Below are 57,671 nucleotides of genomic sequence, written 5' to 3' on the forward strand. Positions count from 1 at the left end.
AAACCGGCACTTTGCCTGATCGTGCAAGGACAAAAGGAAATCAGCCTGGGTGACGATCATTACCTCTACGACCCGCTCAGTTACCTGGTGGTCTCGGTGACGCTCCCGGTTGCCGGGCGCGTGCTGAAGGCCAGTCCGGAAGCGCCCTACCTGTGTATCCGGTTCGATTTCGAGGCCACGGAAATTGCGCAGGTCATCGCCGACGCTCCGCCCTCGGGCGTACCGGACGAGCCGGAATTGGGCCTTTTCCTTGAAAGGGTCGATGTGCCCCTGCTGGAAACCATGCTTCGACTGGTCCGACTGCTGGACACCCCGAAAGACATCGGCATGCTGGCACCTTTGGCCCTGCGGGAGCTGTATTACCGCCTTCTACGCGGCATGCACGGCCGTCGTCTGTATGAGCTTGCCCTCGGCGACTCGCAAACGCGCCGGGTAACGCGGGCAATCGATTGGTTGAACAACCACTACACCCAACCCTTGCGCATCGAAGAACTCGCCCGGGTCGCCAATTTGGGCAACTCCACATTGCATCATCGCTTCAAGGCAGTGACGGCCATGAGCCCGCTGCAATATCAGAAACAACTGCGCTTGCAGGAAGCCCGCCGTCTGTTGCTCGGCGAAGGGCTGGACGTGGCGAGCGCCTGTTATCGTGTGGGCTACGAAAGCCCGTCGCAATTCAGCCGGGAATACAGTCGCCAGTTTGGCTGCCCACCTTCCAAAGATGCCAGCCGCACGCGTCGCACTGGGTAAATCCCGCACTTCGACGCAGACGCGGGGAACGGTTATCCACCCGGATCGCGAAAGAGGCAGGCAGACGCAAGCCTGCCCCATTGCGCAATGCACAGCGACGTCTGTACGCCATCAATGCATATCGCCACGTGATAAACGACAGGAACCAATGGCCTGCCTCGTCCCCGATGTCCAGGCCAGGCTACAGAGCGATACAAAAACGCCGCTGCACGACACATCCCGGGTACATGCCAATGCAAAAGTGTGAGCCATCGGAACCTTCACTGTCCGACATCAACCATCACTCAGGCAGGTATTCCATGATCAATCAAATCGACACCGTGCTGTACACCGGCAAGACTCGCACCACTGGCGGGCGCGATGGCGCGTCGCGCAGTTCGGACGGCAACCTGGACATCAAGCTCTCGCCACCCGGTTCAAATGGCAGCGGCACCAATCCGGAACAGCTGTTGGCAGCCGGTTGGTCGGCCTGCTTCATCGGCGCCATGGGCAAGGCAGCCGCGGCACAGAAGATCAGGCTTCCGGCGGATGTGGCGGTCGAAACCGAAATCGATCTGGGCAAGGCCGGCGATGCATTCTTTCTTCAGGCGCTCTTGAGTGTCAGCCTGCCGGGGCTGGAGCCTTCGGTCGCTCAGGCGCTGGTGGACGCTGCGCATCAGACCTGCCCTTACTCAAAGGCCACTCGCGGCAACATCGACGTCACCCTGCGGCTGATCTGAATCAGCCCTGTTTGATCCGACAAACCGCCCGATGCACGGTTTCGGGCGGTTTTTTTTTTACAGGGTTGGAGCGATGCCGCTCCTCCGGTTCAAACAACCAGAGGAGCGAAATGGTCATTCAACGATTTACGCAAACGACGTCTCGTGCTCGCTTTCGTGGACGTAAATCCACGAGATTCCCGATGGCGAATCCGGGTCGAGGCGCATCAGCGCCGAGTCGACTTTTTTCTTGGTGATCCCGTTCTTGACCAGGTCGAAAACCGTCAGGAAGCAGTCACCGGGAAGTGGCGTGATCGAGAGATTGATGATGTGCGATTCGGGGCTTCCGGCACGCTTGCCGTGCAGGCCCCAAAGGCGCTCCCAGTAGTTCTCCCGGTCCATGATCTGACCGTCCGTGAGCACCACCCGGAAATCGTTCGCCAGGGCATCGTACAAAGGCTTTATCGCGTCTTCCGACTGGGAAGCCACGCCGCGCGACCACGGGAAAAAGAGGTTGTACCAGCGGTACACCTCGGCTTGGACCAGCGCTGTTTTATCGGTTGTTTCGGTGACTCGGCTGATTGCCATCTGCGTTCTCCTTAACGAGTTAAAAGGCGCGGGTTTCCGTTGCGCATCGCCTGAGCGACGCTCCGCGCCTCATTCAAGATCCATCCTGAAATCAACGTCACGGGGCCAGTTCGAATTCGCTTCAATGACTTCAGAATTTCTCCTGTCATTTGGCTGACCCGGCCACAAAAATAGACGCCAACCCGTTGGTTTGCATTGGAAACTGACAAACGGCTTTTCCGCTGTCTGCGCTGCAACGTCCGTGCTTGAGCGGTTCCGTAATGACTCAAGCCTACCGCCCTCTCCCGTTGCGCGATTTCACATTTTTTTCACGAATCGCTTTGTCGCTGTAAAAAACCCTGACACAATTATTGGCAATGATTCTCAACTGCTCTTTGTTTGCTATTTAAAATCAGGAAGCCTCAATGTCGCGTCCCACCTCGCAGAGTCGTTTCAACCCGTCACGCAACCTCCTGTCCATGGCCATCTGCATGGCCGTCATGACCCCGGCGCTGGCCGATGAAACCCGCGAGGCGCAAGACTCTGCCCCGCCCGCCACCCTCGAACTCGGCGCGACCGCCATCACATCCACCCAGTTGGGCAGCACCACCGAAGGCTCCGACTCCTACACCACCGGCACCATGGCCACCGCCACCAAACTGCCGTTGACCCTGCGCGAAACGCCGCAAGCCGTCACCGTCATCACCCGCCAGCGCATGGACGATCAGGCGATGACCAGCATCAATGACGTGGTCAACGCCACGCCGGGTCTGTTCCTCGACTACTCCAACGGCCCAGGCCGACAGGCCTACAAAGCCCGGGGTTTCAACATCGACAACCTGATGTACGACGGCATTCCGAGCGGCTACGACGGCGTGAACGTCGGCTCCCAGCCGAATCTGGCGATGTTCGATCGGGTTGAAGTCGTTCGGGGCGCGACCGGTCTGGTCACCGGTGCCGGCAACCCTTCGGCGGCGATCAACCTGGTGCGCAAACGGCCATTGGCCGAGCAGCGCGTCACCCTGACCGGCGCCGCCGGAACCTGGGACAACTATCGCGGCGAGCTCGATGCTTCCAGCCCGCTCAACGACAGCGGTACCCTTCGTGGCCGGGTGGTTACTTCCTACCGCGATTCCAACAGTTTCATCGATGACGTGGGCGAGCGACACAACCTTTTCTACGCCGTCACCGAAGCCGACCTGAGCGATGACACCACCCTGACCCTCGGTTTCTCCAACCAGAAGGACAAGACCAACTACTTCTGGGGCTCGTCGATGATCGGCCTCGACGGTCATCACCTCGACCTGCCGCGCTCCTACAACCCCGGCACCTATTGGGAAAACAAGGATCAGGAGATCAACACGGTCTTCGCCGAGATCCGTCAGCAACTGGCCAACGACTGGAAGCTGCAGGTCAACGCCAACTATTCCGAGCAGAACGCGCTGTTCTCCGGCTCGTACCAGTCGCGCTGGGTCAACGACACCCTGGCCCGCACGGTTTACCAGTCCAAGGCCGATGAAAACCAGGCAGGTCTCGACGCCTTCTTCAGCGGCCCGTTCGAAGCCTTCGGACGTAGCCATGAACTGGTGGTCGGCGCCAGCAAACGTATCTACGACCTGACCACCCACAACTACTCGCCGTACGACACCAACTGGCCGATCAACGCCGGCAAACCGGACTTCGTTCACACCAATAACACGCGTGAAGTCACCACTCAGGACGGCGTGTACCTGACGACTCGCCTGAGCCTGGCCGACCCGCTGAAACTGATCCTCGGCGGACGTCTGGACTGGTACGACTACGACAACCGCGATGGCGACGGCGATTACAAAGTCACCCGCAACGTCACCCGCTATGCCGGCCTGATCTACGAGCTGGACGACCATCATTCGGTGTACGCCAGCTACAGCGACATCTTCACCCCGCAGAGCAACAAGGGCACCTCCGGTAACCCGGTCAAGCCGATCGTGGGCAAGAACTACGAGGTCGGCATCAAGGGCGAATACCTGGGCGGCGCACTGAACGCCAGCCTCGCTGTATTCCGCGTCGATCAGGAAAACCGCGCGGTGCAAGTGTTCGTGCCGAATTGCCCGCAGTCTTCCTGCTATGAGGCCTCCGGTGAGATCCGCAGCCAGGGTATCGACTTCGAACTGCAAGGCGCGCTCACCGACAACTGGCAGGTCGGCGGCGGCTACACCTACGCCCGCACGCACACCATCAAGGACGAGGCGAACCCGCAGAATGTGAACAAGCAGTTCGACACCGACACCCCGGAACACCTGTTCAAACTGACCACCCGCTACAACTTCCAGGGCCCACTGGAAAAACTGCGTGTGGGCGGCAACATCTCCTGGCAGAGCCGCATGTACAACGACATCGAACTGCTCGATGGCGGCAACTACCGCCTCAAGCAAGGCGCGTACGCCGTGACCGACCTGATGGCCGGCTACCGGGTCAATGACAACCTCGACCTGCAACTCAACGCCAACAACATCTTCGACCGCAAGTACTACTCCACCATCGCCAACTCCGTCAGCTACGGCGGCGACAGCTATGGCACGCCGCGCAACATGATGTTGACGGCCAAATACACCTTCTAAGCTGTCCGGGCGCAGGGACGCGCCAACCCCGCCAAGATTCCTCCCGCCACACCTACATACCAAAGCGTTAATTTCGAAAACCCATGTCTGGTATTCAGCGGCTTTCCTTTGCCCAAAGATTGCCTTCGGCCAGGGCAGCAGCCTTGCGCCGCCTGTGCGACTTCAATAACTCAATGGGTGTTCAAAATGACTGACGAGAAAAACGGAACCACGCGTCGTGGCTTGATCACGACGGGAGCCATGGCCGCGACCCTGGCGGTGGCATTACCGGCGCTGGCGACGCAGCAGACACCGGCATCCGCGTCAGGGGTCAGCAAAAGCGCCGGCAACGGCAGTGGCTCGGGAATGCTTACCGTCAAAGATGGCACGCAGATTTTCTACAAGGACTGGGGCCAGGGCCAGCCGATCGTTTTCCATCACGGCTGGCCCCTTTCCAGTGATGACTGGGATGCGCAAATGCTGTTTTTCCTCAGCAAGGGCTTTCGCGTCATCGCCCATGATCGACGTGGCCATGGTCGCTCTTCGCAGACCGCCACGGGCAACGAAATGGACACCTACGCCGCCGACGTTGCCGAGTTGATGGCGCACCTGAACATCCGCAACGCCGTGCACATCGGCCACTCCACCGGCGGCGGTGAAGTGGCGCGCTACGTGGCGCGGCATGGTCGCGGCCGGGTGGCCAAGGCCGTGCTGATCGGCGCCGTGCCGCCGATCATGCTGCGCACCGCAAAAAATCCCGGCGGCCTTGCAATGGAAGTGTTTGACGGACTGCGCAAAGCACTCGCGCAGAACCGCAGCCAGTTTTATCGCGACTTTCCGAGCGGCCCGTTTTACGGCTTCAATCGCCCCGGCGCGAAAGTGTCTGAAGCGATCGTCGAAAACTGGTGGCGTCAGGGCATGAACGGCGGGATCAAGGCGCAGTACGACTGCATCAGCGCATTCTCCGAAACCGACTTCACGGATGACCTGAAAAACATCGATGTGCCGACCTTGGTATTGCACGGCGAAGATGACCAGATCGTGCCGATCGCGGATTCGGCCCATCTGTCGATCAAACTGCTCAAGCACGGCACGCTGAAAACCTACCCCGGCCTGCCCCATGGCATGTGCACCACGAACGGCGACACCATCAACGCGGACCTTCTGGCGTTCATCAATGCGTGATGTGCCGGGTCCGCGCCCCCACGGCAAGCCGCGTAAAACCCCGTAAAAAGAAAAGCTCCGATCAAGTCGGAGCTTTTTTATTGAGCGAATGACACAGCCGTTGCAGTTATCTACCGCGCCATCATCAACGTCTGATCGACGGGCAACGCCGGGCGCAGCTTGGGCACTACCTGCAACTCGATCGGCGTGCCGAAAAACGCCTGGCAACGCGAACGCAGCCAACGCTGAGCGCAATCGTTGTGCGCAGCGGCACGCCAGACCATGGAAAGCTCCCGCGATGGCAGCAACAGAGGGGCCGGTTCGGCCCTGATACCCTCAACCGAGGCCATGGCCCTGGCCACGTAATCCGGCACGATAACCAGCATGTCGCTCTGCGCCAACAACCTTGGCAAGGCACTGAACTGCGGCACTGCCAGCACCACTTTGCGCCGACGCCCGAGCAGGTCCAGCGCGTGGTCGGTGTCATCCCTGGCCTTGCCCATGGACGACACGATGGCGTGCGGTCGCTCGCAGAATTCATCGAGCGCCAGCAGTCCCGGGCGCATGTCCGAGCGCAAAAGCATCGGCCGGATCGACCGCAGACTCTTGCGTCGGGCGTTGGCCGGCAGATCGAGCGTAGGGCTGATCCCCAGAGAGATCTCGCCATTGAACAGCCGCTGCGACATCTGCTGCTGATCGACGCGCAACACCACCAGGGCAATGTTCGGCGCCTCGATACGCAGTTGGCGCAGCAGTCGCGGGAGCAACGCATATTCGACATCGTCGGACAGGCCCACCTGAAAGGTCGCCTCGCTGGTGCCCGGCTCGAAGGGCTGGCAACGGCTCAACGCCGCGACCACGCCATCCAGCGCCGGCGTCAGGTTGGCGAAAATCTCCTCGGCCCGCGCCGTCGGCTCCATCACCCTCCCCGCGCGCACGAACAAGGGGTCGTCGAAAAGTACGCGCAAACGGCCCAATGCCGCACTGATGGTCGGTTGACCGAGAAACAGCTTCTCGCCGACCCGGCTGACATTGCGCTCATGCATCAGCGTCTCGAAGACCACCAGCAGATGGATGTCGACACGACGGAGATCATTTCTGTTCATGAAGTTCACCACCCGGCACGCGGCCATTGAGATCGACGGAGAGCTCATAAAGGTTAAGGGCGAGCCTGCCGGGCGTCTGTGGTACTTGGGGTCAGCGAGATCATGCGTTAGGTGAGTGTTTTGATACTTGCGTATGAACCGTTTGATACGGGTGGCTGTATCCGGCCGCGAAAAGACCGCTGCGATGGCGGTTTTTTCGGGTTTTTTGTCCTAGCTGACGGAGTGCCGCGCCACTACGATGCTGAACCGTTTATCTGCTCCCCCGCCCACACCTGCAGCATGACCGTGCCTTTGGTCGGGCATAAACTTGAACGAGCAAAAACAGGCCCCCGTGCCGAGGGATTCGCATATTCTTGATGGGTCCTCGCCGATACCACGACGAGACCCACAACGTCATAACTCTTGGGAAAAAAGCAATGAACAACAATCCCATCAGCAACACCCCCAGCGAGCCGGTGGTATTCATCGTCGACGACGATGCAGCGCTGCGCGAATCCCTCGGCAGCCTGTTGCGTTCCATTGGCCTTAAGGTCGAACTGTTCGGGTCGGTCGCCGAATTCATGAAATATCAACGTCCGGACACCGTCAGTTGCCTGGTGCTCGACGTGCGCCTGCAAGGCAGCAGCGGGCTGGATTTCCAGAGTGAACTGGCCGCCGCCGGCATCAACGTGCCGATCGTGTTCATCACCGGACACGGCGATATCGCCATGACGGTGCGCGCCATGAAAGCCGGCGCGGTGGACTTCCTGACCAAACCGTTTCGCGAGCAGGACCTGATCGATGCAGTGTGTGCCGCGCACTCGCGGGACAAGCAGCGTCGCGAGTCCGGGCGACATGCCGATGAACTGCGCGCGCGCCATGGGACGCTGACTCCCCGTGAGCAAACGGTCATGGCGCTGGCAGCCTCGGGCCTGATGAACAAGCAGATCGCCGGAGAAATCGGCCTCAGTGAAATCACCGTGAAGATCCACCGGGGCCAGGCCATGCGCAAGATGGGCGCGCGCTCTTTTGCCGATTTGGTACGCATGGCCGAAGTCATCGCGGCGCAGCCTGTCAATCGGTGACCGGATGAACCGATACGGTACGGCTCAGGATTGCCGGGATGGCGCATGCTTGTGCCATCAGACAAGACATCGACAGACCCGGCGCAACTAACACTTAGGTATATCCCTTTCATACACAGTCATACTTCGATTGACCCAATGCAGCGGTGCCAGAGAATAAGTCTTCGAATAACATCTTTATTCAAATAAACATTACTCAATACAACGATTGGTGAATGACCGACAGTCGCCAACAACCGTCATGCCTGAAAAACAACTTCAGACTTTAAACCTCTTCATTAATACGCCTTTCATAGCGTTTGCCTGCTTCATCGAAAGAACACGACCTGCCGTCCGATAGCAAAAATCTGGAAGAATAAATGTCTATCATCAAACGTCGCGCACAACTTCTTTGCTCAGACGCCTTCGCTTGGCTGGCCGCCATTGCGGTCGGCAGCATGATCTATATCACCAACGCGTACCTTGATCTGGATGTTGCGCCGACGTTGTTCTACATCACGCTGGTGTTCATGTCCGCGAACATCTTCCCGGTTCCGGTATTCCTGGCCGTCGCGCTGGGTTGCCTCACGCTGCTGACCGCCGACTTCCTGGTCGACGAAGGCTATCGCGATCACCGGGGCATCGCCGGATTCGTCAGGTGCGTGATCGCGCTGACGACCATTTCCCTGCTGGCACTGCGCAGCAAGCGCGCCACTGAAACGCTGCGGCGCAAGGAAGCGTTCTTTCTCGGCGCACAGAAGCTCAGTCACACCGGCAGTATCGGTTTCATCATCGACAAGAAAGTCAGCGTGTCCTTGTCCTGGTCGGAAGAGTCTTCGCGCATTTTCGAGTATCCGCCGAACGTCCCCCCGACACTCGCCCTGGTCAAGTCACGCACCCATCCCGATGATCTGCCGGTGATCGATCAGGTGCTGGACCAGTTCGCGCGCCGGCAGGAGCTGATCGAAGCAGAGCATCGGCTGGTCATGCCCGATGGCCGGATCAAGCATGTACAGATGATCGCCAGCCCCATGCCCAGGCATCGCGGGCGCACGGAATATGCCGGGGCGCTGATGGACGTGACCGCCAGCAAACAGTCCGAAGAGGCGCTGTTTCACTCGCAAGCCACCCTCGCCCACGTCACGCGCCTGACCTCCATGGGCGAACTGGCCGCGTCGATTGCCCACGAAATCAATCAGCCGCTGGCGGCGGTCATCACCAGCGGCGAATCCTGCAAGCGCTGGATCAACCGTCCCGAGCCCAACCTGGAAGAAGCGCGCCGTTCGCTGGATCGAATCATTCAAAACTCCGTCCGGGTTTCCGATGTCATCGCCTGCATTCGGGCCCTGTCACGACACAGCGAGGTGCAGCGCAATGTCGAAGTGTTCGACGACATCGTCAGTGACTCGCTGACGCTCATGCAACACGACATCTGCTTCCATGAGGTTCGCCCGCACGCCCAACTGGGCACAAGCAGCGCACTGATCAAAGGCGACCGGGTGCAGCTGCAGCAAGTCATCATCAATCTGATCATCAACGCCTGCCAGGCCATGGCCAACGTGCATGAACGGGCCCGGACGCTGCGGATCACCACCTCGATCCTGCACAACGAGGCCGTGCTTGAAATCGCCGACTCCGGCGTCGGCATTGCCGAAGACATCCTGCCTTCACTGTTCGATCCGTTCTTCACGACCAAGCCAACGGGCCTGGGAATGGGGCTCTCGATTTGCCGCTCGATCATTGAATTCCACGGCGGGCGCATCTGGGTCAACAGCACCGAGGGCGTCGGCACGCAGTTTGTGTTTGCGATTCCATTGGCTGCGCTCGAACACGATCAATGACCGTCATACATCCCTGACGTCGCCCGGTGGCGATATGGAGATCCGCATTGCCTATCGAAAGTACAAACCCTGGCGCTGGACCCGAAACCCCGCAATCAGGCCGTACCGTTGTTTTCGTCGCGTACCCGCAAATGGGCCTGCTGGATCTGACCGGTGCCCAGACCGTGTTCTGGGCAGCGACCTGCCGACTGGCGCAACTCGGTTTGCCCGGTTATGCCTTGCACACCGCGAGCCTGCAAGGCGGGCCGGTGCGGACCGGCGAAGGCCTAGTGGTGCAAACCCAGCGGCTGGATGAGCTAAGCGACGAGCCGATCAATACGCTGATTGTTCCGGGCTCGGCGTCCATCCGCCAGGCCATGCTCGACAACGCGCCGCTGGTGGACTGGTTGCGCGTCACCTCAGCCACGGCCAGCCGTACGACGTCGGTGTGCAGCGGCGCTTTTTTCCTGGCCCAGGCTGGTTTGCTCGATGGTCTGCGCGTGGCGACACACTGGTTGATGGCTGACATGTTCGAGCGGCTGTACCCCAAGGTCGAACTGGATCGCGAAGCGATTTTCGTCCGCCAGGCCTCGGTGTGGACCTCCGCCGGTGTCAGCGCGGGGATCGATCTGGCGCTGGCGCTGGTCGAGGCCGACAACGGTCGCGATGTGGCCATGCAGGTCGCCCGGCGCATGGTTGTTTACTACCGGCGCCCGGACAACCAGGAGCAATGGAGTCCGCTGCTGCAATCACAACATTCAATCGCGCCCGAGCGCTAGCCGGAGACGGTGGTCATGAACGCACCGCACAAACTCTATCTTGTCAGTCACCCGCCCTGCGTCAGTCGCTATGGCACGCACACATCCTTGTCCACCGCTGAACGCGTGGAGATCATCGACGCGTTGACGCAGACTCTGGGCGCTACGCTGGGCATTCTGGCGCGACTCAGACACAGCCAGCAGACATTGCGCACCGTCAGCTTTTTGCCGGTGCAGACACTGTTGCGCAGATTGCTGAATGCCAATACCCGATACGCCGACTTCCTCGTCACCGGCATCACAGACCTGGGCGGCCATGCCCAGCGTGACGCGCTTTACCGTCTCAATGACGCTGCAGAGCTTTTGTGTTTCGCCGACTGCCTGAAAGGCATCGATCGCGCCCTGCGAACGCTACGGGCCGCCGACGCCTTGTTCCGTGACTGTCGCGCCAGCGCAATTGCCAACAACGACTACGCCAGCCGGCAACTTTTCGAGGCCTGCACTCGGCATAACGGTTATTTTCTTTCGTTAATCAACAACCACTTGTTTCCTGAATAATTGATTAACTGTCGCAACTAACAAAAAACCAACCAAACATACGCACGTATACTATTCCACAATTTTTGAAAGCGTATCTTGCAAGTATGGCGGGCGCTACAGCCACCCGCAAAAGACGCAAGGTTTACCCCATGTTCAACTCAGCTATTATTTCAGTTGTCGATGATGACGAACTTGTTCTGGTTTCACTGGACAGTTTGCTGCGGTCTTGCGGTTATACAGTCAAGACTTTCACCAGCGCTTTGGCATTTCTTGAATCCAGCGCGCCAGAGCAGACCGGGTGTCTGATTTCGGACATTCAGATGCCCGGCATGTGCGGGGTCGAAATGTACGAGGCACTGGCGGCCAGGAAGATCCACATTCCGACGATCTTCATCACCGGCAAGCCAGGCCTGCCCCCTGAATTCAGCACCCGTGTGAAGACGCCGCAAGGCTACTTCTCCAAACCCTTCCATACCGAAGCACTGCTGGCCTGCATCGAGCAGGCGCTGATGCGTGGACGTTGAGCCCCCAAAAAGAGCCGCGGCCCTGCCCGATCGATAAACCTCAAAACAAAAAAGGCCCCGCAAGTTCACCACTTGCGGGGCCTGATTTCTATCGAGCCCGGCCGAATGCAGCCGGGCCGCCGACAGCCGATCAGTAATCCCAGAACGCTGCGATCCAGCGGAACGCATCACCATCGACCGCCACTCGGCCCACCGACGGGAACGGCAGGTGGGTGGCGACAAACCACTCACCGCTCGCCGCCGCCTCGCGCATCAGGCGCACCCGAACACGCACCGACTCTTCAGGATCATGCTCGAAACCGTTGTGCCATTCCGGGTGCTCGAAGGCCACCGGAAACAAGGCGTCGCCGGCGAAGGTCAGGCGTTCGCCACCCGAGTTGACGTAGACAATGCTGTGCCCCGGCGTATGTCCACCCGTCAGCTTGACCACCACACCCGGCGCCACTTCGTATTCATCGTCGAAGGTGCGCACCTGGCGGCGGTAATCGTTGATGAACTGATTGGCCGTCGCGCGCAAAACGTCAGGCACCGGCGCCGGCATGACGGTCTGGGTGAAGTCCGGCGTCTCCCAGAACTCGACCTCTTTCGCCGACACGTGGATGCGCACGTCAGGACGCAGCCGGCTCTTCACTTCATCCACCAGCAGACCACCGACATGGTCCATGTGCATGTGGGTGATCACGATGTCGGTCACGGCTGCCAGATCGATTCCGGCCGCTTCCAGCCGTTTCGGCAGCTGGCCGGCCCGAGGGAAGCCGGGAAACTGCCCGCCCAGGCCCGCGTCGACCAGAATGATCTGCTCGCCGCTGCGCACCACCAGCACGTTGAGTGCCCAGTCGAACGCGTCCGGCCCCAGGAACATGTCCTTGAACCACGCGGCGCGAGCCTGCGGATCGGCATTGGTCGACATGGTCGAGGTCGGCAGCGGCAGCACGCCATCGCTGATCACCACCACGTCGATGTCGCCGACCTGCAGTGCGTAGCGCGAAGGCACCAGCTCCTGGGCCTGACCGAAGTTCGAGGTGAACGGCAGGCTGGTGGCTGTGCTGGTTTGTTGGGAGTGGTTCAGATAGGTAGACATGGTCGCTTTCCTTTTGGCTGAGTCAGGATTTCTCGGAGGAATGCCGCAAGAGCGAAATAGCGCTCCTTGAAATCGAGTGTGCATCGCGACCACGACGGCCAACACCATACGCGGGTATAGGGTTTTCGCCGGATTGAGCGAGTACGACCGGCGCTAAAGAGACTGTGCCCCATACCAATGTATATTCGCGCTCCTGTCCGCAAACGCGGACACTACGGCACACCGGATCGTCGAAAACTGGCGGTCACCCAGCCTTCAAAGCAGTCATGAACTCGATTCTTCTCCAACCCGACCCGCTCACCTGTTTGCTCGCGCAACCGCGCACCCTGGTGTTCCTGGCGTATCCGCAAATGGGCTTGCTGGACCTGACCGGCGCACAGACCGTGTTCTGGGCAGCGTCCAAAGCCAGGGCTGAACGCGGCTTGCCTGGCTACGCGATACACACCGCAAGTCTCGAAGGCGGATTGATCACTACTGCCGAAGGGCTGTCGGTCGACACCCTGCCCCTGCACACCTTTGACGAAACCGCGATCGATACGCTGATCGTGCCCGGTGCGCCGAACATCCGTCAGGCCATGCTCGACAATGTTGCACTGGTGGACTGGCTGCGCGCGGCGTCAGTCAACGCCAGACGCACCGCCTCGGTGTGCAGCGGCACTTTTCTGCTGGCCCAGGCCGGGCTGCTGGAAGGATTGCGCGCGACCACCCACTGGGGAATGTGCGACATGCTCAAGGGTGGTTTTCCAAGTGTCGATGTCGACCTTGATGCGATCTACATCCAGCAAGGCAAAGTCTGGACTTCCGCCGGGGTCACCACCGGAATCGACATGGCGCTGGCGCTGGTCGAGGCCGATTGCGGCCGTGCGGTCGCGTTGCAGGTGGCGCGGGAGCTGGTGGTTTTTCTCAAACGTCCCGGCGGTCAGGCGCAGTTCAGCCAGTTGCTGCAATCGCAGATCGACGACCGAGGCTGCTTCGACGAATTGCACCTGTGGATCAGCGAAAACCTCGGCGACACCCGCCTGAACGTTGAATCCCTGGCCCGCCAGGCGCAGATGAGTCCGCGCAATTTCGCGCGAGTTTACAAGCGCAAGGTCGGTCGCACGCCGGCCAAGGCGCTTGAGCTGTTTCGGCTGGAAGCCGCACGACGGATGCTCGAGGATTCTCAGCGCAACATCGACCAGATCGCTCTGCTGTGCGGGTTCGGCGACGAGGAACGCATGCGCGATACCTTCTACCGTCACCTCTCGGTCACGCCCCGGGAATACCGCAGCCGGTTCTCGCGCTGACGCCACACGCCGCAATGGCACCGGGCCCGCAGACATTCAAATACTGTCGCTATACACACGTATAAGTACGCCGCCGGACCGAGCGGCGTATGGTGCGGAAATGGCGGGCGTCCTTGACGGGCTACCCGAGATCAGCCCTGGTAAAGCAATGTCCCACACCGCTGTTGTTTCGGTTGTCGATGATGATGAATCCGTGCGCATGGCGCTGGACAGCCTGTTGCGTTCGCACGGCTACACCGTGCAGTTGTACCCGAACGCGGAGGCTTTTCTGGCGATGACTGCACCGCCCCGCCCCGGCTGCATCATCTCGGACATCCAGATGCCCGGTCTGTCGGGCATCCAGATGTACGACGCGCTGTGCGCCCGAGGCATCCGCATCCCGATCATTTTCATCACTGGCTATCAAGGGCCACCGCCTCAGGTCGACGCAGCATTCCCCGAGCCGCTTGCCTACTTCCCCAAGCCTTTTCCTTGCGGCGAACTCATCACCTGCATCGAAAGTGCGTTCAATCGGCCCGTTTGACCGCCCTCTACCTATACCTGTGTATACCCCACCTCACACCTAAGCATGTCGACACTGACCCTATGTAGAAGTGTCTCGCCGTGCCTTCCCCGATAGCATCTTCTCCAGCGAATCGAACCGGTTCTGCGGTTGTTCACAACAACCATTTTCGTACAGACCGGGAGACGGTCACGCGTGAACAGACAAGCCGTTCAACGATCAGAATTTCCTCAGGAGTCATCCGATGAAACAGCACATTTTAGTGATAGGCGCAGGGTTTGGTGGAGTCTGGAGCGCCTTGAGCGCCGCACGTCTGCTGGACCAGCATGATCGTAACGACGTGCAGATCACCGTCCTCGCGCCCCAGGCAGAACTGCGCATCCGCCCGCGTTTCTACGAGCCGGATGTCCACAACATGAAGGCGCCGCTGGGTGAACTGTTCGATGCGGTCGGCGTGAAATTCGTCAAAGGCATCGCCGACAGCATCGACACCGCCAGCAAGCAAGTGACCTACAGCGATGCCTTCGGCACGCAAGGTACGCTGAGCTACGACCGACTGGTACTGGCCGCCGGCAGTCGCGTGATTCGCCCACCGCTCAAGGGCATGATCGAACACGCCTTCGACGTCGATCAGATCGAAGAGGCCGCCCGCCTCGAAGCCCATATCAAGTCCTTGAAGAACCTGCCACCGAGCGCTGCGCGAAATACCGTGGTGGTCGCCGGTGGCGGTTTTACCGGGATCGAAACCGCCACCGAAATGCCGGCCCGCCTGCGTGCCGCACTGGGTGACGATGCGCAGATCAAGGTCATCGTGGTGGATCGCGCGCCGCAAATCGCCGCGACCATGGGTGACGGCATTCGCCCGTCCATTGTCGAAGCGTCCAAAGAATTGGGCATCGAATGGGTACTCGACGCTTCGGTCGCCTCGGTCGATGCCGGCGGCGTGACCCTGGCCGACGGCAAACGGATCGAGTCCAACACCGTAGTCTGGACTGTTGGTTTCCGCGCCAGCCCGCTCACCGAACAGGTGCCTGGCAGCCGTGATCCGCAAGGTCGTCTGCATGTCGACGGCAACCTGAAAGTGCTGGGACACGTGGATGTCTTCGCCGCCGGCGATGTGGCTTATGCCGCCACGGATGACCTCGGAAACTACGCTGCAATGTCCTGCCAGCACGCCATTTGCCTGGGCCGTTATGCCGGCAACAATGTAGCGGCTGACCTGATCGGCGTCGCACCGATGACCTACAGCCAGCCCAAGTACGTGACCTGCCTTGATCTCGGCGCCTGGGGCGCGGTGTTCACCGAAGGCTGGGACCGCCAATTGAAACTGGTCGGGCAAGAAGCCAAAGACCTCAAGACCCAGATCAACACCGTATGGATTTACCCACCGGCCGCCGATCGTGCAACCGCACTGGCCGCTGCCGACCCGTTGATTCCGGTGGCCTGATCCCCCGACGCTCCACGATCACTCTACTGCTGCGCACTCCCAGGCGCCCGCCACGGTTATTTTGGCGGGCGCCTTTTTTTGTGATTACGGAAGCAGTACGGCATCGGCCGGCAGAACAAACTGGACGATCGCACCGCACGGCTGATTGGCCTCGATCCACAATTGGCCGCCATGGGTCTCGATGATCGAGCGGCAAATCGACAGCCCCATGCCCAGCCCCGTGGGTTTGGTGGTGTAGAACGGCGTGAACAACTGCCCGATCGAATGCGCGCCGAAACCCGGTCCCGAATCGCTGACACAAACCCACACCTGCCCCGCTTCATTGGTCTGCGTGCAGATACGCAGCACTCCCTTGATGACGCCTGCACCGCTCATGGCTTCCAGCGCGTTCATCACCAGGTTGAGCACCACTTGTTGCAGCTCGACCCGGTCGCCATCAACTCGTGGCAAACCGGACGCCATCTGCGCCTCCACCAGCACTCCACCCTTCTGCGCCTGACTCTGGGTGATCTCGATGACCTCGCCAATCACCTCGTTGAAGTTGACCGGCTCCTTCGGCTGAGGGGCCTTGCGAATCAGCCCGCGAATGCGATCCAGCACCTCACTGCCCCGATGGGCATCCTTGACGATGCGCTCCAGGCACAGGCGAGTCTCTTCAAGGTTAGGTGGCGCGGCACCCGACCAGCGCAAGGCAGCCTGGGCGCTGGCCAGTGTCGAGGCCAGCGGCTGGCTGACTTCATGAGCAATCGAGGCCGCGAGCTGCCCCATCGTCGCAACGCGGCAGGCATGGGCCAGCTCGGCCTGTATCTCGCGATAACGCTGCTCGCTCTCGCGGCTTTTGACCTCGCGCTCGGCGACATCGCGGTACAGGCGCGCATTGACCAGCGAGATCGCCGCTTGAGAAGCGACCAGCCTGAGCGCAGCGATTCGTGCAGGGCTGAATACCCGTGACGTCAGGTTGTTTTCCAGGTACAGCGCGCCGATCAGCTTCGCCTGATTGAGCAACGGCAGGCACAGTACCGAGCGCGCGCGATGCTGGCGAACGTACGGATCGGCAGCGAACGATGGTTCGCCCAAAGCATCATCCAGCACCAGATTTTCCTGGGTGCGCAGCACGTGGTTCAGGACCGACTCCGGCAGCAGCTTCGTCGCCACCGGCGCATCGTGCAGATCCAAGTGAGTGGTGTCATCGCGGGTAGTTGCCTCGGCGACGATCCGCTGCTCGCCCTGCTCCGTCAGGATCAGCACGCCGCGCTGTGCGCCGGCCTGTTCAATCGCCGTGCGCATGATCATGTCGATCAGCTTTTCGAGGACGATTTCACTGGAGGCCGCTTGCGACACCTTCAGCACGGTGGCCAAGTCCAGATGCTCGACCGGTGTCGCGACGGTACTGGTGGGACCGGGCAGCGGTTTTTCGACCCGCAGAAACGGGTGCTCGGCCTCCAGTTGTCGAACCTTGCCCTCGGCACCCCAGCGCTGGTAGCCGTAGCGGGCATCCTGCAGATAGACCCGGGCAATCTTTTGCAACCCACGGTGTTGATAGAAGCGCGCGGCGAGCTCGTTGGCCAATGCTTCGATCTGCAGGAAGCCGCTGCGCTGCGCCAGTTCGATCGCCTGCTCGTAGCCATGTTCGGCCTCCAGCAATCGACCTTCAAGGCGAGCGATTTCACCCGCCAGCAACGCGGCGTGGCTGGCGAAATTATCCGGGCAGAGTTCGGCCCAGACCTGCAGTTGCCGGTATTGTGCGGTAATGACCTCGAGTTGCTCGTGCCGCTCTCCGGCAGGCTTGGCGCTGCACAGGGCGGCGAAGGTCAAGGCCTGATAGAAGCAATATTCGGCCTCCTCGAGGAACGAGTGCGATGAGCGAAGCAATTGTCGAGCGGCCACGCCGGCCTCTGCTGCTGCCTCGTACTGACCGGCGAAATAGCAGGCCTGCAACGTGCGAATCCAGTGCCAGCAAATCGCGACCAGCGAGGTCTGGTGATCCTCGGGGTGGCGCTCGGAAAACGCTCCCGGGCCGATATCGCCGAAGATTGGCGTCTGGCCCCGAAGCATCCGGATAAACGCCAACTGGGTTTCGATGAAATCGATGACCACGCCGAAGCCGATTTTTCTGGCGTACGCCAGCCCGCGTTCAGCCTCCTCCTGCAACCCGGCCAAAGGCTCGCCAGTGGCCAGCAGGTTGGAAACCCGGCTGTTGCCGGTAAACGCGGCAATCGGCAGATCGCCGGTGCGGTTCGCCACTTCAAATATTTGGGCCAAAGGTTCAAGGCACGTGCGTATCGGTTGAGCCCAGCGCTTGGCAAACAGCCAGAACGCCAGTTGCGTACGTGCCTTGTAGCGTTCCAGATCGCGCCGTTCGACCAGCCGGCAGCCCAGCTCCGCGAACGCCAGACCGGCCGGATAGTCCGCGAACCGTCGTCCGGCGATCCGGGAGACGTTGGCATAGGCCACGCACGAGGCGTCGCTGTTGCCGTATTCGATGCTCAGGTTGATCGCCCGGCACATGGCCAGGCCCGGAAGATTGCCGTCCATGTGGACCGCCGTGACGATCAGCTTGGTCAGTGCTTCAAGGGTGGCGAGTGCGATTTCATCCACCATGGGCGGCAGGTCGATCAGTGCCTCGATGGGGCGCTCGCCCAGCCGTTGCCCGATCCGCTGATATTCGTCACGCACCTCGTCGTCATCGGGATGAGGCGACCACTCGATCCCCAGATAACGCAGGAAAGCCAGGCAGACCGTCACCGCGTTGTCGCTCTGGTTCAGAATCAGGTAGAGATCCGCTTGCAGGCAGGCGACCCGGGTGCGTTCGATCAAGGACTCTGCACGGCGTGACAATTGCCGCAGACGGGCTTCGGCTGCCCCTAATTGCCGGGTGAGGAATTCGCACAAGGCCCGGCCGGACTCCAGCGCAAACATCAATTCACGCTGATGCTCCCAGCCGTCCTCATCCAGCAGCGCTGCGCCCTGGGCAAAATACGTCAGCGCCGAAGCGTAGGCCGTCGACGCTCTGGCCCGCTCGCCCGCCAGCAGGTTCAACTGCGCGAGGTGTTCGCGCTCCTGTTGTCGGTCCATCAGCACGGCGCCACGATTGAGCTGGCCGACCATCTCGAAAATCTTTTCTGCATGCTTGTCTGCCGGCGTCTTCTCCACCAGCAAACGCCCGATCCGCAGGTGATGCTGCGCACGGGAAGCCTCATCAACCAGCAGATACGCGGCTTCCCGGACCCGGTCGTGAACGAAGCCATAGACGCTGTCCTGACGCGTGATCAACTCGTGACGAACCGCCGGCCACAACACCCCGTGAACCTGCGCGTCAGGCAGGCCCAGAACGGTAGCCAGTGAAGCGACATCCGCGACGTTGCCCAGGCAGGCCATCTGCTGCAACGCCTGCTGCGTTTCAGCGGGCAACCGCGCCAGTTTGTCGAGCATCAGATCGACCACATTGTCGGTGTAGCCCTTGGCATGAATGCGTTGTGCGTCCCAGACCCACTGCCTGCTGTCATGGTCGAAGGTCAGCAGATCCTGTTCGACGAGGGTTTGCAGAAACTGAATGACGAAGAAAGGATTGCCCGCGGTCTTGTCCAGAATCAGTTGTGCGAGCGGCGCGATGTACGACGGCTCGGAACGCGACGACTCGGCGACCAATTGCGCGATATGCGATCCGGCCAGCGGCAACAAAGTTATCTCCTGCACCCGGCCGCCCGCTGCTTTGATGGCGCTCAACCGGGTGGTCAATGGGTGCGAGGCATCCACCTCGTTGCTGCGGTAAGCGCCGATCAGCATCAAGTGCTGCAAGTCGGAACGGGTCAGCAGTTCCTCCAGCCAATTGAGCGTCGCCACGTCCAGCCACTGCAAGTCGTCGAGAAACAGCACCAGTGGATGTTCGGCGCGGGCAAACACGCCGATGAACCGTCGCAATACCCGCAAGAACCGGCGTTGCGCCTGTGGCGGTTCCAGATCCGCCACAGGCGACGTATCGCCGATGATCAGTTTCAGTTCCGGGATCAGGTCCGTCACCAACCGCGCCTCGGCGCCCAGCGCTTGCTGCAGCGCATTGCGCCAGCCGGCCATCTGCAAATCGCTCTGGCCCAGAAGCGTGCGCACCAGTCCCTGAAACGCCTGGGCCAGGGTCGAATAAGGCACGTCGCGTTTGTACTGATCGAATTTGCCGCTGGCGAAAAATCCGCGCACCGGCACCAGGGTTTGATGCAGCTCGTGGACCACCGAGGATTTACCGATGCCCGAATAGCCGGAAACCAGCACCAGCTCCGGTCGGCGGCTGACGGCGATCCGTTCGAATGCGGCGATCAGCGTCTGGACTTCAGCCTCTCGGCCGTAGAGTTTTTCGGGGATCAGCAAACGGTCGCATGTCCCCTGCTCGTCCAGCGCAAACTCATCCACGTGCTGCTGATGCCAGCCTGCCAGACAACGGCGCAGATCCTGCTCGACGCCAAGCGCAGACTGATAGCGCTCCTCGGCAGTCTTGGCCAGCAGTTTCATGACGATTCGAGACAGCACCTCCGGCACCGTCGCTACGCGCGCACTCGGCGGCATTGGCATGCGCGCGATATGGCAATGCAGCCATTCCATGGGGTCGGCGGCGCTGAACGGCAACGACCCGGTGAGCATTTGATAGAGCGTGACGCCGAACGCATAGAGGTCGCTGCGCGAATCCACCGAGCGGTTCATCCGGCCCGTCTGTTCCGGAGCCATATAGGCCAGGGTCCCGGACAACGTCTCGGGTGGTTCAGCGGCGTGGCGTTCGCGAGGCAGGCGCGATGCAAGGCCAAAACCGGTGAGTCGCGCGTGCCCGTCGGGGCAATTCACCAGAAGGTGAGCGGGCTTGATGTCTTTGTGAATCAGACCGCGCCGATGCAACTTGCCCAGCGCCACCGCGATGCTGATGGCCAACGGCAGAAACGTCGCAACGTCCAGGGGAGCCGTCAGCAAACGGGCCAGCGGCACACCACCCGGGTCTTCGAGCACCAGTTGCACGCGGCCATCGTCCTGCAACAGCTCCAGGGGGCACGCCGCCCAGTCGCCCTCCAATTGGTCTCTCAGGGAAAATTCATGGGCAAGACGCTCGACGCTGGCGCCCGATGGTTGCTCCGCAGCGAGCGAGGCGATCAGGACATCAACCTCGCGACCGCCAGAAGCACGTCTGGCCCGGTGGAGAATGCGTTCTCCGTCGTCCCACAGAATCTGCATGCCTTCATTCATCGCCGTCGCAGCCGTTGGTAATCGCTGGATCATGGGGCACCGTTACCTGTATGCCGTTCGGCACCATTGCTAACCGTAGCTGAGAGAAATGCAGGGGGAAAAACCAACGAAAATCTTTGCAGTAAAACCGACACGCGGCAATCAAACGAAGGTGTTAAGGGAATGGAGCACTGCCGGCGGGAGAACCCTGACCCACCAATAGCGCAGCGTCAGCAAACGGCAATCTAGCGTTGACTCGATGGATCCGTCGCCAGAATTTCCGCCAGAAAATCAATGAACACATTGATACGACTGGAGCCCCGGTGATTGGGCAGATACAACGCATTGATGCAGCAGCTCGCATTGCCGGGGTTGACTTCATACCCCTCCAGCAGCCGCGTCAACCGACCCGCCTCGACATCGGCGCGCACCAGCCAGTCGGCCAGCAGGGCCACCCCGCGCCCCGCCACCGCGGCTTCGCGCAGGATGTCGGCGTTGTTGCTTTGCAGGCGGCCATGCACATTGAGCTGGATGGTTTCCTCATCGCCCTGGAACGTCCAGTGCTGGTGCGAACCAGCGTAGTCGAAGCGCAGGCATTGATGCTCAAGCAAGTCACGTGGATGCGCCGGCACAGCGTGACCGCTCAGGTAATCCGGACTCGCCACCACCCAGCGCTGGAAGCCGCCCACCCGCTTGCTGACGATATCGTCACTGACCACCGACGATCCCAGTCGCACCGAGACATCGATCTGCTCGCTCAGCAGATCGCTGACCTGATCGCTCAACGACACACTGATTTCAAGCCCCGGATGGCGGTCGAGCAATACCCCCAGTTGCGGTGCAATGATCTGTCGGCCGAACTCCACCGGCACACTGATGCGCAGGCGTCCCTGCGCATCGCTGCCACGGTCGGCGACCACCGCGTCGGCCTCATCGATGGCATCGAGAATGGCCACCGCTTTCTCGAAATAGGTTTGGCCGGCGACCGTCACGCTGGTGTTGCGTGTCGTGCGATTGAGCAGGCTGGCGCCCAATTCGTTTTCCAGCCCGGCCACCTGGCGTGTCACCGAAGAGGTGGAGATGCCGAGTTTGCGCGCCGCCGAGGAATAACCACCGCAACGGACGGTTTCAACGAACATCTTCAGTGCCAGCAACTTGTCCATAAGTGGAGCCCGATCGAAAGGAAACGGTGATGATTGTGCATCACCGTTCGCCAATCGTCTTGTAGGACCGTGCTTCATCGGACTCAGCGGTGCCTGCGGTTCAGGCATCGGCCTTGCGGCTCAGGAACAGCGCCAGAGCCAGCGCCGGCAGCAACGCCACGGATACGGCGGACAGGTTCCAGCCAAAATGCTCGTAAAGCGGACTGGCAACCAACGATCCCAGCGCGCCGCCGACGAAGATGCTGGTCATGTACACGGCATTCAGGCGTGCGCGGCTGTGCGGGTCGATGGCGTACACCTCGCGCTGGCCCAGCACCATGTTCAGTTGCACGGCGAAGTCCAGCAGCACCGCGCAAATCACCAGCCAGACATAGCTGCTGCCCGGCAGCGCGGCGATCAGCAACGAGGCTGGCGCCAGCAACAGTGCAACGAGCGTCCCGCGCCGACCGTGCCCGGCATCGGCCAGCCGCCCGGCAATCGGCGCTGCGACCGCGCCGACAGCGCCAACCAGGGCAAAAATCGCCACCTGTGCCTGACTGAAACCGTGGTGCCGCATCAGCTCGATCGGTGCGAGGGTCCAGAACAGGCTGAAGCTGGCGAACAGCAAGCCCTGATACAGCGAACGCTGGCGCAGAACCGCGTGCCGACGGGCCAGCGCAAACACCGAGCCGATCAGCGCCACGTACGTCGCCTGATGGCTCGGAACGCGGCGCGGCAAGGCGATCGCCGTGATCAGTGCGATGACGGCCATCAGTGCCGCCGCGCTGAAAAACACACCGCGCCAGCCGAACACTTCCACCAGCAGACTCGACAGTGGCCGCGACAGCAGAATGCCCAGCAACAGGCCACTCATGATGTTGCCCACCACCCGGCCACGGGTCGCCTCGGGCGCCAGATGCGCGGCCAACGGCACCAGAATCTGCACCGCCACCGAAGTCAGGCCGATCAGCAACGACAGGACAAGGAACATCGACGGCGAGTGCGTCAGACCGGCGCACAACAGGGTCACGCTCGCCGCCAGGGTAAAGCCCACCACCAGCCGGCGGTTTTCCATCAGGTCGGCCAGCGGCACCAGCAACAGCAGGCCCAATGCATAACCGAACTGCGTGAGTGAAACGATCAGACTGGCATTGGCGCTGGACAGGCCGATCTGCGGCGCGATCAGTTCGACGATCGGCTGAGCGTAATAAAGGTTGGCCACGACCGCGCCGCAGCAGAATGCCAGGAACGCGACCATCAGGCCGGAAAGAGAAGCGGATGGTTCGGCCTTGGCCGCCGCTGCCGGATTGCCCGTAAGCATGATGACACCTCAATGAGTTGGGAAAGTGACGCCAAGGCTAAGGGTCGCGCAGGCCTTCGAGTATCCATCCCAAAGGCAATTGAGTGATGCGCCAAATGCAACGACCCTCGGCGTTGCACTTGGCGCAACGTGCTATTGCGCGGTCTGGCAATACTCGGACGTTTGCACCTTCTCTACCCTTGGGCACCTGGCGCAGGGCTTTGCATCGGCGCCCTTCCCCGGTCGTTCAAGGAGTTGTCGAAGATGCCGAATCCGTCCCTCACGCCCACCGCGTGCCTCTTGGGCCAACGCTCATGAACGGCCATTTCATGAGATCCAGAGCGCTGTGGGTCAGCGCGGCAGCCCTCGCGTCGATCGGCGCAATCGCTGCCCTGGCGCTGATGTGGCGGCCGGCAATTGCGCCGGTCGAACGCCCGCAAACCTTCGACTCCGTACAACTGCAACGCGGCGCGCGCATCGTCGAGGCTGGCGACTGTGCGGTGTGTCACACGCGTCCCGGCGGCCAATACCTGGCCGGTGGACTGCCGCTGGTGACGCCGTTCGGCACCCTCTACAGCACCAACATCACTCCGGATCCACAGACCGGCATCGGCCAATGGTCGCTGCCGGCCTTCGAGCGGGCGATGCGTGAAGGGATCTCCCGCGACGGCCACTTCCTGTACCCGGCCTTCCCCTACGTTCATTACCGACGCATGAGCCAGGACGACATCGCCGACGCCTATGCGTACCTGATGAGCGGCCCCGCCGTGGACTCGCCGCCACAACAGAACCGCATGAACTTCCCGATGAACATCCGGCCACTGGTGTCGTTCTGGAACCTGCTGTTCCTGCACGGAAAGCCGCTGACGCCACTGGCGGAGCAATCGCAGACGTGGAATCGCGGGCGTTACCTGGTCGAAGGTCCGGGTCACTGCGCGGGCTGTCATTCGCCGTTGAACCTGATCGGCGCCGAGAAGTCCGGCGAAAACCTGGCCGGCGGCAGCGTCGATGGCTGGGACGCGCCGTCACTGCTGGGCATGGCGCACCGGGCAAACCCGTGGAGCAGCGAGCAACTGGTGAGTTACCTGCGGGCCGAAGTGGTCGACGGACACGGCACGGCAGCGGGCCCGATGCGCCCGGTCAGTCTCGGTCTGGCGCGCTTGCCCGTGGAAGATGCTCAGGCGATTACCGAATACCTGCTGAGTCTGCCGGCGAAAACCGCGATCAACGAAATTCCGAGCGCCAGCGCTGAACCTGCGGATCGATCCACTGGCGCGCTGCTGTTCGCCAGTGCCTGCGCCGGCTGCCATGCCCAAGGCGCGCCGATGCGTGAAATCGACGGACGCCCGGCACTGGATCGCACCTCGGCGCTGCAGTCCGCCAGCCCGCGCAACTTTGTGAAAACCGTACTCGAAGGCATCCCGGCAGAACCCGGCCAACCGGGTCCGGTGATGCCCTCGTTCGCCGCCAGCCTCGGCAACGCTCAACTCGACGCCCTGGCCGTCTACCTGCGCCATCAGGCCAGCCCCGACAAACCCTGGACCGACCTTCCTGCCACCCTCCAAGCGCTACGTCAGGAGACGAAATGACTCAGATCACCCTCAACGTCAACGGATCTTCCCGGGCTCTCGAGCTGGAACCCGACATGCCGCTGCTCTATGCGCTGCGCAATCACCTGGGCCTCAACGGCGCCAAGTACGGGTGTGGTCTGGGCCAATGCGGTGCCTGCACCGTCATCGTCGATGACCAACCGGTGTTTTCCTGCCTGACACCCTGCGCCGGCCTTGAAGGCAAAAAGGTTCGGACGGTCGAGAGTCTGGGAACCGCCGAACGCCCCGGCTCCCTGCAGCAAGCGTTCATCGACAAACAGGCCGCTCAATGCGGTTACTGCATCGCCGGCATGTTGATGCGTGCGCAGTCACTGCTCGAAAGCAATCCGCATCCCGACGAACAGACCATTCGCGAACACATGGCAGGCAACCTGTGCCGCTGCGGCACGCATTTGCGCATCATCGAGGCGATCAACCTTGTCGCCCGGCAAAACGGGAGTGCGCAATGACGACGATCAACGAGGTCGATCACAGTCGCCGCGCGTTCCTGCGCGGGGGCGCGCTGCTGGTGGCGTTTGCTTTGGTACCGGTCTCGCGCCGCGCCCTAGCTGACACCGAAGTCGATACCCTCGGTACGGTCGTGCTGGCGCCGGACCTGCCCGGCAGCCTGCGCACCAACCCCTGGCTCGATGCGTGGATCCGCGTCGGCCCCGACGGCATCACCGTCTACACCGGCAAGGTCGAACTGGGCACCGGGGTCAAAACCGCGTTACTGCAAATTGCCGCTGAACGGCTGGAGGTCGCCCCCACAGCGATCAACCTGCTCACCGCCGACACCGCACTGACGCCCAACGAAGGCTACACCGCCGGCAGCCACACGATTTTCGACAGCGGCACCGCGCTGTTCAACGCGGCGGCACAAGTGCGCGAGATGCTGCTCGAATCGGCCGGGCGCAGCTGGAACGTTGCGCCGGCACTGCTGACGACTCGCGACGGCATCATTCTCGGCCCGACCGGGCAACGCATGTCCTACGCCGACGCCGTGCAGGATGTGGATCTGCACCACTACGCAAAATCCGCATCGCCCTCGATGCCGCCGGCGTCATTCAAGCTCATCGGCCATTCGCTGCCACGCCTGGATATCCCGGGCAAAGTCAGCGGCGGCGCGGCGTTCGTGCAAGACATTCGCCTGCCGGGCATGCTCCACGCCCGGGTCATCCGCCCGCCGCGCCCCGGCTGCACGCTGGAAGCCATCGATATTGAATCGATCAAGAAGCTGTCCGGGGTGGTGCAGGTGATTCGCGACGGCAATTATCTGGCCGTGGTAGCGCGGGACGAATGGCAAGCGATCAAAGCCATGCGTCATGGATACGCCTCGGCGCGCTGGAACGGCGGACAGGCGATTCCCGAATCGCGCGACATCCACACCTTGCTCAAACGCCTGCCTTCACGGCGTTATCCGATCAGCCATGAAGGCACCCCACAAGGCGCGACCGACAACGAATATCGCGCCCGGGTGACCAAGCAATACCTGATGCACGGTTCGATCGGTCCGTCCTGCGCCGTGGCCTGGTTCAAGGACGGCACCCTCACCGTCTGGACCCACACCCAGGGCGTATATCCGCTGCGCGCCGGCATCGCCGAGATGCTGCGGCTACCACCCGAGCGCGTGCGCTGCATCCACACCGAAGGCTCCGGCTGTTACGGCCACAACGGCGCGGACGATGCAGCAGCCGACGCGGCGTTGATTGCCATGCGCGTGCCGGGCACGCCGGTGCGGGTGCAATGGATGCGCGAGCAGGAAAACCTCTGGGAGCCGTACAGCTCGGCGATGGTCACCGAGGTGCAAGCCAACCTTGACGCACAGAGTCGGCTGCAGGACTGGAACTATGAGCTGTGGACCACGCCGCACAACGAACGCATCGTCAACGCCGGGCGCTTGCTGCCTGCACGCCTGCTGGCCCGGCCGTTCGCTTCCGCACCGTCGGTGCCGATCGCCCAGCCTGAAGGCGATGGCGATCGTAACGCGGTGCCGCTGTACACCGTGGCCTCCTCGCGGATCGACATGAACTTCGTCACCGAGATGCCATTCCGCACCTCAGCCTTGCGCTCGCTCGGCGCACACATCAACGTCTTCGCCATCGAAGCCTGTATTGACGAGCTGGCCGCCAAGGCCGCAGTCGATCCGGTTGCCCTGCGCCTGGCACACCTGACCGATCCTCGGGCACGGGCTGTTGTGGAACGGGTGCGCGATGCCGTCGGCTGGCCGCAAAAAAGCAGTGAACCCGGCGCAGGCCTTGGCTTCGCCTTCGCGCGCTACAAAAACATCATGGGCTACTGCGCCATTGCCGTGCGTCTGCGGGTGCATCCGCAAACCGGCGAAGTGCAGATCGATCACGTCGTCACGGCGGTCGACGTGGGACAGATCGTCAGTCCCGATGGCCTGCGTAACCAGGTCGAGGGCGGGATCGTGCAATCCACCAGCTGGACGCTGTATGAAAAAGTCGCCTATGACGCCGGCGGCATCCGCAGCTACGACTGGAGCGGTTACCCGATCCTGCGCTTCTCGCAAGTACCCAAAAAGGTCGACGTTCACCTGCTCGACCAGCCGGGGCAACCGTTTCTGGGAGCCGCCGAAATCGTCCAGGGCCCCATGGCCGCCGCCATCGGCAATGCCGTGGCGAATGCCACCGGACGGCGCTGGCTGAACCTGCCCCTGACCCGCTCGCAACAGCCTTCCTGAACCGCGCCACGTTGCATTTCACGCAATGCAGCGTGGCGTCGTGTGTGGATTATCAAGCACCGGACAGCCGCTTAACGTAGGGCCATCCGGTGTCGGCCCCAACGCCCGACACCGTCCACCGACCTTTTTCGAAGACTGGAGAACCCCCATGACACAACAACTGTTCCGTCCCATCACCCTCGGCCCCTACACACTTCCCCACCGGGTGGCGATGGCGCCGTTGACTCGCTCCCGTGCCGGGCAACCGGGCGACATCCCGACGTCCATGAACGCCGAATACTACCGCCAGCGGGCGAGCGCCGCGCTGATCATTACCGAGGCGACGCAGATTTCCCGTCAGGGCCAGGGTTATGCGTGGACGCCTGGCATCTACAACGACGAACAGGTGCAAGCCTGGCGCGAAGTCGGCCGCCAGGTACACGAGGCCGGCGGCTTGATCTTCATGCAGCTGTGGCATGTGGGCCGCGTATCGCACCCAAGCTTTCAACCGGACAACGCACTGCCGGTGGCGCCGAGCGCATTGCCTGTGCCGGGCAAGACTTTCATCGTCGATGCCGAGGGCAACGGTGTCTGGGGCGACGTGCCCGTGCCGCGCGCACTGCAGGTTTCGGAAATCGCCGACATCATCAACGACTACCGCCGCGCCGCCCGCAATGCACTGAACGCCGGGATGGATGGTGTGGAAATTCACGCGGGCAACGGCTATCTGCTGGACCAGTTCATCAACAGCAACAGCAACCAGCGCACCGACGGTTATGGCGGCACCCTGGAAAACCGCGCGCGCCTGTTGCTGGAAGTGGTGGCGGCCGTGGTCGACGAAGTCGGTGCCGACCGGGTCGGCGTGCGCCTGACGCCCATGGGCCGCTTCATGGGCATGGGCGATGAATCGCCGCAAGCCACGTTCGGCTACATCGTAAGTTCGTTGAACCGCTGGAAACTGGCCTACCTGCATCTGGTCGAGCCCGCCGTGGTCGGCACCGTCAAGGATGAAAACTTCGATCCGCGCTGGGACGCGATCATCGCTCAGTTGCGTGATGCCTGGGCTGGCGTGTTGATGATCGCCGGCGGCTACGACCCCGAGTCGGCGGAACAGGCGCTGGCCGACGGGCGCGCCGACATCATCGCGTTTGGCCGTCCGTTTCTGGCCAACCCCGATCTGCCTCGACGAATCCGTGAAGGGCTGACGCTCAATACACCGGACCCGAGCACGTTCTTTGGCGGCGATCAGCGTGGCTATACCGACTACCCGGTGCACGTCCACTGATACGCTGAACAGCGGACGCAAAAAGGCCTGCCACATCGGCAGGCCTTCTTCGTTTTCGCGGAGCGTTACTGCTTGAGAATCAGCAGTGGCTCGCCCTTCTTGACGATGTAAGTCGCCAGTTCCGAGCCCTTCTCGTTGCCGACGTTTTTCGCGATATGCGCCACGCCCGCAGGGATGAACAGCGAATCCCCCGCCTTCAGCGTCACCGGTGCCTGCCCTTCCAGCCGATACTCGAACGTGCCGCTGATCACGTAAGCCACTTCCACACCCGGATGCGCATGGTTGGGCGAGGTGACGCCCGGTTCGAAATCGACACGGGCCTGGATCACTTCGCGATCCGCAGCGCCTAGATCCTGACGAACCAGATCGGTGCGGCTCAGGCCCTGCTGCCAGCTTTTCGCCGGGGCGGCGGATTGGGTGTCAGCCGCGTGGGCGAGGCCGGTCAGCGAAACGAGTACGGCGGCAGCGGTCATCAGAAGTGTGCGGCGCATGGTGTTGCCCTCTTGGAAGTAGTGATGTGTTGACGACTACTTTGGCCGAGGCATGTACGCGGGATGTGTCCTGAGGTCGGGGTTTGTTACCCGATTGTGTACGGCAGCGGGATTGATACACGCGCATACAACTCACAGCACTTCTGACAGCCATTGCCTGAATGCCACGATTTTTTTCGACTCGGCGTTTTCATGGGGCGTGACAAAGTAGAAACCCGACGTGGACTTCAGCCGCAGATCAAACGGCGCCACCAGTCTCCCGGCGCGCAAATCGTCATCGACGTAGGTCGAACGCCCGATGCACACGCCCTGCCCGTCAATCGCGGTCTGCACCGCCATCATTGCCAGATCGAAGGTCAGTCGCGGGCCTTTGGCCGTGAGCGGTGGCAGGCCTGCCGCGTGCAGCCAGTCGTTCCAGTCATTGGCGGTCAGGCCGCTGACTTGCAGCAAAGGGTGATGGGCCAGATCCGCCGGCGTCTTCAAAGGCTTATCGCCGTTGAGCAGTCGCGGACTGCACACCGGGAAGATCTCGTCGGACATCAACCAGTCAGCCCGCAGCCCAGGCCATTCGCCGTTACCGTAGCGGATCGCCGCGTCTATCCCGGCCTTGCGAAAGTCCACCAGCTCGGTGGAGGCGCTGATCCGCACATCAATCTGCGGATGCGCTTCGCGAAACGACGGCAGACGCGGCAACAACCATTTGGACGCCACCGACACCAAAGTACTGATGGTCAGGACACTGTTGTTGCCCGATTCCAGCAGCTTTTCAGTCGAGTAACGCAACTCAAGAAACGCCGAGCGGATGCCGGGAAAATAAGCATTGCCCTCCTCCGTCAGCGCCAACCCGTCCTTCAAACGCATGAACAGACGCACGCCGAGTTCATCCTCGAGGCGACGGATCTGATGGCTGATCGCAGTTTGTGTGACGTTCAGTTCTTCGGCGGCGCGGGTGAAGCTCAGGTGCCGGGCCGCACATTCGAAGGCTCGCAATCCGTTGAGCGATGGCAGTCGGGGGAGCATATGACCTCTTCAGTCCATGAGATTTTGTCATACGCTAGCACTGCATTTGTCCTTTGCGAAGCGCTGCGGCGATGGCGGATTCTGAGGCTCCATTTGCAAGGAGATCCCATGAAACTGTACTTCGCCCCCATGACCTGTTCGCTGTCGCCGCACATTGTGCTGCGCGAGCTGGAGCTGCCATTCGAGCTGATCCGCGTCAACAACCAGACCAAGAAAACCGCCGACGGCCGGGACTTTCGCCAGATCAATCCGAAGGGCTACGTGGCTGCGCTGATGCTGGACAACGGTGAAGTGCTGACCGAAGGCCCGGCGATTCTGCAGTACCTCGCCGACCTCGTACCCGGTCATTCGCTGGCCCCGGCCAATGGCACTTGGGAACGCTCACGCTTGCAGGAATACCTGAATTTCATCAGTTCGGAAATTCATGGCGGCAGCGCGCCGTTGTTCAGCAGCGAAATCCCGGAAACCACCAAAACGATCTTCAAGCACAAACTGTTCAAGCGTCTGGATTACCTGAACCGCATCCTCGCGACCCAGCCCTTTCTGATGCAGGCATTCGGCGTCGCGGATGCCTATCTGTTCACCGTGCTGAAGTGGTTACCGACATTCAGCATCGCCATCGAAGACTGGCCAGCGCTGGCGAACTACATGACGCGCATCGGCGAACGGCCCAGCGTGCGGGCGGCCATCGCGGAAGAGGAAGCCACGCAACCGGTCCTCTGACGCGACCGATTGCGTTGAACGCTCTCAAATGGGCCGTCGCGCAGTCAGGCCCCCGACTCAGGATCGCTCGCTGGCAGGCCCCGCGCTTCTGGGTCCTCATCATCCTTGGCGGTGCTCTGAGGATTGGCGTCGGCGCTTCCTGAGCGGTTGCCGTCCTGCGGATGCTCGGATCCCACCGAATCGTTGGCCGCCACATCGCTCATGTCTTCTTCCAGTGGTGCTTCATCGTCCGGCGGCAAGGGGACTGGCGACTCATCCTTGCGGGGATCATGGCCGGTTTCGTTGTCGGTGGTGCGCGTCACGGCCTGTTGTGACAGGTTGCCGGGTGCATTTTCATCAATGTCCATGAGGTTCTCCGTTCTGGTGCGCAATGTTCGTACCTGAAGGTGTGAAACGAGTGAGTGGTGCTTAGTGCCCGGTATTGGACGAATGGCACCCCGGTTGCCGAATGCCCCAGCGCTTCTATAGTGAAGGGGTTCAAGCCCTCCTTCCGTCGAGCGCCCCATGGCCAGCACCGATCAACTGATCATCTGCGAGCATTGCGACTGCGTGTACGAAAAAGTCGTGCTGGCCAAACACCAGAAGACCCTCTGCGTGCGTTGCGGCGCCGTGCTCCAGCGCTACAACAACCTGAGCGTGGAGCAACGGCTGGCCCTGAGTTTCACCGCGGCGATGCTGTGGCTGTTCGCCAATTTCTACCCGGTGATGAGCATCAGCATGAAGGGCCTGAAAAACAGCGCGACCCTCTGGGATTCGGTGTTGGCCCTGAGTCAGGGGCCGATCACCTTCATGGCGATGGTCGCGGCCATATCGATCATCATCGCCCCGGCCTTTCAGTTGGTGTTGTTGATCTGGGTTCTGAGCTTCGCCCTCGCCTCACGCCGTTCGCCGGGGTTCAAGTTGTGCATGCGCTGGCTGGAAACATTGCGGCCGTGGAGCATGCTCGAAGTGTGTTTGCTCGGCGCGATGGTGGCGGTGTTCAAACTGGCGGGCATGCTCGACGTCATTCCTGGTATCGGCCTGTTTGCGCTGGCCGTGCTCAGTCTGTTGCTGATCCGCATCGCCGGGCGCGACGTGCGCGAACTGTGGGACATCCTATGAAACGACCACCGACGGCAACCGAACTCAATCTCTGCCTGTGCCACAGCTGCGGGCTGGCCTGCGACATGACCGGCGAACCGCACCAGTGCCCGCGCTGCGATGCGCCGCTGCACTGGCGCAAGACCAACTCACTGACCCGCACCTGGGCCTACATGTTCGCGGCGCTGGCGTTTTACGTGCCGGCGAATCTGCTGCCGGTGATGAACACCACCCTGCTCGGCAGCGGCGCCGACAGCACCATCATGAGCGGCGTGCTGGAGTTCTGGGAACATGGCGCGTGGGACATCGCCCTGATCATCTTCATCGCCAGTATTGCGGTGCCGGGGGTGAAATTCGTTGCGCTGACCTTGCTGTTGGTCACCGTGCAACGGGACAGCCATTGGGCGCGCAAGGAGCGTTCGAAGCTGTACCGTTTCGTCGAGCTGATCGGCTATTGGTCGATGCTTGATGTGCTGGTGGTCGCATTGGTGGCGGCGCTGGTGAAATTCCAGGCGCTGGGGGATATCGAGCCGCGCGTAGGGATTCTGTTTTTCGGCCTGGTGGTCGTGTTCACCATGCTCTCGGCCATGAGTTTCGACCCGCGCCTGATCTGGGACAACGCGCCGGACGAAGAAACGGAAAAACCCCGGCACTCGACTGAACAAGTGCCGGGGCATCAAGCGGTTTGAGTCAGATCAGATCTGCGCAGTACCGCCGTCAACGAACAATTCGATGCCGTTGACGAAGCTGCTGTCATCCGAGGCCAGGAACAGCGCAGCCTTGGCAATCTCGCTCGGCTCGCCCAGACGCCCGATCGGCACGATAGACGCCAGTTGATCGAACAGCCCCTGGGTGTGTTCCGCCGGCACCAGCCCTGCCAGACCTGGCGTGCGCACCGGGCCGGGGCTGATGGCGTTGACGCGGATGCGCCGTGGTTTCAAGTCCAGCAACCATGAGCGGGCGAAGTTGCGCACCGCCGCTTTACTCGCGCTGTAGACGCTGAAGTTCTCCGTGCCCTGCACCGAGGTGGTCGACGAGGTCAGCAGAATCGAGGCGCCATCGCGCAGCAGCGGCAAGGCCTTCTGCACGGTGAACAGCGTGCCCTTCACGTTGGCGTCGAAAATCCGGTCGAAGTGCTCTTCGGTGATCGAACCCAGCGGCAGCATGTCCCCGCCGCCGGCATTGGCGAACAGGATGTCGAGGTGCCCGGCCTTCGCGGCGATCTCGCTGTAGATGCGATCCAGATCGTCCAGCTTCGCCACATCGCCCTGGATGCTGATGGCACGCGGGCCAATGGCGGCGACCGCTTTGTCCAGTTCGGCCTGACGACGGCCAGTGATGAATACGGTAGCGCCCTGGGCGACGAACTCCTGCGCCGACGCCAGGCCGATGCCGGTGGTGCCGCCAGTGATCAGTGCGATTTTGCCTTCAAGTCTGTTGCTCATGATGAATCTCCAATAACCGTTTCGAGGTAGGTGACGGGTCGTAGGTGAGCCGTTGGAAGCGACTTTAGGCCGATCGATTGAATTGAAAAATCCGCCAAATCGGTTTTGTTTGTGCACAGACATGCACAATACTCAGCCGTGTCCAATCCACTGAGCCCGAATCGATGAATCAGTTAATGGCGATCCGCACCTTCGCCCGCGTCGTGGAAAGCGGTTCGTTCACCAAAGCCGCCGATTCGCTGAACCTGCCGAAAACCACGGTCAGCAAACTGATCGGCCAACTGGAAAACCACCTCGGCGTACGCCTGCTGCAACGCACCACCCGCCGCCTCACCGTCACCGCCGACGGCGCTTCCTATTACCAACTGACCCAACAATTGCTGCATCAACTGGACGACATCGACCAAGGCTTCAGCCAGGCGCAAGGGCTGCCGCGCGGCAGGATCCGCGTGGACATCGGCGGCTCGACCGCGACGATGCTGGTGATCCCCGAGCTGCCGAAGTTCTTCGAACGCTATCCGGACATCCAGGTTGATCTGGGCGTCAGCGACCGCCCGGTGGACCTGATCAGTGAGCGCGTCGACTGCGTGATTCGCGGCGGCCCGCTGACCGAACAAACCCTGGCCGTGCGCCGCCTCGGTGAAGTGTCCTGGAGCACCTGCGCCACACCCGATTATCTGCAACGCCACGGCACCCCGAGCCACCCGCTCGACCTGGCCAGCCACCAGGTGATCGCCTACCGCTCGGCCTCCACCGGGCGCATCCTGCCGTCGAATTTCCAACGTAACGGCGAACGCCATCAGATCGAAGGCAAAGGCCTGATCAGCGTCAACGAGAGCAACGCGCACCTGGCGGCCGGGCTCGCCGGGCTGGGGATCATCCACACTTTCAGCTACACGGTCAGGACCGCCATCGAGCGCGGCGAACTGGTGCCGATCCTCGAGGACTGGCGTCCGCCGGCGTATCCGTTTCATGTGCTGTATCCGCCGAACCGGCATTTGAGCAATCGGGTGCGGGTGTTTATCGATTGGCTGGTGGAGCGGTTTGCGCAGGTTGACTGAGCCCTCGCAATCGCGCCGTTTCGTCTAACCTGACTTTGCACCCGACGATGATTCCCCATCGTCGGCGCACTGATCTTGATGCCCACGAAACGGAGAATTCCATGCTCAAGCGAACCCTGGCACTGACCGCTGGTTTGGCCCTGTCCCTGTCCGCCGTGCTGGCGCAAGCCGCTGAGGTGTTGAAGGTCAGCGCGATTCCCGATGAAGCCCCGACCGAGCTGCTGCGCAAGTTCGAGCCGCTGGGGTCTTATCTGGAGAAGCAACTGAACATGAAAGTTGAGTTTGTGCCGGTGGCCGACTACCCGGCGGTGGTCGAAGCGTTGGCCACCAACCGTCTCGACATGGCCTGGCTCGGTGGCTTCACTTTCGTCCAGGCGCAGTTGAAAAGTGATCCAAAGGTCATTCCGCTGGTGCAGCGTGAACAAGACGCCCAGTTCACCAGCAAATTCATCACCGCCGACCCCAACGTCAAAAGCCTCGCCGACCTCAAGGGCAAGACCTTCGCCTTCGGCTCTGTGTCGTCCACCTCCGGCAGCCTGATGCCGCGCTATTTCATGCTCAAGGACGGCATCAAACCGGAAAGCTATTTCAGCCGCGTCGGCTACTCCGGCGCCCACGACGCCACCGTCGCCTGGGTGCAGGCCGGCAAGGTCGACGCCGGTGTACTGAACGCCAGCGTCTGGCAAAAACTGGTGGACGCCGGCAAGGTCGACACCAACAAGGTCAAGGTTTTCGCCACCACCCCGGCCTACTTCGATTACAACTGGACCGTGCGCGGAACCCTCGATCCGGCGCTGGCGGCGAAGATCAAAAAAGCCTTCCTCGACCTCGACCCGGCAAACCCCGAGCACAAGAAAATCCTCGACCTGCAAGCCGCCAGCCGCTTCATCGAAACCAGCCCGGACAATTACAAAGGCATCGAGGAAGCCGCCCGCGCCGCCGACTTGCTGAAATGACGCTGCGCCTCAAACAGGCTTCTCTGCACCACACCAATGGCGTGGAGGCCTTGCGCGGCGTGGATTTGCACATCGAAGCCGGCGAGCAGGTGGCGATCATCGGCCCGTCCGGCGCCGGCAAATCCAGCCTGCTGAACCTGCTGGCGACCGCCATTCGGCCCAGCAGCGGCGACATCGAAGTGCTGGGCGAGCGCGCCTGGCATTTGTCCGCCCGCCAACGGCAACGCCTGCGTGCGCGCATCGGCCTGGTGCATCAGGCGCCGCCCCTGCCGCCCCGGCAACGAGTGGTGACGGCGGTGCTGGCCGGCAAACTCGGGCAATGGAGCCTGGGCAAAAGCCTGATCAATCTGCTGCATCCGCTCGACGTGCCCGGCGCCCGCGCCGCACTGGCGCGACTGGATCTGGCCGACAAACTCTTCAGCCAATGCCAACAACTGTCCGGCGGGCAATTGCAGCGGGTCGGCATTGCCCGCGTGCTGTATCAGGCGCCGGAGGTGTTGCTGGCGGATGAGCCGGTCTCGGCGATGGACCCGGTGCTGGCCGGGCACACGCTGTCGATCCTGTCGCGCCATGCCCGCGAGCACAACGTCACGCTGGTGGCGAGCCTGCACGCGGTGGAGCTGGCGCTGGCGCACTTCCCGCGGATCATCGGTCTGCGCGAGGGGCAAATCCTGTTCGACTGCCCGTCCGCGCAAGTCAGCCGCGACATGCTCGACACCCTCTACGCCAACGAACAACTGCAATCCCCGGCGCCCGCCGTCCCCCCGCTGATTGTGCAGATTCCCCGATGCTGAGCGCCGACACCCGCGACCCCGCCGCACTGCCCCGGTTGCTGCTGACCGGGCTGGCGATTGCCTTGCTCTGGCCCGGCATTCAGCTCAGTGAGCTGGATCTGGGCGTGCTGTTTCACGCCGACAGCCAGAGTGAAATGGGCCGTTTCGTGTCGATGTTCTGGCCACCGGCCCATGACCAGGAGTTTCTGCAACTACTGCTCAAAGCCACCCTGCAAACCCTGGCCATCGCCACCGCCGGCATGGCCCTGGCGCTGTTGTTGGCGGTGCCGGCCAGCCTGCTCGCCAGCCGCGCCCTGTCGTTGACCGCCGCCTCCCGCAGCGGCCGCCCGAGCCTGTTGGGCCGACTGCTGCGCTGGCCGGTGCGCGCGCTGCTGATCTTCCTGCGCAGCGTGCCGGAAATCGTCTGGGCCCTGCTGTTCGTGCGCGCCGTCGGCCTCGGCCCGGCGGCGGGCGTGCTGGCCATCGCCATCACCTACAGCGGCATGCTCGGCAAGGTCTACGCCGAAATCTACGAATCCACCGACCAACGCCCGGCCCACGCCCTGCTCCAGGCCGGCAGCGGCCGCCTCGCCAGCTTCGCCTACGGCGTACTGCCCAACGTCGCAGCGGAACTGCTCTCCTACACCGTCTACCGCTGGGAATGCGCCATCCGCGCCTCGGTGGTCATGGGCTTCGTCGGCGCCGGCGGCCTCGGCCAACAGATCGACCTGTCGATCCGCATGTTCGCCGGCGGCGAAGTCGCCAGCATGCTCCTGACCTTCCTCCTCCTCGTCCTCGGCGCCGACCAACTCAGCCGCCTGCTGCGCTGGAGGCTGGCATGAAACGCCTGATCAATTTGGTGCTGATTCTCGCCATTGTCGCGGCCGTCATTGCCTCGTTTGCCTACCTGGGCCTTGATCTTGAAGAGCTCGGCAGTCCGACCAGCCTGAAACAGATGGGCTTGTATGTGGCGCGCTTTCTCAGCCCGGACCTTAGCGCCGACTACCTGACGGCCATCTTGCGCGGGTCGATGGAAACGCTGGCCATGTCTGCGCTTGGCACCCTACTCGCTGCCGTGCTGGGGTTGTTATTGGCGCTCCCTGCTGCTGGTCGGTTTGGCTGGTTTTTTCAGAGTGCCGCGCGTCTGGTGCTCAATGCACTGCGTGCGATTCCTGAACTGGTCTGGGCTGCGTTGATGGTGCTTGCGGCTGGGCTTGGGCCGAATGCCGGGACACTTGCGCTGGCCCTGCACACCACGGGCGTGTTGGGGCGGTTGTTTGCTGAGGCGCTGGAGAACACACCACCGGAACCGGCGGATGCGATTCGGTTGCAGGGGGGGAATCCGGTGACGGCGTTCTGCTACGGCACGCTGCCGAACCTCGCGCCGCAGTTGCTGGCGTATTGTTTGTATCGGTGGGAGAACAATATCCGGATGGCGAGCGTGCTGGGGTTTGTCGGGGCTGGGGGGTTGGGGCAGATGTTGTATGTGAGCTTGAGTTTGTTTCAGGAGGCGCAGGAGGGGATGGTGATTTTGGCGATGTTGGTGCTTGTGTGGGGGGTGGATTGGTTGAGTGGTTGGGGTCGGGGGCGGTGGGTTAAGGTTTAGATTGCGGCAATAGTCGACCGTGATGGTAGCAAGGCTGGTGCAGGCATTGCTTACTGTATATCTAACCCACTGTTCTATTTAGATTTTTTCTAAAAAAACACATTCAAAAAATATTAAAATGGCGAAAAGATTCGGAGCTTCCAAGAAACCTCCACTACATTCATATGGCGATGAGCATTTTTTGAAAGCCGCACGTATAAAGGAGAGGGAAATTGGGAGACTGTCAAATCACCTGCATTACACTATCCGGCTCTAAATCTCACGACCGGATAACACAGGTTGGTAATGCGTCAGTACCGTGGTATCTCACTACAGCAGACGCAGTACAACGAATAGAAGCAAAGACCGATACGTTTTATGTAAAGAACTCATTCGGGATACGGGCTGAGGTAGGGGTTGTTCGTCCATCTCAAGGTTTGCCTTACTTACGAACATACGCCGACGGTGTCTGGACAGACAACTTGTTAAGCTTGGGCACCTGCTAGCTGAAAAACTCAATCAAATAGCTAGCGTACTATTTCCAAGACGACGCAACCCCGAAGCGCCTCCAAAAATCACGGAGAATTTATGTCATTTTCAGATTTCATGACAGATACGATTACAGTAAGAAAAAGTACTGGCGAAATTATTACCGACCTGAAAGCAAGCGTTCAATCAAATAATATCTTCCTAGATCGATCAGACATACTTATCGAGCCAGGCGATCTAATTGAACGAAGAATGTCCAATGGAGGCGTGGAATCTTTCGATGTCATTGATCCAGGTTTTCATGAACCTTTTCATGGCATCGATGCGCACTACCAAATGAAGGTAAAAAAACTTGGCCTACCAGAAGCCCAACAACGAATTAAGAGCATCACGTACAACATTACAGGACACAACGCACGCATCAACCATGACTCTTTTGACAATTCGACAAACTCCGTGACCATAAATGGGCAACTGAATGAACACCTCACTTCTATTAGAAAAATAATTGAAACCATTGAAGACGCAAGGCAAAAAAATGAGGCGTCTGAGATTTTGGATAGCGTTGAGTCACAACTAGCATTACCGACCCCTAGCAAAACCGTTATTACCGCACTACTGAGTGCGCTCCCTCACATAGCAAGCATAACTTCACTGGCTACAGCGATAATTGGGGCTCTCTGACCAATCAATCTGTCGAAAAAATCGTTAGAGCAAAATGAGCAGGCATTTTATGAGCTAGACTATAAGGGTGACTGATTTATTTTCTGAAAATAAGTTTGTCACCTCTTTTTTGTTTTTCACGACGCTAAATGGAGGTCGCATGCCTTTAAGCTACGAGCAATATCAAGAAGAGGTAACGTCCGACATACTTAATGTTCTTGGCCAAGCCGCATGCCAACCAATTCTATTCGTAGGCTCAGGCTTTTCAAAACGGTATTCCAATGGTCCAAGCTGGGAAGAACTACTCAAGGCCTTGGCTTCAAAGTGCCCAAATATCAGTTTGGATTTGGCTTACTACAAACAAAAAAATAAAAGCTTAGTGGAAATCGGAAGCATATTTTCTGACTGCTTCAGAGAGTGGGCGTGGACTGATGGGAGAGATCAGTTTCCGCCTGAGTATTTCTCTGAAGCTTACCCTTCCGACATTTTCATAAAGCATTCTATTGCGACTATTCTCGATGGAATGGGGCCGGACAAAAATGGGTCCTACGGATCAGATCATCTGAATAATGAAATTGCAGCCCTTAAAGCAATGAGCCCGCACGCACTCATAACAACAAACTATGACCAACTGCTAGAATTAATCTTCCCTGATTTTGAAAGAGTCGTGGGACAGCAAGTACTAAGCAAACCATACTTATCAATTGGAGAGATATTTAAGATACACGGATGCATCTCCGACCCACTATCCCTCGTATTAACGGAAGAAGATTACAAAGTATTCGAGGCAGACAAAAAATACTTAAGTGCAAAACTACTTACCTATTTTGCAGAGCATCCACTTCTTTTTATTGGCTATAGTGCCGAAGATCAAAATATAAAAAGCATACTCTACGATGTCACTCGAATGTTTAAGGCAACTCAAGCCTTAACTCCAAACATTTACATCTTAGAGTGGGACAAGGACATCAGCAAAAACTCCTACCCCCCTCGCGAGCGGATAATTAATGTTGGCGGAGATGTAACGATCCGCATAAAAAGCATAACCGCCTCATCGTTTGACTGGGTATTTAATGCATTTGGGAATAATGGGACTCTTGAGCAGATCAACGTAAAACTATTGCGCGCCCTCATGGCTCGGGCATTCAACTTGGTAAGGAGAGACACGTTAACAAAGCAAGTAGAAGTCAACTTTTCAATGCTTGAGCATGCAGTGGAGAGCGATGAAAATTTTGCAAAAATACTGGGCATTACATCTCTAGATGGCCCTGCAAGCGTAAACGCCAATTATCCATACACGCTCCAAATGGTGGCAGAGAAACTCGGGTTCACCAGTTGGAACGGCGCACACAAACTTATAGAAGCACTCGAAGATATGACTGGATTCGATATGAAGAACTCGGACAACCCTTACCACTTCAAACTGAAAACCGGAAAATCGGACAGTAGCTTTACTAGAAAATACTCAGAGGCCGCCGTAACCTTATTAGGAAAAGTACAATCAGGTGAAAATTTTAAATTAATAAAATGAGAAGAAATGACAGCAAAGGGGACTGACAGCAAAGGGGACGGATTTATTTTTAAGTACTGCTCAGAAAAGCAGATCACTCCGCCCCTCTTTTCCATTTTTCCTATGCACGAATATCACTTAAAAAACACTTGATTTTTTCATACTCATCAAACGTCACTTCGTACGTAACCAAAATTTTTTGCCCCGGCCAATCCTTCACAACTAAAAACTTTTGCAGAAATCTCCACGCCGACGCTAACAAAGTCAACACACCAAGATAACTAATCAAATAAAAACTAAATACAAAAATCAGTTGCCACCCCTCACTAAAATCCAGCAGCGACGCTAAATAAATCAAACAATTGGTAGCCACTACAAACAACAGAAGAAAAATCCACACACAAAAACCGTGCAACCCGACTTTAAGCTTCGCGCCTTTCATTTTTAACCTTTCGGATAAATATAGTAATCACGCCCAACGTGTTCGCATTATTATCTACAAATCGACGACTTGAACAGCCAATACTTTACTCACGAGCTTAAATAACAACACTTTCTCGAAAAAAGAATTCGAACCATATAAATACAGAAACGTCCTACAACTCACCCGTGACTCTATGCAGTAGTCTCGCGAGGCTTTAGGAATTGAGAAAGGTGGAAAGATATATCCTCAGATCATTAGTCCGCTTCGCTTTTGTTGATCTGTGAAGGCCATGTGATAGCATGCGTTCGCTCCCCCCGGAGAGGGGGAATTTTTTCTACATCCCGCAAGGAATATGCCCTCGTGAAAGACTTCGTCATCAGCGTCAACAACACCGTCCTCTATCTCTCCCTGGCATTCATCTGGCTGGTCGCTGTCGTCGCGATTTTCACCAGCGGGTTCTTGCCGGCGCTGGGTATCTTCGTGGCCGGCACCCTGTGCTGGTGCATCATTTCCGGCTTCTGGTTCGTCCAGTCGGCGACCTACGAAGAACTGCGTAAGCTGAACGCCAGCAAAAACTGAAACATCAGGGTGGAGCCGTAAGTGCCCCGCCCTACCCTGAGCGCTTGGTTCCGTGCCAAGCGCTTCTCTCTGCTGCGAACTACTCGCACGGCCCCGCCTTCTCCGACCTCTAAATAGCTTCGCCCTTTCCCTTTCAGCCGATGAGGGACGGGACTGTTTTCAGGAAATAAGCCCTCACCTTTGAGCGCTTAAACAAGCCCGTTTAAAGCAACCCGCCGTAACTTCCCCAAGGCTACAACGCCTTGCGTCATTGCCTACGACTACGCCAGAATCCGCCGGCTTGTGCGCCTGGCATGCGGCTTTTATCGTTCTGGGGTCACTGAAAATCAGTGATCGGGTTTGGTAGCCCGGTATTTCCAGGCGCATAGCGCCACCTCTTTGCAGGGATCGTTCTCGTCTCTGCTTTTTTATGGTGGCCGTGCGCAGGGCTTCTTCGGAAGCGCCGGGTTCCTGGACCGGTCTACCAACCTGAGCATGGCCACCACCTTACGTTTGGTAGCGAAGGGTGATGGCTCCTAGATTGCTTTCCAGGAGATACATCATGATCAAACCAACACCCAACCCACCCGACACCGACCCCACTTCCCCCTACGAATCCCCCAACTCCAAAAAACTCCACGACGCCGCCGAGCGCGCGCTGGATCATTACCTCTTCCCCGCCGCCGGGATCATGTCGTCCTTGAACGAGCCCGAGCGGATGTATCTGGCCAATCCCAAATTCAACACCGAATGCTTGTTGGCCAACGCCAGCGAAAACCTCGGTGCGGCCAGTGAGATGCTGAGCAATTTCGCGGCCACGCTCGATCCGTCACGTCGCAAGACGGCGATCGGTATTGCGCAGTTGGTGATGATTGCCGAGCTGGCGGTGAATCAGGCGCTGGATCACGTCGAGGTCGCGTAACCAGGCGATGGCTGTAGGAGCCCTTCGCTGCGGCTTCTACAGCGCGATGTGTTGAGTCTCCCGCTGCTCCAGGAAAAAGCGCGGCTCAAGAGGTAATGGAATGCAAAACAGCCCGGGCCGACACCCTCGTTAACGACGAAGGGCGTCGGCCCGGGCTGTTTGCGTTTCAATAAAGGGCGTTGAATTCGAACTACGGGGCCTTGATCCAATTGCTGCATTGAATGCACATATGAACTGCACTTAACCCGACTAGTGCTCCACACGCAGGCGTTTAGACTCTCCCCACGATCAACGTAAGGGAGCGTTCAACATGGTCACCAGCGCCGTCATCCATCAAACCGGTGAGCCTCAAGTCATTCAGTTGGAGCAATCCACCGCGCAAACACCCGGCCCCGCCGAGGTCTGGCTTGAGCAGTTGGCCATTGGCGTCAACCCGCTCGACTTGAGCCAACGTTCCGGTGCCGCGCCGTTGGCGTTGCCTTCCGGGCTGGGGCTTGAGGGCGCCGGGCGGGTTGTGGCGCTGGGAGCCGATGTGACGAACGTGGCGGTCGGCGACCGCGTCGCTTATGCCACCGGCCCCATCGGCGCCTATGCCAGCGCCCGCCTTTACCCAGCCAATCGGCTGGTGAAGATCCCCGACAGCCTGAGTTTCGAGGACGCGGCGGCTGTGCTGTTCAAGGGCATTACCGCGCAGTATTTGCTCAAGTCCACTTACCCCGTCGGGCCGGGTTCGACGGTGCTGATCTACGGCGCGGCCGGTGCGCTTGGGCAGATCATGGTGCCGTGGGCGAAGCATTTGGGGGCGTTGGTGATTGGTGTGGTGTCCCGCGACGAGAGTGTCGAGCGGGCCAGGTTGGCGGGTTGTGATGAGGTGTTGGTGTTCGATGCGGCGACGCTGGCCGACGCGGTGGTCGACATCACCCAAGGCAAGAAAGTGGATGTGGTGTACGACCCGATTGGCCGGGTGTCTTTCGAGGCGTCGTTGAATTGCCTGCGCCCGCGCGGGTTGCTGGTGTCGTTCGGCATGGCGTCGGGGGCGCCGGCGCCGGTCGAGATCAGCACCCTGAATGCCAAGGGTTCGCTGTTCCTGACCCGACCGTCCCTCGCCGCCCACACCGCCACGCCGGAGGAATACCAGCAGCGTGCAAAGGACGTGTTGCAAGCGATTGACGCCGGTATCATCCAGCCCAATGTCGGGCGTCGTTATCCGCTGGCGGACGCCGCCCGGGCCCATGCCGATCTGTACCGGGGCGGTTTGCCGGGGGCGATTGTGCTGGTGCCTTGAGTCTTTTTTCGGGTCATCCACGAGGGTTGTCGTTGCATGGATCTGTTCGATAGCCGTCAGGCCGATGAAGTCGCCACCCTGCTGGCCCTGGCCGAGCACGGCTCGTTTGCGGCGGCGGGCCGGACGTTGCAGCGCCATCCCTCGGTGCTGTCGAAACGGCTCAGCGCGCTGGAGTCGCGGCTGGGGGTGCGGCTGATCGAGCGCACCACCCGGCAATTGCGTTTCACCGATGAGGGGCAACGGCTGGTGGCGCGGTTCGGGCATGCGGTCAGCCTGATCGCCGAAGCGGAGCAGGATGCGCGCGAGGGTGCCGCCGAAGTTCGCGGGCGTTTGCGCATCGCCCTGCCGGCCGCCATGGGGCGGCTGTGGCTGGGGGATATCATTTCGGCGTTTGCCCTGGCCCATCCGAACGTGGCGCTGGAGGTTGAATATGCCGAGCGCTTCGTCGATATCGTCGCTGAAGGTTTCGACGCAGCGATCCGCATCGGCGAACTGGCTGACAACCGTTTGGTGGCGAAAAAGCTCTGCGATCACCGCCGAATCCTGTGTGCTGCGCCCTCCTACCTTCAACAGCACGGCGAGCCGAAAACGCCGGCGGATCTTGCTGCCCATCATTGCCTGGGGTTCACCGGGCTGCATTCGTATCCCGAATGGCGACTGACTCGCGGTGATGACAAACAAACCGTCAAAGTCCGCAGCCGTCTGGTCAGCAACGACAACGAAGCGCAGCTGTGTGCCGCGCGTATGGGCGTGGGAATTTTGGCCGGCGGCGACTGGCTGATGACCAAAGACCTGCGCGAGGGGCGTCTGACGCGGGTGCTTCCCGAGTGGCAACTGGATGCTGACACGGGGGTTTATCTGGTGCGGCCGTCAGCGCGGTTCAACACGGCGACGACTACGGCGTTCAAGGACTGGATCGAGGGGGCTTTTGCTGAAGGTGCGCCTTGGGTGAATCCGCCCCGCTAACTGACCCGCGAGCACACCCGACTCACTTCACAAAATCGCTACTCGAAAGTTACCACTCGTCGTTTCTCTGCCGGAACGTCCAATCACTACTAGTGTTTATCTGACTTCAAGACAACCTCGAAGAAACCGGTAGTCGCATTTCAGACATTCAATGTGTTGATGATTTCGCAGAGGACGCGCCATGAACGTAAGCCGATACGCTTGCCGACTCAGTGTTTCTGTCCTGGCCGTGGGTTTGCTGAGCAGCAATGCTCAGGCCGGCGGCATTCTTATTTATGAAGCAGGCCAGGAAGGTAATGGCCTGGCCAATGCCGGGGCCGCTGCCCTGGCGACCGATCCCAGTGTATTGATGAGTAACCCCGCCGGACTCACCGAACTCAAAGGCACGCAGATCAGCGCCAACGGGCAGTTGATTCTGGGTGACATGCGCTTCTCCCGCGACAGCAACAACCAGTTTGATGGCAACGAAGGCGGCAATACCTTGCAGTACCTGCCGGGTGCCAGTTTGTTCGTCAGTCACCAGATCGATGAACGCTCGGCCGTCGGTTTTGGCATGTATGGCAACTTTGGTCTGGCCCTGGATTACGACGACGATTGGGCAGGTCGATATTTCAATCAGGAGGCCGCCGTCATTGGCGTGTCCTTTCAGCCGACACTGGCGCACAAGTTCACCGATGACCTGTCCATCGGCATCGGCCCGCGCATCATGTACGCCTATTACCGGAATGAAACAGCGATCAACAACAACCTGCTCGGGCTGCGCGACAGTCCCGACGGCCAGCTCGAATACAAGGACACCGACGTCGGCGCCGGCATCAATCTCGGCCTGCTTTATCGCTTGAGCGAACGCACGCAGATCGGCCTGGCCTACACGAGCAAGATCGACCTGGAGTTCAAGGACAGCCCGAGCGTGCGCAAGGTCGACAACCCGATCATCAATGCCGCCCTGCGGCGCCTGGACGCCGACTCACTGGAACTGGACATGTCTGTGCCGCAAACCGTTCTGCTCAGCATCGCCCACGACCTGAGTCCGCAATGGAAACTGCTGGGCAGTCTCGGTTGGCAGGACTGGAGCCAGTTCGGTGAAATCGGCGTGGAGGTCGACGCCAATGCGACCGACGTCACCCGGACCGCCGACCGCAAATACAAGGACACCTGGCACGCTTCGATGGGCGCGCAATACCAGATGACGCCGCGCCTGCGTTGGAGCATGGGGCTGGGGTATGACAGCTCGGCGGTGGATGACAAGGATCGTACTGTCGACAACCCCATGGGCGAGGCCTGGCGTCTGGCGACAGGCGTCAATTACCAGATCGATGAAGGGCTGGATGTCCATGCGGCCTACACCCTTGTCTGGCTCGGCGATATGGACGTCGAACAGACCAAATCCCGCTCCGGGGAAACCCTGTCCGGCACCTACCGAAACGCCGCCCTGCACATCCTCGGTGGGGGCGCGACGTGGCGTTTTTGAGCCTTCAATGCCGGGGCACTTTTGTCTCGGCTAACCGATTTCCTGACTTCCAAAGGACGCCGATATGAGCCCGGTGATAAACAAAATCAAACATGAGTTCATGAAGGCGCTTCCACCCACGATCTTCTTTTTCGTGATCTTGCATATCGTTGCTTTGATCCGTGCGCTCATGATTAAAGGGTCGGGGGTCGATCTTCCGGTTTCAGCCTCCGTTCTGATCGCGTCGCTCATACTCGGAAAGTCGGTATTGGTCGCGGACATGCTGCCCTTCATCAACCGTTTTCCCGATAAGCCGCTGATCTGGAATGTCACCTGGAAGACGCTCATGTATAACCTGGTCGCGCTGATCGTCCATTACCTGGAGCGGCTATACGACTACTGGAAGGAAGCCCCGAGCTTCATGGATGCGAACAACCTGCTGTGGTCTTCGATGAACTGGCCCCGGTTTTGGGCGGTGCAAATCCTGCTCATCACGCTGATATTCATGTATTGCGTGATCGCAGAGCTGGCGCGTGTCATTGGACGTGATCGGCTGAAGGTGATGTTTGTGGGGCCGCTTCCACCGATGCAACGCTGAGTCGGCGGGCCCCTAACCCGCCACCACAAAAATGATAATGGGGCCACAAACAGCCAACAGCACGTTGGACACCGCATAACAAACCGTGAAGCCGATCACCGGCGTGTTGCTGCCGGACTGCTCGATGATCTTGTTCATCGACGCGGCTTCGGTCTGCGCCCCGGCCAGACCGCCGAACAGCACCATCGGGTGCAGGCGCAGGATGTAGCGACCGAAATACAGCGCCACCAGCGGCGGCAGAATGGTCACCACTGCGCCGGAGATCAGCAGTGACACGCCTTGTTCCTTCATCGCCTCGAAGGCGGCGGGCCCTGCCAGCAAACCAATGACCGCGCCGAAGGCCGTCAGGCCGAATTCGGAAAACGCCCATTGCGCGGCAGGTGGCAGCGCGCCGATTTCCGGATGGCGTGAGTTGTACCAACCGATGGCCAACGCCACTACCAACACCCCGCCGCCGATGCCCAACTCCACCGGAATCATGCCGATGTGCGTGGACAGCAGCCCCAACAATGCCCCCAGAACCATGCCCAGGGTGTGCATCGCAATGTCGCTTTTATAGCCCTGCTTTCGAATCCGCCCCAGGCGCTGCGCCAATGCTTCGACGCTGGCGGTGCGCCCGGTCACGCGGATCACGTCGCCTCGGCGCAGGACGGTATTGGGCAGCAGCGGCAATTCGTAGCCTTGCCGGCTGATGGTGTTGAGAAAACAGCCCAGCCTCTGGGTGTTTTTCAGTTGAGCCCGGATTTCATGCAAGGTCTTGCCGGCGAACTCTTTCGAGGTCAGGACGATGTCCGCCTCGCGGGTCGGAAACGACAACGACGGCGGATGGTCAATTTCCGGCCCGATCCAGTGGCTGAGCGTGCCGACCGCCTCACGCAACGCATACACCCCGACGATATCGCCCTCCATGAGCACGAAGCTTTCATCGCGCTCGATGATCCGCCCGCCCCTCACCACGCGCTCGATGCTGAGCGCGTCATGCAGCTTTTCAAGCTCGGCGATGGACTGTCCGCAGGCCTGGCCGACCGCTGCAACCTGATGGGCGCGCACGACAATGCGTGTGTAGGAAACGGTGATCGCGTCCTCGTCTTTCTCGATCCCCAGCTCCAGTTCCAGCTCCCGTGCCGAGGCCTTGAGGTCGACCCCGAGCAACCGTGGCGCAATGCTGCCGACGAAGACGATCAGGCCGATGGTGCCGAACAGGTAGGTGATCGCATACGCAATGGCCATGTGGCTGTTGAGCGTGGCCTTGGCGACGCTGTCGATCGGCAGTTGGTTGAGCGCGCTGGTGGCGGTGCCCATGATCGCGGTGTCGGTCAACGCGCCGGCGCCGAGTCCGGCGGTGAAGCCGGCGTCGAAGCCGTAGATCGCGTTCATCAACAGGATCGCGCCCAACGCCGTCGCACACAGCACCACGGAAAGCACCACCAGTTTCAGCGTGCCTCGGTTGAGGCTGCCGAAAAACTCCGGCCCGCTCTTGAACCCCACGGCGTAAATGAACAGCACGAAGAAGATCGACTTCAACCCCGCCGGGACTTCCACACCGATCTGCCCGATCAGCAGGCCCATCAACAACGCGCCTGCCACAGAGCCGAGGTGGAAGCTGCCGATGTGCAGGCGACCGATGAACACACCGGAAGCAATGGCCAGGAACACGGCGATTTCGGGATCGGCGCGCAGGGCGTTCAGGAAAAATTCGAGCATCTGACGGACTCCCGCTCAACGCCGGCTATGTATCTTTCGGTTCTTTGGCCGGAGCCGCGAACCAGTTGTCTTTGGGCACTCGTTTTTCTTGCTCGGGATCGCCCAGATAGTGCGGCGACATGATCTGCACGCCGTATTCGTTGAACACATCCTGAATGTTCGCGTGCAGCATGCTCAGCAGCTCCGCGCGCGGTCGCGGCAGGCTGGGAATGGCCTGGGCCACCAGACGATATTCGGGGTAGAAATCGGACAGCGCGGTCTGGAACACCTGCGCCGGTGGCTCCTGCAGGACACCGGGCGTGCGCCGGGCTGCCTCCAGCAACATCGCTTCCACCTGACGCCACGGGGTGTCGTAGCCGATGGTCACGACCGTATCGACCACATAACCCGCTCCTTGCACGGTGCGCGAATAGTTCTTGGTGACGGTGCCGGTGATCATCGAATTGGGCAGGGTCAGCACTTCACCCAGCCCCGTGCGGATGCTGGTGGTGAACATGCCCAGTTCAGTCACGGTGCCTTCGTATTCGCCGATGCGCACGAATTCACCGGGACGCAAGGTGCGGGTGTACGTCAGGATCAGCCCGGCGGCCGCCTGCCCCACCACGCTGGTGGCGCCCAGGGAAATCATCAGGCCGATCAGCACTGACAAGCCCTTGAACGCGTCGGTGCCCGCCCCCGGCAGATACGGGTAAGCCATCGCCAGTGCAAACAGCCAGATCGCCAACGAAGTGAGGCGCTGGGTCGGTTGCAAGGTTTCATGGTTCAGCCAGCTGAAGGTGCCCGGCGTCGCCATGCGCCGAAGCACCCGGCGACTGAAGGCCGAGGCGCCACGGGCAATGAAAAAGATCGCCAGGGCCACACCCAGACCGGGGATCGCTCCGACAATCGCTTGCAGCAAATAACTGGCGACTTCGATCAGGTAGTTGTTGAGGCTTTCCCCCCATGGCCGGGTGTAAGGAAACCGTGAAAGGACAAAACCCAGCCATTCATACGTCAGCAACAGAATGACCAGCCAGCGCAGCAGCCAGAACAGGCGTATCACCAGCGGATAAAGGTAGTTGGCATCAATGACCTGGACCTGCCCCACTTTCAGTGCGCGGGTGTGCCGATGCATCAGATCGGGCAGGCGTTGCAGCAACCGGCGCCGCAACCAGGCGATGCTCCACAGCAACGCCAGGTAGATGCCCGTCGCGACGGCTGCCAGACCGGCGGAGCGCACCATCAGGTGCAAGCTGCGCGCTTCGCGGGTTTCCGCCACCACCAGCCGCAGCTTGTCCGCCGCTCCCTGCGCAGCCTGCTGCACTGAGCTGTATTCAAGTCCGTCGACGTCCTTGGGGGCAACGATAAATGCACGCCGGTTGCCCAGCAGCACCAGATAGTCTTCCTGAAGAGGCTCGACGGTCACCGTCGGCGCATCCGACTCATCCAGTGCTTCGCCGATGACGGTTCTGGCGCGTTTCACCCGCGAAGCCGGTGCCTCGCCCAGTAACGTGGCGCGGAACACCATGATGCTGCGGTTGGCGAGTTTCAACTCGACGAAATCATCAGCCGCCCTGGGTTCGTCCACGGCCAATGACAGTGCAGACCAGCACAGACCGCAAATGACCAACAGGACGGCGAACAACCTGCTTCGCATATCCGGGTTCCTTCCGCCATGGGTGTGAGGACTGAGCGTTCAGATCGCAGCCTAGTTCAGGGCCCATTACTTGTCAGATTTGCCCGGTGGGATCGGGCGCGGGTAGCGCAGTCGTCACGGTCGACTACACTTTCGCGGGTGCCTGTTTCCTGCCCTTGAAACCATCCGGTCTGCCCTGCTGTTGTTGTCGACGCGTTGCCTCCTGTCACCCCCGAATCTGGAGCCACCATGAGCGTTGTAAAAGGATTGATGACCTGTGTGGCCCCGCCACTCGCGAGAACGAACGTTGCCAATGCGCTATTGCCCGGACTGCTGACGGTGTTGCTCACCGTGGGCGGCATCGCTTCGGTACAGGCCGCCACCGACCCTCTGGGTGGGCAGCCACCGCCGGGATCCAGCCCGTCGGTCAAGGACTTCGACTACCAGATCAAGTACCAGCGCGCCTTCGAGGCCGTGCTGTGGAACATGCCGGCAATCTCCATCTACGCCTTCCGCCGCGCGGCCATCAACGACCTGGGTTACAAGGACAACGACATCATCGCCTACTCGGCGACCGCCACCCCGCTACTCGAAGCCCTGACCGCCAACAGCTCCACGCCTTACCTCGGTGCCTACACCGACTTGCGCAACGGCCCCGTGGTGCTGGAGGTCCCGCCCGCCGGAGCCGACGGCAGCCTTTATGGCCAGGTGGTGGACGCCTGGCAGTTCACCATCGCCGACGTAGGGCCGGCCGGGATCGACAAGGGCAAGGGCGGCAAATACCTGTTCACCGCACCTGACTACAAGGGTGCGATTCCCAAGGGCTACTTCCACGTCAGCTCGCCCAACTATCGGATCGCCCTGGCTTTCCGCTCGGTGCCGCCGGCCGGCAAGACCGCTGCTGACGCCTACGTGTACGCCAAGCGCCTGCGCATGTACGCCTTGTCCGAAGCGAAGAATCCGCCGCAGCAGAAGTTCATCGACCCCAGCCATCAGCGCTACCCGACCCTGCCGTTCTACGAAGAGCGGCACTTTCAGGACATGTACGACATCATGAGCGTGGAGCCCGTCAGGGAGCACGACAAGGTCATGATGGGCATGCTCAAGTCCCTGGGCATCGAAAAAGGCAAACCCTTCACCCCGGACGAAACCGCCAAACGTGCCATGCACCAGGCCGCCATCGACGCCTGGTTCTTTCTGCAGGAGTGGTTCGACAAGGAAATGGTCAAGCGCGTCTATTGGCCCGATCGTCATTACGTCTCGCTGTTGCAGACCGATGTCAATCGCCAGTTCAAATTCACGTACGACGACAAAATCGATCTGATCGAACGTGCCGCGGAATACTTCTGGTGCACCTACATGCCCAAGGTGCTCAGCGACTCCCCCGCCACTGCCTACATGGTGGCGCTGGCGGACAAGGACGGGCATCTGCTCGAGGCCGGCAAAACCTACAAGGTCAACGTTCCGGCCCAGATGCCGGTCAAGCAGTTCTGGGCGCTGACGGTCTACGACCGCGCCACCTTCTCCTTCATTTACAGCGACAGCAACCGCACCACGCTGTCGTCGTTCGACCTCGACAAGTTGAAGAAGAATGCCGATGGCAGCGTCACGCTTTACGTCGGGCCGAATGCCCCTCAGGGGCAGGAATCCAACTGGATTCCCACCTCCGGCAAGCGTCCGATGCCGACCATGCGCTTCTATGGGCCGACCCAGGCGTTTAACGACAAGAGCTTCAAGATGCCTGACTTCGAGCAGGTCAATCCCTGACTTTTTCTCTGCCTCATTGGAGTGCTCATGAAACGACTGACGCTTGCGGCAACCCTGCTTTCACTGGCCGTTCCGGCCTTTGCCCAGATCTCCGACAAACTGGCTCAGGACGCCTACACCTACGGTTATTCCATCGACGAAGCCTATAAGTTCTTCTACGAGACGGCGGTCAAGACCGACACGCCGCTCAACCGCTTCCAGAACATCCGCCATCTGGCCGACGACAAATACACCGATCACCCGACCATCAACAACGACACCCTGCACCTGATGGGTTGGCTCGATGTGGCTGCCGAACCGGTGATCGTCAGCGTGCCGGACATGGACAAAGGCCGTTACTGGATCCTGCACACCATGGACATGGGCCATTACACGGTGACCATGATCGGATCGCGTACTCGCGAGACGAAGGGTGGTCACTTCATGTTTGCGGCACAGGACTGGAAGGGCGAAGTGCCGGGCAGCGTTACCGAAGTGATCCGCGTCGACTCCAACCTGGTGAAACTGATGGGCCGGATCATGGCCACGGGCCCCGAGGATCAGAAAACCGCACTCAACTACATGGATGAATGGAACGTGCGGACACTCTCCGCCTACCTGGGTGAGCCCGGTCCCAAGGCCAAGACGCGCACCTATCTGGACCCTGCGAAAACCAACTGGCTGCAACGGGTCAACTTTGTTCTGTGTGACGGCACCATGGGCAAGGCCGACAAGAAATGGCTGGACCAATACAAGGCCGTGGGCGTTGAACCCTGCAAGGAAGACTTCACCCCGGATCAGCTCGCCGCCGCGAAGAAAGGCGAAGAACTGGGCATGAAACGCATCAAGGAACTGGCGCCGACCCTGACCGATGCCGGCAAGTTGTTGGGCACCCGCAAGCAGTTGAGTGACGATCCGCGCGAACTGTTTGCCGAAGGCACCTACCTGGGCCAATGGGGGCTGCCGCCGGACGAAACCATCTACCTTCAAGCCGTCAAAGGCAGCGATGGCAAGAACATCAATGGCGCCAATGGCAAGACCTACCGCATGCACTTCAAGGCACCGGACGTCAGCGAGTTCTGGTCCTTTACCGTGTACGGCACTGACAACCGGTTCATGGCGCACAACGACATGAACCGCCACAGCCGTGGCGACCGCACCTTGAAACCCGACGCCGAGGGCAACTACACCATTGAACTCAGTGCCAAGGGCGATGCGAGCAATTCCAACTACCTGCCCATTCCGGAAAAAGACGTCTACATAATTCTGAGGATGTACGGCCCGAGCAAGGAAGTGCAGGCAGGTGGCTACAAGTTCCCTGCCGTGGAAGTGGTCAAGCCTTGACCGAACCATGAGCGCCCTTCCACCAGCGCAACACCGCAACCGATTGCCATTCGAAACAGGAGTTTTCAAATGATGAAGTCGCCTTCCCGTTACACCGTGCTGGCTTTGGCTTTGAGCGCGGCAATGATTGGTGGTGTTCAAGCGGGAGGTAACTCCTCTGGCAAACCGGCTGCGGAGGTTCCCGGCATTCCCGCTGGAACGGTGATCACCCCGTCCAGTGCGAAGGTCATCGCGCAAGACACTTATCTGTGGGGATGGCCTCTGGTCAATGCGTTCAACCGCCGTACTTCTTTCTCCAAGGCGCCGGAGCCAGGGCTGATGGGCGGGATCCTGCCTGCGGCACCGACCGGCTATGTGAGCATGCTTAGTGGATACATCTCGCCTGAGCAACGATGGGTAGCTCACCCGAACCAGGATGTGGTTTACGGCTTCGGTTACGGTGCGACTGACGACGATCCAGTCGTATTGCAAGTGCCTGACTTTGGCGATCGATTCTGGGTTTATGCGTTGTATGACGCACGCAGCGAGGAGTTCTCCAAACTTGGCAAGCAATATGGAACCAAGCCTGGCAACTATCTGGTAGTGGGGCCGAACTGGAAAGGCACCGTCCCGCAGGGCATCACCGAAGTGATCAAGGCGCCTACCGAGCTTGTTGCCATGGGGCCACGGGTGTTCATGGGTGATAGCAAGGAAGACCATGCGGAAGTCGTCAAGCTGCTCCAGCAGGTCGTGGTTTATCCGTTGAGCAAGTACACCGGCGACTCGGTTACCAAGGACTGGACGAAAACGCCACATTTCCCGGCCGCACAGAACTCGTCCACCGAAACCCGCTGGGTGGACCCGAACACATTCTTTGACCTTCTACCGGAAGTTCTCGACAAGGTGCCACCGCTGGCGGGTGAGGAAAGCCGCTACGCGATGATGCGCGCACTGCTTGATGCCGCTGCGAAGGATCCGGCGATCAAGGATGTCTTGGTCAAGGCCGCAGTCCAAACCGAGAAGGACGTGATCGCACCGCTGTTTTCGTTCCGCACCAATGGTTCGCGCCTGCCCGATGGCTGGAACTCACCGACCAACGTTGCACGTTGGGGTAACGACTACTTGACGCGTACCGCCACTTCCAAATCAAACATGTATACCAACCAACCGGAAGAGACTCGCTACTTCTTCCAGGAGGTGGATCAGAGTGGTCAGCGACTTAACGGAAAACACAAATACACCGTGACCTTCGCCAAGGGGCAAACGCCGCCTGTGGACGGCTTCTGGTCGCTGACCCTGTACGACCCTCAACACTTCTTCGCCCCTAACGCCATGAAGCGCTACTCGTTGGGTACCAAGAATGAGAAGAACATGAAGTTCAACGATGACGGTTCGCTGACTCTTTATGTGCAACACAACTTTCCCGGCAAGGACAAGGAAAGCAATTGGTTGCCAGCCCCGCAAAGCGAGTTTGAAGTCACCATCCGCACCTACTGGCCAAAGGCAGAGGTGCTCAATGGACAGTGGACACCGCCTGCGGTCGTCCAAGTGAAGTGAAGGCTTGATCAGAAGCTACAAGTTGTCGCCAGACAAAGTGCCAGCACTTTCGCAATTGCCCTCCCACAAGGAAGGGCAATGGCTGACAGGGGTTCAACTTTTTATCGTTTGCACTCGAGACCCGCCAACAGGGGAAGCCCATGCAACGCGCTCATCTCGCACACTTGTCAGTCATGGTGATCGCCGCACAGGCCGGTATTGCACAAGCTCAGGATTCCGCAGAACTGGCCAAGGCAGCGCTCAACCCTGTCGCGGCCATGTACAGCCTGCCGGTGCAGTACAACTGGGATCAGAAGATGGGGCCCACCGGCGAGGGCATGCACAGCGTGACCAATATTCAGCCGGTGCTGCCGTTCACATTGAACGAGGACTGGAACCTCATTTCGCGCACCATCCTGCCGGTCATCGACCAGCACGGCCTGGCCCCCAATGGTGCGGCAGACAAGTCGGGGGTGGGAGATATCACGCAAAGCTTTTTCTTCTCCCCCCGCAAACCCACCGACAGTGGCTGGATTCTGGGGGCGGGCCCTGCCCTGCTGATTCCAACCGGCAGTGACGATCTGCTGAGCAACAAGCAATGGGGCCTGGGCCCGACCGCCGTGGCGCTCAAACAATCCAATGGCTGGACCCACGGCATACTCACCAACCACATCTGGGGCCTGGACGGCAGCCCGCCGGACGACAAGGAAAAGGTCAACCAGACATTCCTGCAACCCTTCCTGTCCTACACCACCAAGACGCTCACTACTTACGGCATCAACACCGAATCGACCTATGACTGGCAAGCGCGCGAGTGGTCGGTGCCCATCAACCTGAACGTCACCCAACTGCTGAAGATCGGCGGCCATCCCCTGACGATTCAGGCAGGCCCGAGGTACTGGCTGGATCGATCAGGCGACGGGCCCCAGGGCTGGGGCTTTCGTGCCGCCGTCACGTTCTTGTTTCCACGTTGATTGAGGGGCGATACGGCTCACCCTGGATGCGCAGTGAAGGAAAAGTGCGACTCAGACTGGCATGGGATATCGTGCCGGCCGTGAAATCGACGTGCATTCATGGAGGAACAAAGTGCGGATCTACGGGACAGAAGCATCGGGTACGGGCATATCCATACTGGGACGCCTGAGACTCAAAACATTATTCGTCGTCATATCAGGCTTCTTCGCCCTCCCCCAAGCAGCCATATCCCACGCGGATACTGCCAATGGAAAAGCCCTCTATTCACAGCGATGCGCCGTGTGCCACGGAGCCGATATCAAGGGCACCGGGCCGTTGGCCAGGAAAAGCAATCCGCCGACACCTGACCTGACAACCACCGCGTTCAAGAAGCGACTGAGTGATTATCCGGGCGTGATCGTATCCTCGGTAATACTCCGCCCCAACGGGGACTTGATTCCAAAGACCCTGCGAGAGAATGGCGTGAAGATCCCGCCACACGCTTGGAGCGTTAACGACTTTCGCGACTTGCACCAATATATGAGCGGTGTGATTTCCCACACGGACAAATAAAAATGGGGACAGATCTATTTATCCGGTGGTGAAAAAATAGATCCGTCCCCATTCCTGGTCCCCATTCCTGTGGTACTGCATTCCTGACAGGAATGCCCCCATAAAAAACATGAATTTTATTTAAGGCGCCCAATCTTTTAGCGTCGTCCACTCTGCATATGGAGATGACGCTATGAATGACTCAAGCCTGCGCCTTTACGTCGATGCTCAATTCACCAGTCCCTACGCAATGTCGTGCTTTGTGGCCCTTCGAGAAAAGGGAATCGAGTTCGAAATGAGCACCCTGGAGTTGGACAAACTGGAGAACCAGGCCAGCGATTACGCCCGTCTTTCGCTGACTCAGAGAGTCCCCACCCTCGTGCATGGCGACTTTGCGTTGTCGGAGTCATCGGCGATCACGGAATACCTGGAAGATGTATTCCCCCAGACAGCTGTTTACCCACAGCACCCACAGAAGCGCGCGGCGGCGAGGCAAGTTCAAGCGTGGCTGCGCAGTGATTTGCTCCCGATCCGACAGGAGCGCTCTACCCTCGTCGTGTTCTATGGTCAGAAATACGGACCGTTGTCAGCGTCGGCTGAGGCTGCCAAGAAAAAGTTGGTTGAGGTCGCTCAATGGCTGCTTACCGACAATCCGGATTACCTTTTTGGTGAATGGTCGATCGCCGACGTTGATCTCGCGTTGATGCTGAACCGATTGATACTCAACGGGGACACGGTGCCGGCTCAACTGGAGGATTACACTCAGCGCCAATGGCAGCGCCCGACCGTACAAGAGTGGATCAATCTGAAACGACCGTGAATGTAACGATCCCCATTTTTTGAGTCCTCAGTGTTCACTGGCTGCCGGGAGCCCCCGGCAGCAAATCTGAAAATAGATTTGTCCCCACTTAAATGAAGCCGTGCAACAGCCCCCTTCTGCTTCAGCCCGTCTTTTTGTCGGAGCCTTTTATGTTCTCGATCAGGTCAACGACATAATCTTGATTGAAGCCCGCCACAAATGACCAGAACAGCAACTTGGCATACGCCGCATACCCTTCCGCATGCTGGCAAAAGATATCGTTGAAGATTTGCCTCAAACACTGCGGATCGTCGTCTGGAACGATCACCGGAAACAGATCGCCCTTGATAACGCCGGAAAGAAACAGAAGATACAGA

General features: G+C 60.0%; 52 protein-coding genes and 1 pseudogene (2 of these 53 running past the window's edge). 39 read left to right on the forward strand and 14 right to left on the reverse strand.

The annotated features are described in order from the left end of the window. Nucleotides 1-750, forward strand: partial view of an AraC family transcriptional regulator gene (locus CAF90_RS04845; protein WP_085604268.1) — the 3' portion only. It extends 168 nt beyond the left edge of the window; only the last 750 of its 918 coding nucleotides appear in the window; the start codon falls outside the window, past its left edge; it ends in the stop codon at nt 748-750. A gap of 299 nt (nt 751-1,049) precedes the next feature. Continuing rightward, nucleotides 1,050-1,469, forward strand: coding sequence for an organic hydroperoxide resistance protein (locus tag CAF90_RS04850; RefSeq protein WP_085604271.1), 420 nt, complete (start codon nt 1,050-1,052; stop codon nt 1,467-1,469). A gap of 126 nt (nt 1,470-1,595) precedes the next feature. Here CAF90_RS04850 and CAF90_RS04855 read toward each other — a convergent pair whose 3' ends face one another. Further along, nucleotides 1,596-2,036 carry a hypothetical protein gene (locus CAF90_RS04855; protein WP_085604274.1) on the reverse strand — a complete coding sequence of 147 codons (441 nt, stop codon included), beginning with the start codon at nt 2,034-2,036 and terminating at the stop codon, nt 1,596-1,598. Nucleotides 2,037-2,440: 404 nt separating this feature from the next. Here CAF90_RS04855 and CAF90_RS04860 point away from each other — a divergent pair, with 404 nt between their 5' ends. After that, nucleotides 2,441-4,615 carry a TonB-dependent siderophore receptor gene (locus CAF90_RS04860; protein WP_085604277.1) on the forward strand — a complete coding sequence of 725 codons (2,175 nt, stop codon included), beginning with the start codon at nt 2,441-2,443 and terminating at the stop codon, nt 4,613-4,615. A gap of 345 nt (nt 4,616-4,960) precedes the next feature. After that, on the forward strand, nt 4,961-5,779 hold the full coding sequence (locus CAF90_RS04865) for an alpha/beta fold hydrolase (RefSeq protein ID WP_218191703.1): 819 nt from the start codon (nt 4,961-4,963) through the stop codon (nt 5,777-5,779). Between the two features lie 110 nt (nt 5,780-5,889). Here CAF90_RS04865 and CAF90_RS04870 read toward each other — a convergent pair whose 3' ends face one another. Further along, complete coding sequence (locus CAF90_RS04870; RefSeq protein ID WP_085605160.1) at nt 5,890-6,864, reverse strand: LysR family transcriptional regulator; 975 nt, start codon at nt 6,862-6,864, stop codon at nt 5,890-5,892. A gap of 416 nt (nt 6,865-7,280) precedes the next feature. On the opposite strand from CAF90_RS04870, the gene CAF90_RS04875 reads away from it, so the two are divergent. From CAF90_RS04875 to CAF90_RS04895, 5 genes are all read left to right on the forward strand, one after another. Then, entirely contained in the window at nt 7,281-7,928 is a 648-nt protein-coding gene (locus CAF90_RS04875) for a response regulator transcription factor (protein ID WP_085604284.1), read from the forward strand. A gap of 359 nt (nt 7,929-8,287) precedes the next feature. Continuing rightward, complete coding sequence (locus tag CAF90_RS04880) at nt 8,288-9,748, forward strand: ATP-binding protein (RefSeq protein ID WP_085604287.1); 1,461 nt, start codon at nt 8,288-8,290, stop codon at nt 9,746-9,748. 131 nt (nt 9,749-9,879) lie between these two features. After that, a complete protein-coding gene (locus tag CAF90_RS04885; RefSeq protein ID WP_371915853.1) occupies nt 9,880-10,506 on the forward strand; it encodes an AraC family transcriptional regulator in 627 nt (208 codons plus the stop codon). A gap of 15 nt (nt 10,507-10,521) precedes the next feature. Further along, nucleotides 10,522-11,043, forward strand: coding sequence for a hypothetical protein (locus CAF90_RS04890; protein ID WP_085604294.1), 522 nt, complete (start codon nt 10,522-10,524; stop codon nt 11,041-11,043). Between the two features lie 131 nt (nt 11,044-11,174). Further along, nucleotides 11,175-11,549, forward strand: a complete 375-nt coding sequence (locus CAF90_RS04895; RefSeq protein WP_085604296.1) for a response regulator transcription factor — start codon at nt 11,175-11,177, stop codon at nt 11,547-11,549. A gap of 130 nt (nt 11,550-11,679) precedes the next feature. Here the strand turns inward: CAF90_RS04895 and CAF90_RS04900 are convergent, their stop codons facing one another. Next, nucleotides 11,680-12,630: an MBL fold metallo-hydrolase gene (locus CAF90_RS04900; protein WP_085604300.1), complete on the reverse strand. Its 951-nt coding sequence runs from the start codon at nt 12,628-12,630 to the stop codon at nt 11,680-11,682. 266 nt (nt 12,631-12,896) lie between these two features. On the opposite strand from CAF90_RS04900, the gene CAF90_RS04905 reads away from it, so the two are divergent. The 3 genes from CAF90_RS04905 (at nt 12,897) to CAF90_RS04915 (ending at nt 15,865) form a co-directional block, all read left to right on the forward strand. Then, nucleotides 12,897-13,916, forward strand: coding sequence for a GlxA family transcriptional regulator (locus CAF90_RS04905; protein ID WP_085604305.1), 1,020 nt, complete (start codon nt 12,897-12,899; stop codon nt 13,914-13,916). A 148-nt stretch (nt 13,917-14,064) separates the two neighbouring features. Beyond that, nucleotides 14,065-14,439 (forward strand): response regulator transcription factor, encoded by a 375-nt coding sequence (locus CAF90_RS04910; protein ID WP_007955198.1) that lies wholly within the window; start codon nt 14,065-14,067, stop codon nt 14,437-14,439. Nucleotides 14,440-14,662: 223 nt separating this feature from the next. Next, the gene (locus CAF90_RS04915; RefSeq protein WP_085604308.1) at nt 14,663-15,865 is read left to right on the forward strand and encodes an NAD(P)/FAD-dependent oxidoreductase; all 1,203 of its coding nucleotides are present in this window, start codon (nt 14,663-14,665) and stop codon (nt 15,863-15,865) included. 84 nt (nt 15,866-15,949) lie between these two features. Here the strand turns inward: CAF90_RS04915 and CAF90_RS04920 are convergent, their stop codons facing one another. From CAF90_RS04920 to CAF90_RS04930, 3 genes are all read right to left on the reverse strand, one after another. Next, nucleotides 15,950-21,076: an AAA family ATPase gene (locus CAF90_RS04920; protein WP_085605162.1), complete on the reverse strand. Its 5,127-nt coding sequence runs from the start codon at nt 21,074-21,076 to the stop codon at nt 15,950-15,952. Nucleotides 21,077-21,312: 236 nt separating this feature from the next. Beyond that, the gene (locus tag CAF90_RS04925; protein ID WP_085604311.1) at nt 21,313-22,230 is read right to left on the reverse strand and encodes a LysR family transcriptional regulator; all 918 of its coding nucleotides are present in this window, start codon (nt 22,228-22,230) and stop codon (nt 21,313-21,315) included. A gap of 100 nt (nt 22,231-22,330) precedes the next feature. Next, the gene (locus CAF90_RS04930; RefSeq protein ID WP_085604314.1) at nt 22,331-23,530 is read right to left on the reverse strand and encodes an MFS transporter; all 1,200 of its coding nucleotides are present in this window, start codon (nt 23,528-23,530) and stop codon (nt 22,331-22,333) included. Between the two features lie 308 nt (nt 23,531-23,838). Between CAF90_RS04930 and CAF90_RS04935 the strand changes: the two genes are divergently transcribed. From CAF90_RS04935 to CAF90_RS04950, 4 genes are all read left to right on the forward strand, one after another. Then, nucleotides 23,839-25,098 (forward strand): cytochrome c, encoded by a 1,260-nt coding sequence (locus CAF90_RS04935; RefSeq protein ID WP_085604317.1) that lies wholly within the window; start codon nt 23,839-23,841, stop codon nt 25,096-25,098. Beyond that, a complete protein-coding gene (locus CAF90_RS04940; RefSeq protein WP_085604320.1) occupies nt 25,095-25,568 on the forward strand; it encodes a (2Fe-2S)-binding protein in 474 nt (157 codons plus the stop codon). The genes CAF90_RS04935 and CAF90_RS04940 overlap by 4 nt, the downstream gene beginning before the upstream one ends. Next, a complete protein-coding gene (locus CAF90_RS04945) occupies nt 25,565-27,802 on the forward strand; it encodes a molybdopterin cofactor-binding domain-containing protein (protein WP_085604323.1) in 2,238 nt (745 codons plus the stop codon). The genes CAF90_RS04940 and CAF90_RS04945 overlap by 4 nt, the downstream gene beginning before the upstream one ends. A 148-nt stretch (nt 27,803-27,950) precedes the next feature. Beyond that, nucleotides 27,951-29,066 carry an alkene reductase gene (locus tag CAF90_RS04950; protein WP_085604326.1) on the forward strand — a complete coding sequence of 372 codons (1,116 nt, stop codon included), beginning with the start codon at nt 27,951-27,953 and terminating at the stop codon, nt 29,064-29,066. A 65-nt stretch (nt 29,067-29,131) separates the two neighbouring features. Here the strand turns inward: CAF90_RS04950 and CAF90_RS04955 are convergent, their stop codons facing one another. After that, nucleotides 29,132-29,557: a cupin domain-containing protein gene (locus CAF90_RS04955; protein WP_085604329.1), complete on the reverse strand. Its 426-nt coding sequence runs from the start codon at nt 29,555-29,557 to the stop codon at nt 29,132-29,134. A 132-nt stretch (nt 29,558-29,689) separates the two neighbouring features. Continuing rightward, nucleotides 29,690-30,577: a transcriptional regulator GcvA gene (locus CAF90_RS04960; RefSeq protein WP_085604332.1), complete on the reverse strand. Its 888-nt coding sequence runs from the start codon at nt 30,575-30,577 to the stop codon at nt 29,690-29,692. A 108-nt stretch (nt 30,578-30,685) separates the two neighbouring features. On the opposite strand from CAF90_RS04960, the gene gstA reads away from it, so the two are divergent. Beyond that, the gene (gstA, locus tag CAF90_RS04965; protein WP_085604335.1) at nt 30,686-31,300 is read left to right on the forward strand and encodes a glutathione transferase GstA; all 615 of its coding nucleotides are present in this window, start codon (nt 30,686-30,688) and stop codon (nt 31,298-31,300) included. A 155-nt stretch (nt 31,301-31,455) separates the two neighbouring features. Here gstA and CAF90_RS29830 read toward each other — a convergent pair. Beyond that, nucleotides 31,456-31,647 (reverse strand): annotated as a pseudogene (locus CAF90_RS29830) (hypothetical protein); the annotation flags it as partial. A gap of 157 nt (nt 31,648-31,804) precedes the next feature. Between CAF90_RS29830 and CAF90_RS04975 the strand changes: the two are divergent. Both CAF90_RS04975 and CAF90_RS04980 read left to right on the forward strand, forming a co-directional pair. After that, on the forward strand, nt 31,805-32,401 hold the full coding sequence (locus CAF90_RS04975) for a paraquat-inducible protein A (protein WP_011333863.1): 597 nt from the start codon (nt 31,805-31,807) through the stop codon (nt 32,399-32,401). Then, nucleotides 32,398-33,069, forward strand: a complete 672-nt coding sequence (locus CAF90_RS04980) for a paraquat-inducible protein A (protein ID WP_085604341.1) — start codon at nt 32,398-32,400, stop codon at nt 33,067-33,069. The genes CAF90_RS04975 and CAF90_RS04980 overlap by 4 nt, the downstream gene beginning before the upstream one ends. Nucleotides 33,070-33,075: 6 nt before the next feature. Here the strand turns inward: CAF90_RS04980 and CAF90_RS04985 are convergent, their stop codons facing one another. Next, nucleotides 33,076-33,825 (reverse strand): SDR family NAD(P)-dependent oxidoreductase, encoded by a 750-nt coding sequence (locus CAF90_RS04985; RefSeq protein ID WP_085604345.1) that lies wholly within the window; start codon nt 33,823-33,825, stop codon nt 33,076-33,078. 164 nt (nt 33,826-33,989) lie between these two features. On the opposite strand from CAF90_RS04985, the gene CAF90_RS04990 reads away from it, so the two are divergent. From CAF90_RS04990 to CAF90_RS05025, 8 genes are all read left to right on the forward strand, one after another. Further along, on the forward strand, nt 33,990-34,886 hold the full coding sequence (locus CAF90_RS04990) for a LysR family transcriptional regulator (RefSeq protein WP_085604348.1): 897 nt from the start codon (nt 33,990-33,992) through the stop codon (nt 34,884-34,886). Nucleotides 34,887-34,987: 101 nt separating this feature from the next. Beyond that, nucleotides 34,988-35,842 carry a putative selenate ABC transporter substrate-binding protein gene (locus CAF90_RS04995; RefSeq protein WP_085604351.1) on the forward strand — a complete coding sequence of 285 codons (855 nt, stop codon included), beginning with the start codon at nt 34,988-34,990 and terminating at the stop codon, nt 35,840-35,842. Continuing rightward, entirely contained in the window at nt 35,839-36,636 is a 798-nt protein-coding gene (locus CAF90_RS05000) for a phosphonate ABC transporter ATP-binding protein (protein WP_085604354.1), read from the forward strand. The genes CAF90_RS04995 and CAF90_RS05000 overlap by 4 nt, the downstream gene beginning before the upstream one ends. Continuing rightward, nucleotides 36,630-37,457, forward strand: a complete 828-nt coding sequence (locus CAF90_RS05005; protein ID WP_085604356.1) for an ABC transporter permease — start codon at nt 36,630-36,632, stop codon at nt 37,455-37,457. Before CAF90_RS05000 ends, CAF90_RS05005 begins: the two co-directional genes overlap by 7 nt. Next, entirely contained in the window at nt 37,454-38,221 is a 768-nt protein-coding gene (gene phnE, locus CAF90_RS05010) for a phosphonate ABC transporter, permease protein PhnE (RefSeq protein ID WP_085604359.1), read from the forward strand. The genes CAF90_RS05005 and phnE overlap by 4 nt, the downstream gene beginning before the upstream one ends. A gap of 212 nt (nt 38,222-38,433) precedes the next feature. Further along, the gene (locus CAF90_RS29835) at nt 38,434-38,706 is read left to right on the forward strand and encodes a DUF3892 domain-containing protein (protein WP_085604361.1); all 273 of its coding nucleotides are present in this window, start codon (nt 38,434-38,436) and stop codon (nt 38,704-38,706) included. Nucleotides 38,707-38,788: 82 nt separating this feature from the next. Next, nucleotides 38,789-39,373, forward strand: coding sequence for a hypothetical protein (locus CAF90_RS05020; RefSeq protein ID WP_085604364.1), 585 nt, complete (start codon nt 38,789-38,791; stop codon nt 39,371-39,373). Nucleotides 39,374-39,512: 139 nt separating this feature from the next. Then, a complete protein-coding gene (locus tag CAF90_RS05025) occupies nt 39,513-40,883 on the forward strand; it encodes an SIR2 family protein (RefSeq protein ID WP_085604367.1) in 1,371 nt (456 codons plus the stop codon). Nucleotides 40,884-40,983: 100 nt separating this feature from the next. Here the strand turns inward: CAF90_RS05025 and CAF90_RS05030 are convergent, their stop codons facing one another. Then, nucleotides 40,984-41,304: a hypothetical protein gene (locus CAF90_RS05030; protein ID WP_085604370.1), complete on the reverse strand. Its 321-nt coding sequence runs from the start codon at nt 41,302-41,304 to the stop codon at nt 40,984-40,986. 342 nt (nt 41,305-41,646) lie between these two features. On the opposite strand from CAF90_RS05030, the gene CAF90_RS05035 reads away from it, so the two are divergent. The 6 genes from CAF90_RS05035 to CAF90_RS05060 all read left to right on the forward strand — a co-directional run bounded on the left by CAF90_RS05035 (nt 41,647) and on the right by CAF90_RS05060 (nt 47,065). Further along, nucleotides 41,647-41,865 carry a hypothetical protein gene (locus tag CAF90_RS05035; RefSeq protein ID WP_085604373.1) on the forward strand — a complete coding sequence of 73 codons (219 nt, stop codon included), beginning with the start codon at nt 41,647-41,649 and terminating at the stop codon, nt 41,863-41,865. 541 nt (nt 41,866-42,406) lie between these two features. Beyond that, nucleotides 42,407-42,766, forward strand: a complete 360-nt coding sequence (locus CAF90_RS05040; RefSeq protein ID WP_085604375.1) for a DUF6124 family protein — start codon at nt 42,407-42,409, stop codon at nt 42,764-42,766. A 310-nt stretch (nt 42,767-43,076) separates the two neighbouring features. Then, nucleotides 43,077-44,051, forward strand: coding sequence for a quinone oxidoreductase (locus CAF90_RS05045; RefSeq protein WP_085604380.1), 975 nt, complete (start codon nt 43,077-43,079; stop codon nt 44,049-44,051). A gap of 36 nt (nt 44,052-44,087) precedes the next feature. Beyond that, complete coding sequence (locus CAF90_RS05050) at nt 44,088-45,017, forward strand: LysR family transcriptional regulator (RefSeq protein ID WP_085604383.1); 930 nt, start codon at nt 44,088-44,090, stop codon at nt 45,015-45,017. Between the two features lie 181 nt (nt 45,018-45,198). Further along, a complete protein-coding gene (locus CAF90_RS05055; protein WP_085604386.1) occupies nt 45,199-46,488 on the forward strand; it encodes an OmpP1/FadL family transporter in 1,290 nt (429 codons plus the stop codon). Between the two features lie 64 nt (nt 46,489-46,552). After that, a complete protein-coding gene (locus CAF90_RS05060; protein ID WP_085604389.1) occupies nt 46,553-47,065 on the forward strand; it encodes a hypothetical protein in 513 nt (170 codons plus the stop codon). 12 nt (nt 47,066-47,077) lie between these two features. On the opposite strand, the gene aspT is transcribed toward CAF90_RS05060, so the two are convergent. Both aspT and CAF90_RS05070 read right to left on the reverse strand, forming a co-directional pair. Continuing rightward, complete coding sequence (gene aspT / locus CAF90_RS05065) at nt 47,078-48,769, reverse strand: aspartate-alanine antiporter (protein WP_085604392.1); 1,692 nt, start codon at nt 48,767-48,769, stop codon at nt 47,078-47,080. A gap of 25 nt (nt 48,770-48,794) precedes the next feature. Further along, nucleotides 48,795-50,405, reverse strand: a complete 1,611-nt coding sequence (locus CAF90_RS05070; RefSeq protein WP_085604395.1) for a mechanosensitive ion channel family protein — start codon at nt 50,403-50,405, stop codon at nt 48,795-48,797. Nucleotides 50,406-50,633: 228 nt separating this feature from the next. Here CAF90_RS05070 and CAF90_RS05075 point away from each other — a divergent pair, with 228 nt between their 5' ends. The 6 genes from CAF90_RS05075 (at nt 50,634) to yfcF (ending at nt 57,315) form a co-directional block, all read left to right on the forward strand. Continuing rightward, nucleotides 50,634-52,151: a DUF1254 domain-containing protein gene (locus CAF90_RS05075; protein ID WP_085604398.1), complete on the forward strand. Its 1,518-nt coding sequence runs from the start codon at nt 50,634-50,636 to the stop codon at nt 52,149-52,151. A gap of 27 nt (nt 52,152-52,178) precedes the next feature. Further along, entirely contained in the window at nt 52,179-53,474 is a 1,296-nt protein-coding gene (locus CAF90_RS05080; RefSeq protein ID WP_085604401.1) for a DUF1254 domain-containing protein, read from the forward strand. Nucleotides 53,475-53,543: 69 nt separating this feature from the next. Then, complete coding sequence (locus CAF90_RS05085) at nt 53,544-55,010, forward strand: DUF1254 domain-containing protein (RefSeq protein WP_085604404.1); 1,467 nt, start codon at nt 53,544-53,546, stop codon at nt 55,008-55,010. Nucleotides 55,011-55,150: 140 nt separating this feature from the next. Continuing rightward, entirely contained in the window at nt 55,151-55,963 is an 813-nt protein-coding gene (locus CAF90_RS05090) for a hypothetical protein (RefSeq protein ID WP_085604407.1), read from the forward strand. 112 nt (nt 55,964-56,075) lie between these two features. Continuing rightward, the gene (locus CAF90_RS05095; protein WP_256578506.1) at nt 56,076-56,516 is read left to right on the forward strand and encodes a c-type cytochrome; all 441 of its coding nucleotides are present in this window, start codon (nt 56,076-56,078) and stop codon (nt 56,514-56,516) included. Nucleotides 56,517-56,688: 172 nt separating this feature from the next. Beyond that, a complete protein-coding gene (yfcF, locus tag CAF90_RS05100) occupies nt 56,689-57,315 on the forward strand; it encodes a glutathione transferase (RefSeq protein ID WP_085604413.1) in 627 nt (208 codons plus the stop codon). A 121-nt stretch (nt 57,316-57,436) separates the two neighbouring features. On the opposite strand, the gene CAF90_RS05105 is transcribed toward yfcF, so the two are convergent. Next, nucleotides 57,437-57,671 carry the final stretch of a hypothetical protein gene (locus CAF90_RS05105; protein WP_085604417.1) on the reverse strand. Its footprint extends 263 nt past the window's final position, so only the last 235 of its 498 coding nucleotides appear in the window; its start codon lies off the right edge, out of view — the gene reads right to left on this strand; its stop codon occupies nt 57,437-57,439.

It is taken from the genome of Pseudomonas sp. B37(2017) (genome assembly GCF_002112885.1).
Lineage (GTDB): Bacteria > Pseudomonadota > Gammaproteobacteria > Pseudomonadales > Pseudomonadaceae > Aquipseudomonas > Aquipseudomonas paraglycinae.

What these genes read in the sequence shown, in the direction of transcription:
- CAF90_RS04910 (WP_007955198.1), top strand. Translation starts at nt 14,065, where the DNA reads ATGTCCCACACCGCTGTTGTTTCGGTTGTCGATGATGATGAATCCGTG.
- CAF90_RS04890 (WP_085604294.1), top strand. Translation starts at nt 10,522, where the DNA reads ATGAACGCACCGCACAAACTCTATCTTGTCAGTCACCCGCCCTGCGTC.
- CAF90_RS05085 (WP_085604404.1), top strand. Translation starts at nt 53,544, where the DNA reads ATGATGAAGTCGCCTTCCCGTTACACCGTGCTGGCTTTGGCTTTGAGC.
- CAF90_RS04875 (WP_085604284.1), top strand. Translation starts at nt 7,281, where the DNA reads ATGAACAACAATCCCATCAGCAACACCCCCAGCGAGCCGGTGGTATTC.
- CAF90_RS05020 (WP_085604364.1), top strand. Translation starts at nt 38,789, where the DNA reads ATGTCATTTTCAGATTTCATGACAGATACGATTACAGTAAGAAAAAGT.
- CAF90_RS05045 (WP_085604380.1), top strand. Translation starts at nt 43,077, where the DNA reads ATGGTCACCAGCGCCGTCATCCATCAAACCGGTGAGCCTCAAGTCATT.
- CAF90_RS04990 (WP_085604348.1), top strand. Translation starts at nt 33,990, where the DNA reads ATGAATCAGTTAATGGCGATCCGCACCTTCGCCCGCGTCGTGGAAAGC.
- CAF90_RS04960 (WP_085604332.1), bottom strand. Translation starts at nt 30,577, where the DNA reads ATGCTCCCCCGACTGCCATCGCTCAACGGATTGCGAGCCTTCGAATGT.
- CAF90_RS04975 (WP_011333863.1), top strand. Translation starts at nt 31,805, where the DNA reads ATGGCCAGCACCGATCAACTGATCATCTGCGAGCATTGCGACTGCGTG.
- CAF90_RS04850 (WP_085604271.1), top strand. Translation starts at nt 1,050, where the DNA reads ATGATCAATCAAATCGACACCGTGCTGTACACCGGCAAGACTCGCACC.
- CAF90_RS05050 (WP_085604383.1), top strand. Translation starts at nt 44,088, where the DNA reads ATGGATCTGTTCGATAGCCGTCAGGCCGATGAAGTCGCCACCCTGCTG.
- CAF90_RS04950 (WP_085604326.1), top strand. Translation starts at nt 27,951, where the DNA reads ATGACACAACAACTGTTCCGTCCCATCACCCTCGGCCCCTACACACTT.
- CAF90_RS04985 (WP_085604345.1), bottom strand. Translation starts at nt 33,825, where the DNA reads ATGAGCAACAGACTTGAAGGCAAAATCGCACTGATCACTGGCGGCACC.
- yfcF (WP_085604413.1), top strand. Translation starts at nt 56,689, where the DNA reads ATGAATGACTCAAGCCTGCGCCTTTACGTCGATGCTCAATTCACCAGT.
- CAF90_RS04935 (WP_085604317.1), top strand. Translation starts at nt 23,839, where the DNA reads ATGAGATCCAGAGCGCTGTGGGTCAGCGCGGCAGCCCTCGCGTCGATC.
- CAF90_RS04860 (WP_085604277.1), top strand. Translation starts at nt 2,441, where the DNA reads ATGTCGCGTCCCACCTCGCAGAGTCGTTTCAACCCGTCACGCAACCTC.
- CAF90_RS04945 (WP_085604323.1), top strand. Translation starts at nt 25,565, where the DNA reads ATGACGACGATCAACGAGGTCGATCACAGTCGCCGCGCGTTCCTGCGC.
- CAF90_RS04865 (WP_218191703.1), top strand. Translation starts at nt 4,961, where the DNA reads ATGCTTACCGTCAAAGATGGCACGCAGATTTTCTACAAGGACTGGGGC.
- CAF90_RS04885 (WP_371915853.1), top strand. Translation starts at nt 9,880, where the DNA reads ATGGGCCTGCTGGATCTGACCGGTGCCCAGACCGTGTTCTGGGCAGCG.
- CAF90_RS04870 (WP_085605160.1), bottom strand. Translation starts at nt 6,864, where the DNA reads ATGAACAGAAATGATCTCCGTCGTGTCGACATCCATCTGCTGGTGGTC.
- CAF90_RS05005 (WP_085604356.1), top strand. Translation starts at nt 36,630, where the DNA reads ATGCTGAGCGCCGACACCCGCGACCCCGCCGCACTGCCCCGGTTGCTG.
- CAF90_RS05025 (WP_085604367.1), top strand. Translation starts at nt 39,513, where the DNA reads ATGCCTTTAAGCTACGAGCAATATCAAGAAGAGGTAACGTCCGACATA.
- CAF90_RS05055 (WP_085604386.1), top strand. Translation starts at nt 45,199, where the DNA reads ATGAACGTAAGCCGATACGCTTGCCGACTCAGTGTTTCTGTCCTGGCC.
- CAF90_RS04925 (WP_085604311.1), bottom strand. Translation starts at nt 22,230, where the DNA reads ATGGACAAGTTGCTGGCACTGAAGATGTTCGTTGAAACCGTCCGTTGC.
- CAF90_RS05075 (WP_085604398.1), top strand. Translation starts at nt 50,634, where the DNA reads ATGAGCGTTGTAAAAGGATTGATGACCTGTGTGGCCCCGCCACTCGCG.
- CAF90_RS04915 (WP_085604308.1), top strand. Translation starts at nt 14,663, where the DNA reads ATGAAACAGCACATTTTAGTGATAGGCGCAGGGTTTGGTGGAGTCTGG.
- CAF90_RS04895 (WP_085604296.1), top strand. Translation starts at nt 11,175, where the DNA reads ATGTTCAACTCAGCTATTATTTCAGTTGTCGATGATGACGAACTTGTT.
- phnE (WP_085604359.1), top strand. Translation starts at nt 37,454, where the DNA reads ATGAAACGCCTGATCAATTTGGTGCTGATTCTCGCCATTGTCGCGGCC.
- CAF90_RS05070 (WP_085604395.1), bottom strand. Translation starts at nt 50,405, where the DNA reads ATGCGAAGCAGGTTGTTCGCCGTCCTGTTGGTCATTTGCGGTCTGTGC.
- CAF90_RS04930 (WP_085604314.1), bottom strand. Translation starts at nt 23,530, where the DNA reads ATGCTTACGGGCAATCCGGCAGCGGCGGCCAAGGCCGAACCATCCGCT.
- CAF90_RS04900 (WP_085604300.1), bottom strand. Translation starts at nt 12,630, where the DNA reads ATGTCTACCTATCTGAACCACTCCCAACAAACCAGCACAGCCACCAGC.
- aspT (WP_085604392.1), bottom strand. Translation starts at nt 48,769, where the DNA reads ATGCTCGAATTTTTCCTGAACGCCCTGCGCGCCGATCCCGAAATCGCC.
- CAF90_RS04940 (WP_085604320.1), top strand. Translation starts at nt 25,095, where the DNA reads ATGACTCAGATCACCCTCAACGTCAACGGATCTTCCCGGGCTCTCGAG.
- CAF90_RS04855 (WP_085604274.1), bottom strand. Translation starts at nt 2,036, where the DNA reads ATGGCAATCAGCCGAGTCACCGAAACAACCGATAAAACAGCGCTGGTC.
- CAF90_RS04995 (WP_085604351.1), top strand. Translation starts at nt 34,988, where the DNA reads ATGCTCAAGCGAACCCTGGCACTGACCGCTGGTTTGGCCCTGTCCCTG.
- CAF90_RS05040 (WP_085604375.1), top strand. Translation starts at nt 42,407, where the DNA reads ATGATCAAACCAACACCCAACCCACCCGACACCGACCCCACTTCCCCC.
- CAF90_RS04880 (WP_085604287.1), top strand. Translation starts at nt 8,288, where the DNA reads ATGTCTATCATCAAACGTCGCGCACAACTTCTTTGCTCAGACGCCTTC.
- gstA (WP_085604335.1), top strand. Translation starts at nt 30,686, where the DNA reads ATGAAACTGTACTTCGCCCCCATGACCTGTTCGCTGTCGCCGCACATT.
- CAF90_RS05000 (WP_085604354.1), top strand. Translation starts at nt 35,839, where the DNA reads ATGACGCTGCGCCTCAAACAGGCTTCTCTGCACCACACCAATGGCGTG.
- CAF90_RS04905 (WP_085604305.1), top strand. Translation starts at nt 12,897, where the DNA reads ATGAACTCGATTCTTCTCCAACCCGACCCGCTCACCTGTTTGCTCGCG.
- CAF90_RS04980 (WP_085604341.1), top strand. Translation starts at nt 32,398, where the DNA reads ATGAAACGACCACCGACGGCAACCGAACTCAATCTCTGCCTGTGCCAC.
- CAF90_RS05080 (WP_085604401.1), top strand. Translation starts at nt 52,179, where the DNA reads ATGAAACGACTGACGCTTGCGGCAACCCTGCTTTCACTGGCCGTTCCG.
- CAF90_RS04955 (WP_085604329.1), bottom strand. Translation starts at nt 29,557, where the DNA reads ATGCGCCGCACACTTCTGATGACCGCTGCCGCCGTACTCGTTTCGCTG.
- CAF90_RS04920 (WP_085605162.1), bottom strand. Translation starts at nt 21,076, where the DNA reads ATGCAGATTCTGTGGGACGACGGAGAACGCATTCTCCACCGGGCCAGA.
- CAF90_RS05090 (WP_085604407.1), top strand. Translation starts at nt 55,151, where the DNA reads ATGCAACGCGCTCATCTCGCACACTTGTCAGTCATGGTGATCGCCGCA.
- CAF90_RS05030 (WP_085604370.1), bottom strand. Translation starts at nt 41,304, where the DNA reads ATGAAAGGCGCGAAGCTTAAAGTCGGGTTGCACGGTTTTTGTGTGTGG.
- CAF90_RS05060 (WP_085604389.1), top strand. Translation starts at nt 46,553, where the DNA reads ATGAGCCCGGTGATAAACAAAATCAAACATGAGTTCATGAAGGCGCTT.